The organism is Streptomyces sp. NPDC045899, from assembly GCF_056431485.1.
The window spans coordinates 228,049-284,486 of record NZ_JBWKKP010000008.1 but is presented as its reverse complement, the minus strand read 5'-3'; the positions used below and the strand labels follow the sequence as shown (position 1 = coordinate 284,486).

50 protein-coding genes, 8 tRNA genes and 1 riboswitch (2 of these 59 only partly in view) are annotated in these 56,438 nt (G+C 71.5%); of the genes, 29 read left to right on the top strand and 29 right to left on the bottom strand.

Annotated elements, in window-relative coordinates:
* Positions 1-463: the 3' portion of a DEAD/DEAH box helicase gene (locus tag AC07FT_RS15175; RefSeq protein ID WP_479176601.1), read on the top strand. The gene continues 638 nt to the left of window position 1, outside the view; only the last 463 of its 1,101 coding nucleotides appear in the window; its start codon lies off the left edge, out of view; the stop codon is at positions 461-463.
* 209 nt (positions 464-672) lie between these two features.
* A complete protein-coding gene (locus AC07FT_RS15170; RefSeq protein WP_479176600.1) occupies positions 673-975 on the top strand; it encodes a hypothetical protein in 303 nt (100 codons plus the stop codon).
* A 57-nt stretch (positions 976-1,032) separates the two neighbouring features.
* Here AC07FT_RS15170 and AC07FT_RS15165 read toward each other — a convergent pair whose 3' ends face one another.
* The 4 genes from AC07FT_RS15165 to AC07FT_RS15150 form a co-directional block, all read right to left on the bottom strand.
* Entirely contained in the window at positions 1,033-1,974 is a 942-nt protein-coding gene (locus tag AC07FT_RS15165; protein WP_479176599.1) for an aldo/keto reductase, read from the bottom strand.
* Positions 1,975-2,161: 187 nt separating this feature from the next.
* A complete protein-coding gene (locus tag AC07FT_RS15160) occupies positions 2,162-3,379 on the bottom strand; it encodes a M23 family metallopeptidase (protein WP_479176598.1) in 1,218 nt (405 codons plus the stop codon).
* Positions 3,380-3,390: 11 nt separating this feature from the next.
* A riboswitch (cyclic di-AMP (ydaO/yuaA leader) is annotated at positions 3,391-3,527 on the bottom strand.
* A gap of 261 nt (positions 3,528-3,788) precedes the next feature.
* A complete protein-coding gene (locus tag AC07FT_RS15155) occupies positions 3,789-5,054 on the bottom strand; it encodes a PP2C family protein-serine/threonine phosphatase (protein WP_479176597.1) in 1,266 nt (421 codons plus the stop codon).
* Between the two features lie 342 nt (positions 5,055-5,396).
* Positions 5,397-6,170, bottom strand: a complete 774-nt coding sequence (locus AC07FT_RS15150) for a DUF6227 family protein (protein ID WP_479176596.1) — start codon at positions 6,168-6,170, stop codon at positions 5,397-5,399.
* A 469-nt stretch (positions 6,171-6,639) separates the two neighbouring features.
* Between AC07FT_RS15150 and AC07FT_RS15145 the strand changes: the two genes are divergently transcribed.
* The 3 genes from AC07FT_RS15145 to AC07FT_RS15135 all read left to right on the top strand — a co-directional run bounded on the left by AC07FT_RS15145 (position 6,640) and on the right by AC07FT_RS15135 (position 8,460).
* Positions 6,640-6,984 (top strand): hypothetical protein, encoded by a 345-nt coding sequence (locus tag AC07FT_RS15145; RefSeq protein WP_479176595.1) that lies wholly within the window; start codon positions 6,640-6,642, stop codon positions 6,982-6,984.
* 182 nt (positions 6,985-7,166) lie between these two features.
* Entirely contained in the window at positions 7,167-7,688 is a 522-nt protein-coding gene (locus AC07FT_RS15140) for a hypothetical protein (protein ID WP_479176594.1), read from the top strand.
* A gap of 286 nt (positions 7,689-7,974) precedes the next feature.
* Entirely contained in the window at positions 7,975-8,460 is a 486-nt protein-coding gene (locus tag AC07FT_RS15135; RefSeq protein WP_479176593.1) for a hypothetical protein, read from the top strand.
* Between the two features lie 98 nt (positions 8,461-8,558).
* Here AC07FT_RS15135 and AC07FT_RS15130 read toward each other — a convergent pair whose 3' ends face one another.
* The 6 genes from AC07FT_RS15130 to AC07FT_RS15105 all read right to left on the bottom strand — a co-directional run bounded on the left by AC07FT_RS15130 (position 8,559) and on the right by AC07FT_RS15105 (position 14,396).
* Entirely contained in the window at positions 8,559-9,683 is a 1,125-nt protein-coding gene (locus tag AC07FT_RS15130; RefSeq protein WP_479176592.1) for a right-handed parallel beta-helix repeat-containing protein, read from the bottom strand.
* A gap of 379 nt (positions 9,684-10,062) precedes the next feature.
* Positions 10,063-10,317 carry a hypothetical protein gene (locus AC07FT_RS15125; RefSeq protein ID WP_479176591.1) on the bottom strand — a complete coding sequence of 85 codons (255 nt, stop codon included), beginning with the start codon at positions 10,315-10,317 and terminating at the stop codon, positions 10,063-10,065.
* An 88-nt stretch (positions 10,318-10,405) separates the two neighbouring features.
* A tRNA-Lys gene (locus AC07FT_RS15120) sits at positions 10,406-10,478 on the bottom strand.
* Positions 10,479-10,611: 133 nt separating this feature from the next.
* Positions 10,612-12,837, bottom strand: a complete 2,226-nt coding sequence (locus AC07FT_RS15115) for a DEAD/DEAH box helicase (protein ID WP_479176590.1) — start codon at positions 12,835-12,837, stop codon at positions 10,612-10,614.
* Between the two features lie 315 nt (positions 12,838-13,152).
* Complete coding sequence (locus AC07FT_RS15110; protein ID WP_479176589.1) at positions 13,153-13,764, bottom strand: hypothetical protein; 612 nt, start codon at positions 13,762-13,764, stop codon at positions 13,153-13,155.
* Between the two features lie 281 nt (positions 13,765-14,045).
* The gene (locus AC07FT_RS15105; protein ID WP_254744832.1) at positions 14,046-14,396 is read right to left on the bottom strand and encodes a metallopeptidase family protein; all 351 of its coding nucleotides are present in this window, start codon (positions 14,394-14,396) and stop codon (positions 14,046-14,048) included.
* Between the two features lie 172 nt (positions 14,397-14,568).
* Between AC07FT_RS15105 and AC07FT_RS15100 the strand changes: the two genes are divergently transcribed.
* From AC07FT_RS15100 to AC07FT_RS15080, 5 genes are all read left to right on the top strand, one after another.
* Positions 14,569-16,203 carry a metallophosphoesterase family protein gene (locus tag AC07FT_RS15100; RefSeq protein WP_479176588.1) on the top strand — a complete coding sequence of 545 codons (1,635 nt, stop codon included), beginning with the start codon at positions 14,569-14,571 and terminating at the stop codon, positions 16,201-16,203.
* Between the two features lie 81 nt (positions 16,204-16,284).
* A tRNA-Glu gene (locus AC07FT_RS15095) sits at positions 16,285-16,357 on the top strand.
* A gap of 296 nt (positions 16,358-16,653) precedes the next feature.
* Positions 16,654-16,728: transfer RNA gene (locus AC07FT_RS15090), tRNA-Asp, on the top strand.
* Positions 16,729-16,732: 4 nt separating this feature from the next.
* Positions 16,733-16,806: transfer RNA gene (locus tag AC07FT_RS15085), tRNA-Phe, on the top strand.
* A 131-nt stretch (positions 16,807-16,937) separates the two neighbouring features.
* Complete coding sequence (locus AC07FT_RS15080; protein WP_479176587.1) at positions 16,938-18,035, top strand: DUF1152 domain-containing protein; 1,098 nt, start codon at positions 16,938-16,940, stop codon at positions 18,033-18,035.
* A gap of 217 nt (positions 18,036-18,252) precedes the next feature.
* Here AC07FT_RS15080 and AC07FT_RS15075 read toward each other — a convergent pair whose 3' ends face one another.
* Positions 18,253-19,359: an ABC-2 transporter permease gene (locus AC07FT_RS15075; RefSeq protein WP_479176586.1), complete on the bottom strand. Its 1,107-nt coding sequence runs from the start codon at positions 19,357-19,359 to the stop codon at positions 18,253-18,255.
* 99 nt (positions 19,360-19,458) lie between these two features.
* Between AC07FT_RS15075 and hrpA the strand changes: the two genes are divergently transcribed.
* The 3 genes from hrpA to AC07FT_RS15060 all read left to right on the top strand — a co-directional run bounded on the left by hrpA (position 19,459) and on the right by AC07FT_RS15060 (position 24,063).
* A complete protein-coding gene (gene hrpA, locus AC07FT_RS15070; RefSeq protein ID WP_479176585.1) occupies positions 19,459-23,385 on the top strand; it encodes an ATP-dependent RNA helicase HrpA in 3,927 nt (1,308 codons plus the stop codon).
* Between the two features lie 240 nt (positions 23,386-23,625).
* Positions 23,626-23,700, top strand: a tRNA-Asp gene (locus tag AC07FT_RS15065).
* Between the two features lie 117 nt (positions 23,701-23,817).
* Positions 23,818-24,063 carry a DUF6274 family protein gene (locus AC07FT_RS15060; RefSeq protein ID WP_479176584.1) on the top strand — a complete coding sequence of 82 codons (246 nt, stop codon included), beginning with the start codon at positions 23,818-23,820 and terminating at the stop codon, positions 24,061-24,063.
* Positions 24,064-24,527: 464 nt separating this feature from the next.
* Here the strand turns inward: AC07FT_RS15060 and bldC are convergent, their stop codons facing one another.
* Positions 24,528-24,734, bottom strand: coding sequence for a developmental transcriptional regulator BldC (gene bldC / locus AC07FT_RS15055; RefSeq protein WP_003949541.1), 207 nt, complete (start codon positions 24,732-24,734; stop codon positions 24,528-24,530).
* 471 nt (positions 24,735-25,205) lie between these two features.
* On the bottom strand, positions 25,206-26,042 hold the full coding sequence (locus tag AC07FT_RS15050) for a DUF8083 family protein (protein WP_471192531.1): 837 nt from the start codon (positions 26,040-26,042) through the stop codon (positions 25,206-25,208).
* A gap of 176 nt (positions 26,043-26,218) precedes the next feature.
* Between AC07FT_RS15050 and AC07FT_RS15045 the strand changes: the two genes are divergently transcribed.
* Both AC07FT_RS15045 and AC07FT_RS15040 read left to right on the top strand, forming a co-directional pair.
* The gene (locus tag AC07FT_RS15045) at positions 26,219-27,376 is read left to right on the top strand and encodes a Leu/Phe/Val dehydrogenase (protein WP_432039372.1); all 1,158 of its coding nucleotides are present in this window, start codon (positions 26,219-26,221) and stop codon (positions 27,374-27,376) included.
* A gap of 365 nt (positions 27,377-27,741) precedes the next feature.
* Positions 27,742-27,996, top strand: a complete 255-nt coding sequence (locus AC07FT_RS15040) for a DUF3073 domain-containing protein (RefSeq protein ID WP_176181587.1) — start codon at positions 27,742-27,744, stop codon at positions 27,994-27,996.
* 102 nt (positions 27,997-28,098) lie between these two features.
* On the opposite strand, the gene purM is transcribed toward AC07FT_RS15040, so the two are convergent.
* The 3 genes from purM to AC07FT_RS15025 form a co-directional block, all read right to left on the bottom strand.
* Positions 28,099-29,175 carry a phosphoribosylformylglycinamidine cyclo-ligase gene (gene purM / locus AC07FT_RS15035; RefSeq protein WP_479176583.1) on the bottom strand — a complete coding sequence of 359 codons (1,077 nt, stop codon included), beginning with the start codon at positions 29,173-29,175 and terminating at the stop codon, positions 28,099-28,101.
* A gap of 43 nt (positions 29,176-29,218) precedes the next feature.
* The gene (gene purF / locus AC07FT_RS15030; protein ID WP_471192526.1) at positions 29,219-30,778 is read right to left on the bottom strand and encodes an amidophosphoribosyltransferase; all 1,560 of its coding nucleotides are present in this window, start codon (positions 30,776-30,778) and stop codon (positions 29,219-29,221) included.
* Positions 30,779-30,970: 192 nt separating this feature from the next.
* Positions 30,971-31,759 carry a maleylpyruvate isomerase family mycothiol-dependent enzyme gene (locus tag AC07FT_RS15025; protein ID WP_479176582.1) on the bottom strand — a complete coding sequence of 263 codons (789 nt, stop codon included), beginning with the start codon at positions 31,757-31,759 and terminating at the stop codon, positions 30,971-30,973.
* 121 nt (positions 31,760-31,880) lie between these two features.
* Here AC07FT_RS15025 and AC07FT_RS15020 point away from each other — a divergent pair, with 121 nt between their 5' ends.
* Entirely contained in the window at positions 31,881-32,282 is a 402-nt protein-coding gene (locus AC07FT_RS15020) for a nuclear transport factor 2 family protein (protein ID WP_254744809.1), read from the top strand.
* Positions 32,283-32,352: 70 nt separating this feature from the next.
* Here AC07FT_RS15020 and purL read toward each other — a convergent pair whose 3' ends face one another.
* The 3 genes from purL to purS are packed head-to-tail and all read right to left on the bottom strand — an operon-like array spanning position 32,353 to position 35,560.
* On the bottom strand, positions 32,353-34,602 hold the full coding sequence (gene purL, locus AC07FT_RS15015) for a phosphoribosylformylglycinamidine synthase subunit PurL (protein ID WP_479176581.1): 2,250 nt from the start codon (positions 34,600-34,602) through the stop codon (positions 32,353-32,355).
* Complete coding sequence (purQ, locus tag AC07FT_RS15010; protein WP_432587312.1) at positions 34,599-35,279, bottom strand: phosphoribosylformylglycinamidine synthase subunit PurQ; 681 nt, start codon at positions 35,277-35,279, stop codon at positions 34,599-34,601. The genes purL and purQ overlap by 4 nt, the downstream gene beginning before the upstream one ends.
* Positions 35,276-35,560, bottom strand: a complete 285-nt coding sequence (purS, locus tag AC07FT_RS15005; RefSeq protein ID WP_254744803.1) for a phosphoribosylformylglycinamidine synthase subunit PurS — start codon at positions 35,558-35,560, stop codon at positions 35,276-35,278. Before purS ends, purQ begins: the two co-directional genes overlap by 4 nt.
* 315 nt (positions 35,561-35,875) lie before the next feature.
* On the opposite strand from purS, the gene AC07FT_RS15000 reads away from it, so the two are divergent.
* From AC07FT_RS15000 to AC07FT_RS14960, 9 genes are all read left to right on the top strand, one after another.
* Entirely contained in the window at positions 35,876-36,193 is a 318-nt protein-coding gene (locus AC07FT_RS15000; RefSeq protein ID WP_471192520.1) for a histone-like nucleoid-structuring protein Lsr2, read from the top strand.
* 103 nt (positions 36,194-36,296) lie between these two features.
* A tRNA-Gly gene (locus AC07FT_RS14995) sits at positions 36,297-36,368 on the top strand.
* 79 nt (positions 36,369-36,447) lie between these two features.
* A tRNA-Gly gene (locus AC07FT_RS14990) sits at positions 36,448-36,523 on the top strand.
* Positions 36,524-36,665: 142 nt separating this feature from the next.
* Entirely contained in the window at positions 36,666-37,673 is a 1,008-nt protein-coding gene (locus tag AC07FT_RS14985) for an ABC transporter ATP-binding protein (protein WP_479176580.1), read from the top strand.
* On the top strand, positions 37,670-38,455 hold the full coding sequence (locus AC07FT_RS14980) for an ABC transporter permease (RefSeq protein WP_479176579.1): 786 nt from the start codon (positions 37,670-37,672) through the stop codon (positions 38,453-38,455). The genes AC07FT_RS14985 and AC07FT_RS14980 overlap by 4 nt, the downstream gene beginning before the upstream one ends.
* 36 nt (positions 38,456-38,491) lie before the next feature.
* Positions 38,492-39,736, top strand: coding sequence for a sensor histidine kinase (locus tag AC07FT_RS14975; protein ID WP_479176578.1), 1,245 nt, complete (start codon positions 38,492-38,494; stop codon positions 39,734-39,736).
* Positions 39,733-40,371, top strand: coding sequence for a response regulator transcription factor (locus AC07FT_RS14970; protein ID WP_479176577.1), 639 nt, complete (start codon positions 39,733-39,735; stop codon positions 40,369-40,371). Before AC07FT_RS14975 ends, AC07FT_RS14970 begins: the two co-directional genes overlap by 4 nt.
* Positions 40,368-40,490, top strand: a complete 123-nt coding sequence (locus AC07FT_RS14965; protein ID WP_471192510.1) for a hypothetical protein — start codon at positions 40,368-40,370, stop codon at positions 40,488-40,490. The genes AC07FT_RS14970 and AC07FT_RS14965 overlap by 4 nt, the downstream gene beginning before the upstream one ends.
* 78 nt (positions 40,491-40,568) lie before the next feature.
* A tRNA-Gly gene (locus AC07FT_RS14960) sits at positions 40,569-40,641 on the top strand.
* 100 nt (positions 40,642-40,741) lie between these two features.
* Here AC07FT_RS14960 and AC07FT_RS14955 read toward each other — a convergent pair.
* From AC07FT_RS14955 to purD, 4 genes are all read right to left on the bottom strand, one after another.
* Positions 40,742-41,662, bottom strand: a complete 921-nt coding sequence (locus AC07FT_RS14955; RefSeq protein WP_479176576.1) for a phosphoribosylaminoimidazolesuccinocarboxamide synthase — start codon at positions 41,660-41,662, stop codon at positions 40,742-40,744.
* 76 nt (positions 41,663-41,738) lie between these two features.
* The gene (locus AC07FT_RS14950) at positions 41,739-43,250 is read right to left on the bottom strand and encodes a N,N-dimethylformamidase beta subunit family domain-containing protein (RefSeq protein ID WP_479176575.1); all 1,512 of its coding nucleotides are present in this window, start codon (positions 43,248-43,250) and stop codon (positions 41,739-41,741) included.
* 273 nt (positions 43,251-43,523) lie between these two features.
* Positions 43,524-45,410: a hypothetical protein gene (locus AC07FT_RS14945; RefSeq protein WP_479176574.1), complete on the bottom strand. Its 1,887-nt coding sequence runs from the start codon at positions 45,408-45,410 to the stop codon at positions 43,524-43,526.
* 282 nt (positions 45,411-45,692) lie between these two features.
* Entirely contained in the window at positions 45,693-46,961 is a 1,269-nt protein-coding gene (gene purD, locus AC07FT_RS14940; RefSeq protein ID WP_471192502.1) for a phosphoribosylamine--glycine ligase, read from the bottom strand.
* A gap of 314 nt (positions 46,962-47,275) precedes the next feature.
* Between purD and AC07FT_RS14935 the strand changes: the two genes are divergently transcribed.
* Entirely contained in the window at positions 47,276-48,007 is a 732-nt protein-coding gene (locus tag AC07FT_RS14935) for an SLATT domain-containing protein (protein ID WP_479176573.1), read from the top strand.
* A gap of 26 nt (positions 48,008-48,033) precedes the next feature.
* On the opposite strand, the gene AC07FT_RS14930 is transcribed toward AC07FT_RS14935, so the two are convergent.
* The 6 genes from AC07FT_RS14930 to AC07FT_RS14905 all read right to left on the bottom strand — a co-directional run bounded on the left by AC07FT_RS14930 (position 48,034) and on the right by AC07FT_RS14905 (position 54,752).
* The gene (locus AC07FT_RS14930) at positions 48,034-48,684 is read right to left on the bottom strand and encodes a hypothetical protein (RefSeq protein ID WP_254744767.1); all 651 of its coding nucleotides are present in this window, start codon (positions 48,682-48,684) and stop codon (positions 48,034-48,036) included.
* A 114-nt stretch (positions 48,685-48,798) separates the two neighbouring features.
* On the bottom strand, positions 48,799-49,293 hold the full coding sequence (locus AC07FT_RS14925; protein WP_479176572.1) for a hypothetical protein: 495 nt from the start codon (positions 49,291-49,293) through the stop codon (positions 48,799-48,801).
* A gap of 5 nt (positions 49,294-49,298) precedes the next feature.
* A complete protein-coding gene (locus AC07FT_RS14920) occupies positions 49,299-49,895 on the bottom strand; it encodes a SigE family RNA polymerase sigma factor (protein WP_432012496.1) in 597 nt (198 codons plus the stop codon).
* A complete protein-coding gene (locus AC07FT_RS14915) occupies positions 49,892-52,435 on the bottom strand; it encodes a dolichyl-phosphate beta-glucosyltransferase (RefSeq protein ID WP_479176571.1) in 2,544 nt (847 codons plus the stop codon). The genes AC07FT_RS14920 and AC07FT_RS14915 overlap by 4 nt, the downstream gene beginning before the upstream one ends.
* An 80-nt stretch (positions 52,436-52,515) precedes the next feature.
* Positions 52,516-53,208, bottom strand: a complete 693-nt coding sequence (locus tag AC07FT_RS14910) for a GntR family transcriptional regulator (RefSeq protein WP_471192493.1) — start codon at positions 53,206-53,208, stop codon at positions 52,516-52,518.
* 182 nt (positions 53,209-53,390) lie between these two features.
* Positions 53,391-54,752, bottom strand: a complete 1,362-nt coding sequence (locus tag AC07FT_RS14905; RefSeq protein WP_471192492.1) for an aminotransferase class III-fold pyridoxal phosphate-dependent enzyme — start codon at positions 54,750-54,752, stop codon at positions 53,391-53,393.
* A 243-nt stretch (positions 54,753-54,995) separates the two neighbouring features.
* Between AC07FT_RS14905 and AC07FT_RS14900 the strand changes: the two genes are divergently transcribed.
* The 3 genes from AC07FT_RS14900 to AC07FT_RS14890 form a co-directional block, all read left to right on the top strand.
* Complete coding sequence (locus AC07FT_RS14900; RefSeq protein WP_479176570.1) at positions 54,996-55,631, top strand: DJ-1/PfpI family protein; 636 nt, start codon at positions 54,996-54,998, stop codon at positions 55,629-55,631.
* Positions 55,628-56,116: a MarR family winged helix-turn-helix transcriptional regulator gene (locus AC07FT_RS14895; RefSeq protein ID WP_479176569.1), complete on the top strand. Its 489-nt coding sequence runs from the start codon at positions 55,628-55,630 to the stop codon at positions 56,114-56,116. Before AC07FT_RS14900 ends, AC07FT_RS14895 begins: the two co-directional genes overlap by 4 nt.
* A gap of 137 nt (positions 56,117-56,253) precedes the next feature.
* On the top strand, positions 56,254-56,438 hold the 5' portion of the coding sequence (locus AC07FT_RS14890; RefSeq protein WP_479176568.1) for a serine/threonine-protein kinase. 2,347 nt of this gene lie beyond the right edge of the window; 185 of the gene's 2,532 nt are visible here — the first part of the coding sequence; its start codon is at positions 56,254-56,256; its stop codon lies off the right edge, out of view.

Sequence of the window (56,438 nt, the reverse complement as noted above, 5' to 3'; positions counted from 1 at the left end):
TCGCACCGGCAGTACCCCCACCGTCCTGAAGGTGCCTTCCTTGGAGTACCTCCTCACTGGAATCTCTCGGTACTTCAGCGCGCATCCGGAGCGGAGCATCGGAATCGTGTGCCGGTCGACTCGCTTGGTGCGGTATGTACAGAGCGGGCTGACTCGATTGGGGCTATCCCAATACACACAGGCCTATGTGTACGACGACCGTTACCGGAATGCCGTCGACTTCTCGACCCGCCCCATCCGGATCGTGAACACGGCGAGTATGAAGGGCTTGGAGTTCGACAGCGTCTTCGTCCCGGACATGGACGCGTACACGGAGGACCCGACTGGAGTGGACGCGCGTCTTCGTCTCTTCGTGCTGTGTACGCGCGCTCGCGAGGACCTCCACTTCGCCCACCGCGGGCCTCGCGAGCCCGCCATCCTGTCCAGCATCCCGGAGTCGTTGTTGGCCCGGCACGTCGGCTGATCTCGCAGCGCGCCGACGATACGGCCGTACGGCTGTACACCGTCGCCGCCCGTACATGACTCGAAGTATCCCGGCGCAGCCATGTCGGGCCCCCCGGCCTCGTACCCGAATGGAGCTGAGGTCCAGCTCACCTGGGAGTTCTGGTGTCCGCGCCCGGCGTCACGGGGTGCTGCGTAAGGTCAAGGCAACGACGAGCGGGAGGTATGGGGATGGCTGGTGTTCCGGCGGGTGTGGTGGCCGCGGGTGGGTTGGTCGGCGGGTACGGGGTGGCCCGGTGGACCAAGCGGCGGCCGCTGGGTGGCGTGGCATTGGCCGCCGCCGGGGCCGCGGCCGCGCGGGGGTGGCGGGAGAAGGCCGGGAACGGGACGGCGGCGGCGCTGAGCGGGATGTACGTCGCGGCGTTCGCCGGGTCGCATCCCCTGGCCAAGAGGATCGGGGCCTGGCCGTCGGTGTTCGCCGTCGCGGGTGGGGTCGCCCTCGCCTCCTGGGCCCTCGCCGATCGGCGTTCGTAGAGGTCTCATCGCCGGCCGCGGCGGGCGGAGTCGGTTTCCGCCCGCCGCGTTCGCGGCTCAGGCCGAGGCGCTGGTGAGGAGGTCCAGCTCCGGCTGGGTCAGCTGGAGGTCCGCCGCCGCGAGGAGGGGCGGGAGTTGGGCGAGGCTGCGGGCGCTGGCGATCGGGGCGACGACCGTGGGCCGGGTGGAGAGCCAGGCGAGGGCGACCGTGGCGGGTTCGGCTCCGTGGTGCGCGGCCACCTCGTCGAGGGCCGCGAGGACCTTCCGGCCGCGCTCGGTCTCCAGGTGTGCGGCCGCACGCGGGGAGCGCGCGCTGTCGACCGCGGTGCCGGGGCGGTACTTGCCGGTGAGGAAGCCCGCGGCGAGCGCGAAGTAGGGGACGGTCGCCAGACCGTGCCGGATCGCCACATCGGCCGGCGGGCCCTCGAAGGTGTCGCGTGAGACCAGGTTGTAGTGGGGCTGGAGGGCGGCGTAGCGCGCCAGGCCCTCCTGGGTGGTGAAGGTCAGGAAGGAGTCGAGCCGTTCGGCGCTGATGTTGGACGCGCCGAGCTCGCGCACCTTCCCCTCCTTGACCAGTGCGTCCAGGGTGGTGGCGATCTCCTCCACCGCCACCGACTCATCGTCGTAGTGGGTGTAGTAGAGATCGATGTAGTCGGTGCGCAGCCGCCGCAGGGAGTCCTCGATCCCGGCCCGTATGGTGGCCGGGGAGAGTCCTCGGCGCTCCGGGGAGCCGCCGACCTTGGTGGCGAGGACGATGTCGGAGCGGTTGCCGCGGGAGGCGAACCAGTTGCCGAGGACGGTCTCGGACTCGCCGCCCTGGTTGCCGGGCACCCACGCCGAGTAGACGTCGGCCGTGTCGATGAAGTTGCCGCCGGCGGCGGCGTAGGCGTCGAGCACCCGGAAGGACTCGGTCTCGTCCGCGGTCCAGCCGAAGACGTTCCCGCCGAGGGAGAGCGGGGAGACGGAGAGATCGCCGATCTTCTGCTTGTTGTCAGCCATGCGTTACTCCAACGCACCGGTGAGTGACCTTGTTCCGGGGCGGGCGGCCGCCCCCGCACGCACACTTCCGGACGCGAACCGACGGCCCTGGCGTCAAGGGGGGAGAGAGCGCCAGGGCCGCCGGAGTATGCGGATATCAGGAGTGCGTGGATATCAGGAGTGCGTGGGCATCAGGGGTGCGTGCGCATCAGGGGTTCTGTCCGTGCTCGCGCAGCCACGGCATCGGGTCGATCGGGGAGCCGCCCCCGGGTCGCACCTCGAGGTGGAGGTGGGGACCGGTCACATTGCCGGTGGCGCCGACGCGGCCGATCACATCGCCGGTGGTCACCTTGCCCGAGGTGACGACCATGGACGACAGGTGGCAGTACCAGACCTCGGTGCCGTCATCCAGCTTGAGCACGATGCGGTAGCCGTACGAACCGGCCCAGCCGGCCTGGGTGATGGTGCCGCCGTGGACCGCCTTGACGGGCGTACCGGTCGGGGCGGCGAAGTCCTGTCCGGTGTGGTCGGCGGACCACATGTCGCCGGCCTGGCCGAAGCCCGCGGTCAGGGTGTACGAGGCGACGGGGAGGGTGTACGCGGCGGCCAGCTTGGCGCGGCGCTCGGCCTCGGCCTTGCGCTCGGCGGCCTCCTTGGCCTTCCGCTCGGCTTCCTTCTTCTTGGCCGCGGCCTCCGCCTTGCGCTCGGCCACCTCGTCGGCGACCTCGTCCGCGGCCTTCTGGGCTGCGGCCTCGGCGGCGGCGGTGCGCTTCTCCTCGTCGGCGGAGTTCTGCTGGTTCTCGGCCTGCTGGAGGATGCGGGCGCGCAGCGCCTCACCGGCGTCGGTGGTGCCGCTCGCCTCGTCCTGGGTGGTCAGCCCGGCCTGGGAGAGGGGGGCCGCGTCGGTGGTCGCGGAGCCGTCGTCGTCGGAGATCAGCGAGCCGATACCGGGGATGTTCCCGGCGTCGGGGAGCCGGTCCTTGACCTCGTCGGCGACGTGGGCGAGGTCGGGCATGGAAATCGGGGCCGCCGGACGGTCCTTGGCGCTGGCCATCCCGCCCGCGCCGACCGCGGCGATGACACCGACGCCGAGCACGGCGCCGCTGCGCGCCATCGTGCCGCCCCGCTGCTTCACCACGCGGTGCCGACCGCGTACGGAGATGGACTCCTCCGTGGGGTTCCACTCTTCCCAGGTCTCGCTGTCGGGCCCCGGGCCCGCCGGGCCCTCTGCGCCGTTCACCGCGTACTCCCCCTGGTCGGCGGCGAAGCCCGCCTCCTCGGCGAAGCCCCCTTCAGTGGCGAATCCGCCACCGGACCTCACGCTTCCACTCGCGTCGAAACCGGGGCCATAGGCGGTGGCGGTGCCGGAACCGACGCCCGATGCGCGGTATGGAGCCTCGTCCAGGACAGACCTGTTGGACGCCACTGGGGCGCACTCCTTTCCTTCCCTCTCGCCTACCGGGTTAGCTGACGGGTTCGGAGCAGGAAGGTCTCCTACGGGTCAGGTTCGACCCGATTCACCCCAAGGTGGTGGTTCCCCGGTTCCCTTGGTGCTGTTGTGGTGCAGTGCTACTGCTGCCGCTGTGCGTTACGGGATTCGGCGACGGCGCACGGTGCCGCCCTTGCGACGGTTGTGACGACCGCGCTGCGTTATCGAACGTTAATAGAGAGCGCTATGTGATTCCAAGCTGTTCTGAGGAATCAGCACAGCTTTGGTCTGAACTTAGCCACCAATTCTGGACATACAGGGGCGAGTTACCCTCCAGGGAAAGGGTGTGCAAAACCCTGGAACCGCTGATCGTGCATCAATTGTTATGCGTAGGGAGCATGGTCAACTACGGTCCGTGGCCGGGGTCCTTCACGAGTCCCTCACCATTGCCGTGACCACCGCTACCGCGGCCGTCGGCGCCACCGCCGTTGCCGTTGCCGTTGCCGCGGTGGCGCAGTGCGAGCAGCGCCATGTCGTCCGACGTCCCGCCGCCGGTGTGCAGCTCGACATCGGCCACCAGCGCGTCCAGCAGCTCGCCCGGGCCGTCGAAGCGGCGACCGCGCAGCCGGTCCTCGGGGTCGTAGAACACGCCCTCCCGGTCGCGCGCCTCCGTCACCCCGTCCGTGAAGAGCAGCAGGGTCGCGCCCTCGGTGAAGCGCAGCTCCGTCACCCGGTCCGGCCAGCCGCCCAGTTCCCCCATCCCCAGCGGCAGCGCCGACGCCTCCGGGTCGACCCGGCGCACCGTGCAGCCGCCCCGGTCCGTCCGGCCGCCGTCGGCCCCCTCCAGCAGCAGCGGTGGCGGATGGCCGCGGTTGATCACCCGGAGGGTCGAGTCCCCGCGCGGGATCTCGGCCAGGACGGCCGTGGTGAACCCCTCGAACCCCTCGAGGTCCGCCCGCCGCGCGCCCTCGCGCTGCAACGCCCGCTCCAGCCGCCCCGCCAGCCCCTCCAGCGTCGTCTCCTGCTCCGCGGCCTCCCGGAAGGAACCGATGAGGATCGCGACCGTCTCGACGGCCTGGAGCCCCTTGCCGCGGACGTCGCCGACGACCAGCCGGACGCCGTGCGGGGTGTCCTGCACCGCGTACAGGTCACCGCCGATCGCGGCGTACCGCTCGGCCGCCACATAGCGCGCCGCGACGTCCAGCCCGGCCAGCCGGGCGGGCGGTACGGGCAGGACGGCCCGCTGGGCCGCCTCGGCCACGCCGCGCGCCGAGGCCAGCCGGCGGTCGCTGCGCCGCACCAGGCGGTTGATCAGGAGCGCCAGCAGGGTGACGGTGGCGACGGTGATGATCTCGGACAGGGCCTGGCTTGGGTCCTTCACACCGTGGAACTCGGCCAGTGTGACCGCCGCGGCGAGCGCGAGGACCGCCGTGAGGACGGTCTCCCACAGCCCGAAGAGCGGAGCGGCGACCAGCGGGGCGGCGGAGAGGAAGGGACCCGCGGTGTAGTTGGCCGGGGAACCGAGGTCGAAGATGATCCCGCCGACGATCAGCAGCCCGGGAACCCAGCGCACCAGCCGCCGGCCCAGGACCACCCTGGACGGCTCATCGGCCGACGCGCCGCCCGCGGTGGCCCCGGTGGGCCCGTTGGCGGCGCTGGTGTCGACGAGCATGTGGAGGCGGCTCCGGGGGCGCGAACGGGACCGGGACAGGCGCCCCGAGGTCGCCCCCTGCTCCGTACGGGCGCTCGTACGAGCCCCGTTCCCTCGCACCCGCACCGGTCTCTCTCGCTTTCGCTGGTCCGCAGCCGGAGCGTCCGGTCCTCGCGGCCGCCGTCCGTCACTCCAGGCTTCCGGCTGACGGGCCACTGGGCGAGTCGGTGTCGTCCATGTGGGTGGGCGAGCGGCGGACCGGTCCACGGGCGGTCCGGACGGTCCGGGCGGCCTTCTGCGGAGCCGGACGGAGCGGGGAGACCGGAGGGCGGACGCGAGGGCGTCCGGCGGCCGGGGCGTGGGTCAGAGATCGACGCCGAGCGCGCGGGCGTGACGGTCCGCGGCCAGCTCGGCGGACACCTCGTCGAGGTAGACCTCGCACACCAGACGGCCGTCGTGGGTCAGATTGTGCTCCAGCTCCCACAGCACGATCTCGTCCCCGCCGGCCAGCAGGAAGGCATGCTCGTAGAAGCGGCACCAGGTGGTGTCGGGGCCGCCGGAGCGGCGGCGCGGCTTGGGTGCCAGCGCGATGTCATGGGCGAACGCGGTCTCCAGCAGCCGCTCGGTCTCCCCGCCCGGCCGGTCGGGGTTCTCGGCGCGGCGCAGCACCCGGCGGGCGTGGTCGGCGGAGTTGTCGGCCACATAGGTACGGGGCGACTCCACCGGCTCGGTGGCCTGGTGCAGCAATTGCTCGGGCAGCCAGAGGGGTAAGCCGTCGAGCTCGTCCCAGCGGGAGCCGCCGATGCGCTCGTGGACCCGGCGCTCGGCCAGCGCGAGGGCGTCCTCGTCGGCGTAGAGCTCGTGGTGGGGTCCGTCGCCCGGACCGGTGCTGTGCTCCAGCTCCCACAGCAGCAGGCTGCTGCCGTCCGGGAGCAGGAAGACATGGCGGTAGGTGCTGTAGCCCAGCGGGCCGGAGGGATCGTTGCACTGGCGACAGGAACGCAGCTCGGACTGGTGCATCAGGGCGCATCGCGCCCGGGCCAGCACCGCTTCGCCGATCTCGAACCCGTTCTGCGCGCGGGCGAGCAGCCCGTCCATCAGCTCGGCGGGGGTCCCGCCCGTTCGTGAGTGCCCCATGTCCGTCCTCCCGCCTCCCGGCCTTGATGCGCCGCGCCCCCCGGGGCGACTGCTTCGCGCACTTAGCGTAGCGGCGTGAACACGGGCCGCGCTGCGGTTCGGCGAAGCTGTCGATGTGACTGTGCCTCACCTACGTCAGCGTCACCGCACCCGGATGTATCACTCGTCCGGCCAGGCCGCCGGGACGGCAGTCCGCGCCCGGTGATCGATGGCCCCGCGGCGCGGGCCACGGTGACGGCGCCGGCCGGGCGGCTCGCGGCCCATTCTTTATCAGGAGGCACCGGCGCTGCGCGCTGCTCCAAATGCCACTCCTTCCGGTATCGATTGCGGGAATCACCGGGAACACGCACCGCAGAAGTCGCGCTATGCCGGACGGGTGAAGCTGAGTGGTGAACCGAAGCCTTAACTGATGAGCTTCGTTGAGTCAGACGTCCGTGAATTCGCGGAGCAACCCAGACGGAGGAATTAAGTGAACATCGGCAAGAAGGCAATTCTCCTGACCGCCGCCGCCGGCGCCCTGGTCATCGGTGGCGCCGGCGGTGCCCTGGCCCACGACGGTGGCGACGGGTTCGTTGCGCAGCTGAACCACTGCGACGTGGCCACCGGCACCATCGCCACGGTCGGTGGGGCCGCCCCGACCGGCGACACCAACATCGGCGCCGACTGCATCAACTTCACCAACAGCTCTGGCAACGTCTTCCAGAGCAACGAGTGCGACACCGCGACCGGCGTCATCGCCCCGGTCGGTGGCCTTGCCCCGGTGGGTGACGTGAACGTCGGCGCCAACTGCACCAACATCGCCGTCGACGACTGAGTCGCTGACCCGATCGCGGTGTTCCCGCACCCAGCCGGAGCTCCGTGACACATCCCCCCGTTGGGACCAGCGGCCCTGGAAGCTCCCCTTCCAGGGCCGCTGCCACGTAAAAGGCTTTCAGCGACCGCCGTCGTTCGTCAGATGCTCGCTGAGATCGCCAAGCATCCACTTGGAGGCTCTTTATGCACATGCGCAAGAGGACGGCGCTTCTCGTAGCGGCCATGGGAGTGCTGCTCGTCGGCGGCGCGGGGGGAGCCGATGCCGCCGACAAATCGGCGCGCCAGGCCCTCCCCGGTGACGGAGGCAGCCAGAAGAACCGCTGTGACACGAGTTCCGTCATCGGCGGGATCAACCTGGTGACCTCATCGGACGTCACGACCGAGACCAACTGCGTCAACTACGCCGAATCCGGTGTCTCCGAGCAGAGCAACCGCTGCCGGACCCACTCGGTGATCGGCCCCGTCACCGTCAATCTGAGCGGTGGGAAGGTCACGCAGCGGACCAACTGCATCAACGTCAGCAAGTCGGGTGCCGTGTCCAAGCAGTCCAACGACTGCAAGACGACCTCGGTCATCGGCCCCATCTCGCTCGGACCCGGCGAGGTCACCCAGGAGACGAACTGCACCAACCTCGCGGGGGCCGACCCCGCGAACGGGAACGCGAAGCAGAAGGCGGGCGCCGCGGCCGGCGCACAGAGCCGCTGACAGCAGAGCCGCAGCTCCCTCGGACAGGGCTCTTCGGATCCGTCTTCTCACCTTTCTCGTCATGAACGCGACCCCCAGGACTGCATTGCCGGGGGTCGCGTTCCTGCTTTTCCAGAACCCGGTCGCCGGAAATCCGAATTTCAACCTCACACGCCGACTGAAGATACCTTTACTGTGGCATTCGGGTGATGAGCCCGAACACACCGGATCCTGCTGATCACAAATCTCGTTGATGGGGATGTCTGCGGATCACTCGCGGAGAACCTGATATGGAGGCACCAGCACAATGCAGATCAGCAAGAAGGTAGCTCTCATGGCCGCGGCGGCCGCGGGCACGATGGTCGTCGGTGGCGCAGGTAGCGCGAGTGCGTATGGCCTCTTCCCGCACAACGACGGCGTCCGCCAGTCCAACAGCTGCGATCTGAACCTCGGCACCGAGGCCGAGCTGCCCCTGCTCTCGGGCACCGGTGACTTCGACCCGAACCCGGACTGCGTGAACTTCACCAACGGGGACCACGTGGCGCAGAGCAACGACTGCGACACCAACACCAGCCTCGGCGCGGACGTCGGTGTCCTGGCCCCGTCCGGCGATGTCGACCTGGGCCCGAACTGCACCAACATCGCGGTCGAGCCGCCGGTGGTGCACAAGGACAAGGTGGTGCACAAGGACAAGAAGGTGAAGGCGAAGAAGGAGACCAAGGCCCCGGCCAAGAAGCACGCGAAGGCCAAGGCGAAGGTCGTCAAGGCCAAGGCGAAGCACAAGGACTGCTGAGCCCCGCCTCTCCACCTGCGCGCCGCGCCCCTGGAAGCGATGCTTCCAGGGGCGCCTGGCGTTCCACGGTCAGCCCTCGCGAAGACCAGGCCGTCGGATCAGGTCGTGCAGGTGCCGATGGCCGGCTGGCAGTTCGCCGGGTTGTTGGCGAGCACCATGGTGGAGTTGAGCGTCACCGTACCGCCGTCCATGAAGATGCCGCCGCCGGTGTTCCCGGGGCCGCCGTTCGCCGTGTTCCTCGTGATGAAGTCCCCGGTCAGCTGGGTGGCGCCCGCGTGGTTGAACAGCCCGCCGCCGTTCAGGGCGGCCGTGTTGTCCCGCACCGCGGTGCCGGAGACGTTCAGCGTGCTGCCGAGGTTGGCGATGCCGCCGCCGAAGCTCCCGGCGGTGTTGTTCGCGATGGTGCTCCCGCTGATGGTGAGGGGCCCGGTGGACGTGACCACGCCACCTCCCTCGAAGTTGGTCGTCCTGTTCCTCTCCACCGCGACACTGCTCAGCGTCGTCATGCCGTAGTTGGCGACCCCGCCACCGGTGTTCACGGCGGTGTTGTCGGAGATGTTCCCGCCGCTGACGAGGGCATTGGCCAGGGTGTTGATGTGGATGCCGCCGCCGTCGCCCGCCGTATTCAGCGTCACATGCGTGGCCGAGAGTTTCATGGTGGCGCCCGAGGCGACCTCGATTCCGCCGCCGAGGTTGCTCGCGGTGTTGCCGGTGACGGTCGCCCGGCTCATGGTCAGCTTGCCGAGCGTGAGGACGCCGCCACCGTCCGTCGCTCCCGCGTCCGTGGCGCTGCCGTTGGCCAGCGTGACGTTGTTGACGGTGAGCCTGCCCCCGGCGGCCACCTCGGCGATACGGAAGGCCGGAGCGGCCGCGCTGCGCTGGATGGTCGCGCCGAGGCCGGTGAGGGTCACGTTGCCGGTGATGATGGGCAGCCCGTCGGGGCCGTTGGCACCGGTCGCCTCCACGGACGTCAGCGTGTACACGCATCCGGTGGCCAGGACCACCGTGCCACCTGCCGGTGCGCTGTTGGCGGCGTCGATGGCGTCGATCAGCGCCTCCGTGTCGCCACAGGGGACGGGGGGCTGGCTCGGTCCGTTGCCGCCGCCTCCGCCTCCGCCCCCGCCCCCCATGTCCTGGGCGGAGGCGGGGACGGAAAGCGCCCACGCCGATACCGCCAGTGCGATGACGGGGATGAAACCGCGGGTCGTTGTCACGCGTCGCACGAGGTGTCTCCTTAAGCGTTCTGAGCGAGCCGAGCAAGCAGAGATCAGCAGCATCAGACTGTGCGGAGGGATCGCCTTCGGCATCCGCGCGGACCCCGGTCGGCCGATCACGACGTGCGGCGATGGCAGCCGTCCGCACCGGGACGGCCGTCCATGACCGTGGTCGCGCGACCGTCTGGGACATGGCAAAACCCCAGGTCAACGAGTAAACCTACGGGCATATCGGACGGGTCGTCAGGTATGTGAAGCACACATCGGAAAATTCGCACCTCCGCGATACGCCGATCGGGGCGGACCGTTCCGGAAGGGGCGTCAGTTCTCGTTCATGGCTGGGGGATGGCCACCCCGGTCGGTCAAGGCGGCTTACGCCGGACCGTCTTCAGCGGGACCCGCCGTCGTCCCCCGGCGCGGCGGCACGGGCCGTGATCCGCTCCCACGCCTCGCCGGCCGTCAGATCGGTCAGGCCCTCGGTGAGCGGCAGGTGCGCGGCGCAGAACCACTCGGCGTTCTCCGGATGCCCGGTCCAGCCGTCCTCGTACCGCTCGGTCGGGCGGAAGTAGACCACGGTGAATCGGTCGTAGCCCTCGTCGGCCGACGGTCTCGCACGGCACACCAGGCAGATCGGTGGCATCACGGTCCGGCTCCCCCCTGTCCGCTGCTGTCGCCCGCTTCCGGTGACGTCCGAGGCCCGTGCCGGGTGATCCCGGCACGGGCCTCTTCGGTGGGTCATCAGGGGCTCGAACCCTGAACCAATGGATTAAAAGTCCACTGCTCTGCCAATTGAGCTAATGACCCGCACCCCCGCAGCATAGCCCGGACGGGGGCCAAGACCCGAGCCAATACCCTCCAGGAGCGAAAGGCCGTGCAACAGCGCGGTGTTGCACGGCCCCGAGCCGCTCCGGGCGGACGCCCGGGTCAGCCGTTCCGATCAGCCGTTGCGCTTCCAGCGCGGCTTGTCGGTGCGGCGGTCGTGCGAGCGGTCGAAGGACCGGCCGCCGGTGCCGCCACGGTGGTCGTCACGGCGGGCCGGACGCTCGTCGCGGCGGTCCCGGTTGAACGGACGGTCCCCGCCGCGGTGGGCGTGGTCACGGCGCTCGAACGGACGGCCCGGACGGTCCTCACGACGGTCGTCGCGGCGGTTGAAGCCGCCACGGTCGTCACGGCGCTCGAAGGAACGGCCACCGCGGTCGTCACGACGCTCGAAGGAACGGCCGCCACGGTCGTCACGACGCTCGAAGGAACGGCCGCCACGGTCGTCACGACGCTCGAAAGAACGGCCGCCACGGTCGTCACGACGCTCGAAAGAACGGCCGCCACGGTCGTCACGACGGTCCCGGCCGAAACCGCGGTCGCCGCGCTCGCCCCGGTCGTCGCGGCGGTTGAAGCCACCGCGGTCGTCGCGGCGGTTGAACCCGCCACGGTCACCGCGGTCACCGCGGTCGTCACGGCGGTCGCGGCCGAAGCCACGGTCGTCGCGGCGGTCACGGCGGTCGAAGTTGCCCCGCTCGTCACGGCGGTCGTACGACGGACGGCGCGGCGCGTCGTCGGCACCGGCCGACTCGGCGGCGGGAGCCGCCACGGGCTCGTCCGTGCGCTGCGCGGGAACGGTCGCGACGGCCTCGGCCGCCTCTCCGGACGCCTGGGCCGTGCCCGCCGCGTCGGCCGCCGCGGCCGTCTCGGCGGTGGGTACGGTCTCGCCGCGCTCACGCGCCACGCGGGCCGTCAGGCGGTCGGCCTCCTCGCGCAGCTCGGTGGCGCGCCGCTGGACCCGCTCCAGCTGCCGGGTGAGGTCCTGGACCTCACGCTCGGCCTGCTTGGCGGAGTTGGCGGCCGCCTCGGCCTGGACCTCGGTGAGCGAGCGGGCACCGGTGATCTGGGCCACGTCCTCGTCGAAGGCGCCCGCCCCGCCCACGATGTGGCGGGAGGCGTCCACGCCCGCGTCCTCCATCAGCCGGAAGATCTGGCGGCGCTGGTGCGGCAGGGCGAGCGAGACGACGGTGCCGCTCTGGCCCGCGCGGGCGGTACGGCCCGAGCGGTGCAGGTAGTCCTTGTGGTCACCGGCCGGGTCCACGTTGAGCACCAGGTCGATGCCGTCCACGTGGATGCCGCGCGCGGCGACGTCCGTCGCGACGAGCACGTTGACGTACCCGTCCTTGAAGTCGGCCAGGGTGCGGGTGCGGGCGCCCTGGGTCATACCGCCGTGCAGCGCGTCGGCCCGTACGCCCGCGTCGCACAGCTGCTCGGCGACGCGGTCGGCGCCCAGCTGGGTCCGGACGAAGATGATGGTGCGGCCCTTGCGGGCGGCGATGGCGGCGGTGACCGGGGCCTTGTCCTTCGGCTTCACCACCAGCACGTGGTGGGTCATGGTCGAGACGGCGCCCGCGGACGGGTCGACCTCATGAGTGACCGGGTTCACCAGGTAGCGCTTGACCAGCGTGTCGATCTCGTTCTCCAGCGTCGCGGAGAACAGCAGCCGCTGGCCGCCCTGGGGCACCAGGTCGAGGATCTCGGTGACCTCGGGCAGGAAGCCCATGTCGGCCATCTGGTCGGCCTCGTCGAGGACCGCGATCTGGACCTTGTCCAGGGAGGCGGCGCCACGGTCGATGATGTCGCGCAGCCGGCCCGGAGTGGCGACGAGGATGTCGACACCCCGCTCCAGGGCGCTGATCTGATTGCCCATCGAGGTGCCGCCGCAGACGACCTTGAGCCGGAGGCCCAGGACGTCGCCGTACGGCTGGAGCGCGTCGCTCACCTGCATCGCGAGCTCACGCGTCGGGGTGAGGATCAGACCGCGCGGGCGCTTCTTCTCGGTCTGGCCGCCGGACAGCGTGGTCAGCAGCGGGAGGCCGAAGGAGAGGGTCTTGCCGGAGCCGGTGCGGCCGCGGCCGAGGATGTCCTTCCCGGACAGGGCGTCGGGGATGGTAGCGGCCTGGATCGGGAAGGGCGTGGTCACGCCGTTCTGCGCCAGCTTGCGGACGATCTGCTCGGAGAGCCCGAGGTCCGCGAAGGTGATCTCGGGGGTCTTCTCGCCTTGCGGCTGGTCCTGCTGCTCCGGCTGAGCCTGCACAGGCTGCTCGGGCTGCTCGGGCTGCTCGGGCTGCACGGGCTGCTCGTCGTGAGCGGGCATGACGGCGTGATCAGTGGAAACGGACATGCGAAATGCGAAACCTTCCGGAGTCTCGGCACGCGCCCAAACTCCGTGTGAGTCGCAAACAACCGCCTCAATGCGGTCAGCCACAGGATGGGAAGGAACGCGCCTCGCGACGCACTTCAATGAGGCGCCGGGCAAATGGGATCAAACGATCTACCACCATACGCACTCCCACCCCTCAAGAGCAAATTCGCTCCAGTTGTGATCCACTCGCCCGCCACCTCGCCCGATGCGTGCTCCGCGCCGCGTGCTCCGCGCGCGCCCACCACGCGCTCCAGCGGGCCTCCGGCGCCGCTCCAGCGCCGCTGGAGGGTTCCGTCAGCCCGCGGGGGCGTCGGTGGAGGCCGGCGGGGACGTGGGCTCGGGCGGGGTGGGCTTGGGCTCGGAGGCGGTCGGCGGCGCGGTGGTGGGGTGCGGCTCCGGGGCCGGGTCGGTGGGCGCGTCACCGCCCGGCTGCGGCGGCGGGGACGGCTCGGGGTGGTCCTGGGGCGAGCCGTGCTTCTTCTTCCCGGACGACGGCGTGGACGACTCCTCCGGGTCCGGCGCGTCGGCCGACGACTTCCCGCGCTTCTCGCCCTTCTTCCGCTTCTCGCCCTTCTTCCCGTCCTTCCCGCCCTTTCCGTCCCGCTCGTGATCGGGGTACGGATGGCCCTTGCCGCCCGAGCGCACCACCGAGCCGCCGGACTCGTCCGTCCCGCCCTTCTGCTGTGAGCTGCGGTGCTTGTCCGGCCGCTCGGGGTCGTCCGAGATGCTCATACAGCCGCCCAGGGACATCGCCGCCACCGCGAGGCTCACGACCGCGGCGGCGCGCGCCGTCATGCGCGGCGTGCGCCCGGCGTGGGACGCGCCCCGTCCGGCGGGCGCCGGACGGCCGGTCCGGGAGGACCGGTGCGAGGGATCGTCGGTGTGGGGAGCGGGGGATCCGGGCATGCGCGGGACACCTTCCAGGCCGCAGGGCTGTGACGCACTGCCCAACTGGCCCCGCCCCGCCCAGGACACGCGTCCCGGCACGGCTGGTACGCGAGTGATACAAGCGCGCCGCGGCCACCGGGCGGTGCGCGGTGCGGCGGAGTCCGGGCCCTACGGGGCGGAGTCACGGCGCACCGGGGCCGGGACGACGCCCAGGAGCCCGGCCGCGGGGCCGGGCCCGGCCCTTCCCCGGGGCAGCCCCGACGGCCGGACCGGGGGGCGCCGCGTGCCCGCGCCGTCGCTCACCCGTAGCCGAGGGCGTGCAGCCGTTCGTCGTCGATCCCGAAGTGATGGGCGATCTCGTGGACGACGGTCACCTCCGTCTCCTGGACCACCTCCTCCCGCGTCTCGCTCATCCGCAGCGTCGGCCCGCGGTAGATGGTGATCCGGTCCGGCAGCACGCCCGCGTACCACTCGCCCCGGTCCGTGAGCGGCGTCCCCTCGTACAACCCGAGCAGCTCGGGGTCGTCGGCCGGTGGCTCGTCCTCCACGAACACGGCGACGTTGTCCATCAGCCGGGTCAGCTCCGGCGGAATCCGGTCCAGCGCCTCGGCGACCAGTTCCTCGAACTCCTCGCGCGTCATCTCCAACACGTGGCCATTGTCGGGCAGCGGGGCCCGGAAAGGCGCGGTGCGCGGCCCACTTCCTCGTACCGCGGACGATCCCGGAAGATCCCGTCCGGCGCCCGGGACCGCCTCACCGTCCGAACACGGTGCCGGGCACCGGCCCGGGAATGCGGTCCGGGCGGCTGGGCATACGGGCCCCATGGCCCGCGATCCGCTCCGGCTGCTCCGTGCCACCGCTCAGCGCGCACGGGCCGCGGTTCCCTCCCCGTTCCGCCGCCACCGCAGCCACCCGTCCCCCTCCCCTTGCGCCCCCGCTTCCGCGTCGGCCGCCTCGTCCGCCTCTCCGCGCCTCACTCGCCGCAGGCGTCCCGGCCGTCCCCTCGACCTGGAGGCGTCCGCCCGCCCCCGGCCGCTGGTACGGGCCACCGGGCTGGCCGTCGTGACCGTCATCGGGGCATGGATGGGACTGCTGGTCGTCGGCAGTGTCCACACCTCCATCGGCCCCATGGACACACGGATGGCGCTGCGGCCCTCCTTCGTGGGCGGAACCAAGATCAATGTGTCCCCGCTGGGTGCGCTGGAGCTCGACAGCCATCACGCGCCGTTGCGGCTGGACGTCGATGTGGACCGGCTGGACCCGGTCCGCTCCGAGGCGCTCGTCGATCACCCCGAGCGGCTCTCCGGCCTCCAGGAGGAGGTCGCGAGCGATGTCGCCCACGGCACCCTGGACCTCGCGGTGCGCTCCTGCGTCGCCGTCGTCTTCGGCGCCACCGCGCTGGGCCTCGCGGTCTACCGGCGCCCGCGCCGGGCGCTGGCCGCCGGGGGCCTCGCGCTCTCACTGCTCGCCGCGTCCGGCGCCGCCGCGTACGCGACCTGGAACCCGAAATCGGTGCTGGAGCCGCGCTACTCCGGACTGCTCTCCAGCGCACCGTCGGTGGTCGGCAACGCGCGCAGCATCGTCACGGAATTCGATGTCTACCAGCGGGAGTTGGCCAGGCTGGTGACCAACGTCACGCAGCTGTACGAGGTCACCTCGACGCTTCCCGCGTACCAGCCCGATCCGACGACCATGCGGGTGCTGCACATCTCGGACGTCCATCTGAACCCGGCCGCCTGGCACATCGTCGAATCGCTGGTCCGGCAGTACAAGATCAACGTGATCGTGGACACCGGCGACACGATGGATCACGGCACCGCGGCCGAGAACGGCTTCCTCGATCCGGTCTCGACGCTCGGCGCGCCGTACGTCTGGGTGCGGGGCAACCACGACTCGGCGACGACCCAGCGCCACCTCGCCCGGCGCAAGAACGTCCATGTCGTCGACGACGGCAGGGTGGTCACCGTCGGCGGACTGCGGATCGCGGGCATCGGCGACCCCCAGTTCACCCCCGACCGCTCGGTCGCCGCCTCCGGCGAGCGGGCCGAGCACCGCGCGGGCGAGCGGCTGGCCCGCGCCATCCGGGCCCGCGAGGCGGCGGGCGACCCGCCCGTGGACCTCGCCCTCGCCCACAACCCGGACGCGGCCCGGGAGACCGACGGCACCGTTCCGCTCGCCCTCACCGGCCACGTCCACCACCGGCGCACGGAGGTCCTGCCGGGCGGCACCCGGCTGATGACGGAGGGCTCCACGGGCGGCAGCGGACTGCGTGCGGTGGACGACGGCGACCCCGACAAGGTCCAGGCGTCGGTCCTCTACCTGGACCGGGACACCCACCGGCTCCAGGCGTGGGACGAGATCGACCTCGGTGGGCTGGGTCTGTCGAAGGCCGAGGTCAGCCGTCATCTCCCGGCCGAGAACGCACCGGGGGCGACGTCGACACCCGCCACCGGGTAAACCGTTTTGGCGAACTTCCCCGGCATCCCATATGCTTCTCGCGTCCCCGAAAGCGCCACCAGGCGCCCAGGTGAGCCATCGGCCCTCATCGTCTAGTGGCCCAGGACGCCGCCCTTTCAAGGCGGTAGCACGGGTTCGAATCCCGTTGGGGGCACAGATTCTCTATATCGCCGCAGGTCAGACCCCACAGCGGGGCGACCTGCGGCTTTTTTTGCATCCCTGCCCCGACTGCCCGGAGCCCGTTCTCCGCGCCCTTCCGCCCCCTCCCCCGCCCGGCCCCGTGAGCGGTCAGAACACCCCCCGAGGTCTGATACGCTGATCCAGCGATAACGACGCGGCGGAGCCCGGAAGAGCCCCTCCCGCAAAGGTCGCGGGGAATGCGAATCCACCGAGAGAAATCCCGTTGGGAACGTATGCCACCCTGTGCGAGACTCGTGCTCGTACACGCAAGGTCCTGTGGAGCAGTTTGGAGTGCTCGCCACCCTGTCAAGGTGGAGGCCGCGGGTTCAAATCCCGTCAGGACCGCTGCGGCTGGGTAGCTCAGTTGGTACGAGCGTCCGCCTGAAAAGCGGAAGGTCGCCGGTTCGACCCCGGCCCCAGCCACCGCAGCCCTCATGAGGGCAAAGCCCCCTCCGGGTTCTCCCGGAGGGGGCTTCTTCGTTGTCCGTGACCGGAGTTGCCGGCGGACCGTGCGCCGCCGCGCCGGTACCGGGGCCGCGCCGTACGCTGGCGGCGTGACGCGGCTGATCGTGGCGGGCGGAGGTGGCGGGGACGCGGTCGCCGCTGCCGTACTCGACAGCGTGCTGTACGGGGTGGACGGCCCCGGAGGCGAACCGGCCGTGATCCTCACCTACTCCTGGGACCGGCTGATCGTCGATCCCTTCCCCGGACCGCGCGGCGCCGCCGGCTTCACCGGGCTGCGACGGCTGACGCCCCATGTGTACGCCGTGCCCGCCGACGCGGTGCCCGTACCGCCGGGCGGGGCCACACTGCCCCGGCTCGCCCGGGAGCTTCCGCACTCCTTCGCGCTGATCGATCCGCACCACGGGGTCGAGGGCATGATCCGGCAGCTCGAGGAGCTGGTGGAGCGGCTGGCCCCGGACTCCGTCGACCTGCTGGACGTGGGCGGCGACATCCTGGCGCGGGGCGATGAGCCGACGCTGCTGAGTCCGCTCGGCGACGCGCTGTCGCTCGCCGCCTGCGCCCAGGCCACCGCGGAGATCCGGCTGCTGGTCGCCGGGCCCGGGCTCGACGGGGAGCTTCCGCCGGAGATGCTGCGGGAGCGTCTCGGACCGGTGGTCCACACCCTGCGGGCGGCGGAGGTCGCCCCCGTCGACGGCGTCATGGAGTGGCACCCGTCGGAGGCCACCGCCATGCTCATGGCCGCCGCGCGGGGCGAACGGGGGCTGTGCGAGATCCGGGACGCCGGGCTGGCGGTGCCGCTCACCGATGGCTCCCCGGCCGTCCACGAGGCCGACCTCGACGCCGCCTTCGCACGCAATCTGCTCGCCCGGGCCATCGTCACGACCACCGGTCTGGACGAGGCCGAGCGGTACAGCCGGGAGCTCTTCGGACACTCCGAGATCGACGGCGAACGGGAGAAGGCCGCCCGGCTGGGGCATCGCCCCGGCACCGCGCCGCCCGACCCCGACGAGGCGCTGCGGCGGCTGGCGGCGTTCGAGGACGACGCCCGGGCCCGCGGGATCACCCACACCACCTTCCGCCGTCTCACCGAGGCCCTCGGGGTGCCCGGCGAGCACCGCACCGCCCTGCGCTCCCTGTTGATCGCCGCGCACCCCGAGCGGTACGCCGCACCCCTGTGGCGGCTCTGAGCACCCGCACGGTTTTCTTCCGATGATCGGAGTGGGGTACAGTTGATCTCGCAACGCCGCCCCAGCGGGCGGGGTTTGATGCGTCGGTCGTCTAAGGAAAGATGCTCGTCTCCAAACGAGAGATGTAGGTGCAAGGCCTGCTCGGCGCTCCAGTGAAGATCCCCCTCTGACAGCAGAGGGGGATCTTCTGTTTCCCGGCACCGCCTCCGCGGCGCCGTCACCCCGTGTGCGACGGATGCTCCGGGGTCGCCCTCGGCGGCCGTCCGCCCGGGTGCCGGTGGCGCCAGCCCCAGAAGACCGCCGCCGAGAGCACGCACCAGCCGGCGAGCACCAGGAAGGGGAACGCGTGCTGGTGCTCGCCGAAGTAGACCGCGGTGTGCTGGGCGTTCACCGAGGCGCCCGGCGGCAGCCAGCGGCCGATCCGGCCCAGGAGGGACGGCAGCAGGGGCCAGGAGACCGCGCCGCCCGAGGAGGGGTTGCCCAGCAGCACCATCAGCCCCCAGGTCGGGATCAGCGCCCAGCGTCCGAAGAGCACGTTGAACATCGAGAAGACCAGCCCCGACGTGAACATCGTCAGGGCCAGGATCGACCAGGACTCCAGGAACGGGAGGTCCAGCGTGCCCAGCCCCCAGTCCACGACCGCCGCGATGGCGAAGCCGCCGAGCAGCGCGTACGCGATCATGAAGCCGACGCGTTCGGCCGGTCCGAGCCCGGCGGCGTTCACGCTCAGCTGGATCGCGCCCAGGAAGCCGATGATCACTGCGGCGAGCGTGACGTAGAAGATCGCGAGGCCGCGCGGATCGCCCTCCTGGAGCGGTTTGAGGTCCCTGACCCGGACCGGTACGTCCACCGCCCGGCCCACCCCGTCCGCGGCCGAGGTGAGCACCTCGGCGACGGAGGCGCCCGCCGCGGCGGAGACGTCCAGCTCGACGACGTGGTCGTGCACCCGCAGCACGGCGAAGACCTTCTGTTCCTCGACGGCCCAGCGGGCCGCGCCGAACGAGGGGTACTCATGCAGCCGGAGCGAGGCGTTGAGCGCCCGCTCCATCCCGCCGATGAACTCCATCCGCGAGACGTCGCCCCGGTCGCTGGGGATCACCGCGGTGGGGATCTGGCGCGGGGTGGGGTTGGCGAACGCGTAGGTGTACGAGCCCGCGAAGAGACCCGCGCCCGCCGAGATGATCAGCACGATGACGGCGGCCGGGAGGTACGCCGAATGCTTGAAGCGCTCCCAGACCGATGGCGCGGCCCCCGTCCCGGCCCCGGAGCCCGGCCGCCGCCCGGGGTCCCGACCTCCCGGCCTGTCCGCTGTGTCATCCGCCATGCGCTCACGCTAGAGCGGCATCCCGGGCATAGCTCGCAACACGGCCTGAAGAGAAATGGTTCGCCAGCCGATTTCCGGAGGTGAGATCCTGGGGTCTGTATGTCCACCACGCCTGCCCCCGCCCTGCCCGCCCTGCTGGAGCGGCTCCCCGAGCTCATGCTGCGTGACCAGCAGCGGCTGGGTCGCCGGCTCGACGGCGCGCGCCGGATCCGCAAGACCGAGGCCCGTACGGCCGTCCTCGGCGAGATCGCCCAGGAGGTCGAGCGCGCCGAGCTGCGGGTCGCGGACCGCCGGGCGGCCGTACCGGACGTCACCTATCCGGAAGAGCTGCCGGTCAGCCAGAAGAAGGACGACATCCTGGCCGCCGTGCGCGATCACCAGGTGGTGATCGTCGCGGGTGAGACCGGCTCCGGCAAGACCACCCAGATCCCCAAGATCTGTCTGGAGCTGGGACGCGGGGTGAAGGGGCTCATCGGCCACACCCAGCCCCGGCGTATCGCCGCCCGTACGGTGGCCGAGCGCATCGCCGAGGAGATCGGGACGCCACTGGGCGAATCGGTCGGCTGGAAGGTCCGCTTCACCGACCAGGTGAGCCAGGACACCCACATCAAGCTGATGACCGACGGCATCCTGCTCGCGGAGATCCAGACCGACCGCGAGCTGCGCCAGTACGACACGATCATCATCGACGAGGCGCATGAGCGCAGCCTCAACATCGACTTCCTGCTCGGCTACCTCGCCCAGCTGCTCCCCCGCCGCCCCGACCTCAAGGTCGTGATCACCTCCGCGACCATCGACCCCGAGCGCTTCTCCCGCCACTTCGGCGACGCGCCGATCGTCGAGGTCAGCGGGCGTACGTATCCGGTCGAGGTGCGCTACCGGCCGCTGCTGGAGGAGGGCGGCGAGGACAGCGACCGCGACCAGATCACCGCGATCTGCGACGCGGTCGACGAGCTCCAGGCCGAGGGCCCGGGCGACATCCTGGTCTTCCTCTCCGGTGAGCGGGAGATCAGGGACACCGCCGACGCGCTGAACAAGAAGCAGCTGCGGTCCACCGAGGTACTGCCGCTGTACGCGCGGCTGTCCCACGCCGAGCAGCACCGGGTCTTCCAGCGGCACACCGGCAGACGGATCGTGCTGGCCACCAACGTGGCGGAGACCTCGCTGACCGTCCCCGGCATCCGCTATGTGATCGACCCGGGCACCGCCCGGATCTCCCGCTACAGCCACCGCACCAAGGTCCAGCGGCTGCCGATCGAACCGGTCTCGCAGGCCAGCGCCAACCAGCGCAAGGGACGTTGCGGCCGTACCAGCGACGGCATCTGCGTCCGGCTGTACTCCGAGGACGACTTCCTCACCCGCCCGGAGTTCACCGACGCCGAGATCCTGCGGACCAACCTCGCCTCCGTGATCCTCCAGATGACCGCCGCCGGACTGGGCGACATCGAGAAGTTCCCGTTCATCGATCCGCCGGACCGGCGCAACATCAAGGACGGCGTCCAGCTCCTGGAGGAGCTGCACGCGCTGGACGGCGCGCAGAAGGATCCGCGGAAGCGGCTGACCACGGTCGGCCGCAAGCTGGCCCAGCTGCCGGTGGACCCGCGGCTGGCCCGGATGGTGCTGGAGGCGGACCGCAACGGCTGTGTGCGCGAGGTCATGGTGATCGCGGCGGCGCTGTCGATCCAGGACCCGCGCGAACGCCCCTCCGACAAACAGCAGCAGGCCGACCAGCAGCACGCCCGCTTCAAGGACGAGTCGAGCGACTTCCTGGCCTTCCTCAACCTGTGGAAGTACATCCGGGAGCGGCAGCGGGAGCTGTCCTCGTCCGCGTTCCGCCGGATGTGCCGTCAGGAGTTCCTCAACTACCTGCGGATACGCGAATGGCAGGACATCTACAGCCAGCTGCGCACGGTCGCGAAGACCATGGACATCCAGCTGTCCGAGCAGGACGCGGCGCCGGACCGGGTGCACATCTCGCTGCTGTCCGGGCTGCTGTCGCACATCGGGCTCAAGGACGCCGAGAAGAACGAGTACGTGGGCGCGCGCAGCGCCAGGTTCGCGGTCTTCCCCGGATCGGCGCTGTTCAAGAAGCCGCCGCGCTGGGTGATGTCGGCCGAGCTGGTGGAGACCTCCCGGCTCTGGGCGCGGGTCAACGCGAAGGTCGAGCCCGAGTGGATCGAACCGCTCGCCGAGCACCTGATCAAGCGCACGTACAGCGAACCGCACTGGGAGCAGAAGCAGGCCGCGGTGATGGCGTACGAGCGGGTCACGCTCTACGGCGTGCCGATCGTGGCCCAGCGGAAGGTCAACTACGGCCGGATCGACCCGGAGACCTGCCGTGACCTGTTCATCCGCAATGCCCTGGTCGAGGGCGACTGGCGCACCCACCACCAGTTCTTCCACGACAACCGGAAGCTGCTGGGCGAGGTGGAGGAGCTGGAGCACCGGGCCCGCCGCCGCGACATCCTGGTGGACGACGAGACCCTCTTCGACTTCTACGAGCAGCGCATCCCCGAACATGTGGTGTCCGGTGCGCACTTCGACTCCTGGTGGAAGCACAAGCGGCGCGAGGAGCCGGAGCTTCTCAACTTCGAGAAGTCGATGCTCATCAACGAGCGGGCACAGGACGTCACCAAGGACGCCTATCCGGACTCCTGGCGGCAGGGAAACCTCAAGTTCCGGGTGACGTACCAGTTCGAGCCGGGCGCGGACGCGGACGGGGTGACCGTCCACATCCCGCTCCAGGTACTCAACCAGGTCACCGCGGACGGGTTCGACTGGCAGATCCCGGGGCTGCGCGAGGACCTGGCGACCGAGCTGATCCGGTCGCTGCCCAAGCCGGTGCGGCGCAACTACGTCCCGGCGCCCAACTACGCCCAGCGCTTCCTGGAAAGCGCTGTCCCCCTCCAGGAGCCGCTGACCACCGCCCTCGGGCGGGAGCTCCAGCGGATGGTGGGGGTACGGATCGAGCCGGAGGACTGGGACCGGTCGAAGGTCCCGGACCATCTGAAGATCACCTTCCGGGTGATCGACGAGCGGCGCCGCAAGCTGGCCGAGGACAAGGACCTGGAGGCGCTCAAGCAGCGGCTGAAGCCGAAGACCCGGGCCGCGATCTCCAAGGCGTTCGAGTCCTCGAAGGAGGCCGTCGGCATCGAGCAGCGCGGCGGGCTGACCTCATGGACGGTCGGCTCCCTGCCGCGCACCTTCGAGACCCGCCGCGGGGGCCAGCCGGTCAAGGCGTATCCGGCGCTGGTGGACGAGGGCGCGTCGGTGGCGCTGCGGCTCTTCGACACCGAGCCCGAGCAGCGGCAGGCGATGTGGCGGGGCACCCGCCGGCTGATCCTGCTCCAGCTGCCGTCCAGCCCGGCCAAGTTCGTCCAGGGGAAGCTGACCAACCAGGCCAAGCTGGCACTCTCCAGCAGCCCGCACGGCAGCATCGCGGCGCTCTTCGAGGACTGCGTCTCCGCGGCCGCCGACCGGCTCATCGCGGCGCGCGGCGGGCCGGCATGGGACGAGGAGTCGTTCCGCAAACTCTTCGACGCGGTCCGGGCCGACATCGCGGACGCCACGCTGGACACCGTCCGGAAGGTGCAGGAGGTGCTGGCGGCCTGGCAGTCGTGCGAGCGGCGGCTGAAGGCCACCACGAGCCCGGTGCTTCTGTCGTCCGTCCAGGACATCCGCGAGCAGCTCTCACGGCTGGTCTCACCGGGTTTCGTGACCGCCCACGGGGTGCGCCGCCTCCCGGACCTGATGCGCTACCTGGTGGCCGTGGACCGGCGGCTCCAGCAGCTCCCGGGCAACGCCGAGCGGGACCGCACCCGGATGGCCAAGGTGCACGAGATGCAGGACGAGTACGCCTGGCTGCTGGAGCAGTTCCCGGCGGGGCGTCCGGTGCCCCAGGAGGCGCTGGAGATCCGCTGGATGATCGAGGAGCTGCGGGTGAGCTACTTCGCCCACGCCCTGGGCACCGCCTATCCGGTCTCCGACAAGCGCATCGTGAAGGCGGTCGACGCGGCGGCCCCGTAGAGCCGGCCGGCACCGGCGGCGCGGGCCCGCCACGGGGCTCCCAGGGCCCTTCAGGGGCCGCCGGAGCGGCCGCCCGGGTGGCCGCGGGACGGGCTTTCCGCGGCGGCTTCCCGGGGCGGCGAGGGCCCGTCGGCCCCCCGCCGGGAACGAGTTCGACCGCACCCCCTGACCTGCTGTAGAGTCTGGGACGCAAGCGCACACCAGCGCGGCGCACACGGCCAGTCCGTAGGCGTCACTGTTGGTCCTGTGGAGCAGTTTGGAGTGCTCGCCACCCTGTCAAGGTGGAGGCCGCGGGTTCAAATCCCGTCAGGACCGCATCGCAGAAGGCCCGGATCCCCAGTGGATCCGGGCCTTTTGGCATCTTGACTGCCCCCCGCGGCCGGAGGTACCCAGGTCAGGAAGGTGTGTGGGGGCGCGCGGGAGGTGCGGCGTATGACGGCGTCCGCAAAACATGAGACGAGGGCGCTGCTGCGCGCCCATCTGGCGGCCTCGACGGGCTACCGCCATCTGACCCGGCACTGTCCGATCTGCCATCGGCTGCTGCGGCTGGCGATGGAGCCGACGGCGGCCGGTGAGGGACGGGATGCGGTCCGGGAGGAGCCGCCGGCTCCGGCGGACCCGACGGCGCGGGAGTCCGGCCGAGAAACGGAGTCTTCAGCTCCGCCGTCAACTCGGTAAGCCCTTACCGCAGTTGCCCATTACCGCAGCGGTAAGGACAGAAACAAGTACCCAATAGTGTGACGGGAGTCACCGCATGGGTTTCCGTTGGGGCGGAACTTATGCCCCGCTCACAACGGGTCAATTTAATATGTGCAATTGCACCCTCTGTCCGAGGCGCCGCCGGAGCCCCTCCGGGACCGCCCGACCGGCCTGGACCGACACCCCCCGGGAGGGTGCGACGACGCTCGGCGACACCTCCGGGAGACCCATCATCCCCCGGTCCGCAACCCCGCCTCGGGGGCTCCGAGGCGCTGGGAAGTGGACACAAAAAAGATCGCGCTGGACCCGGCGGAGTCCAGCGCGATCGACGACGCACCCATGTCGAGCGGTGATTGGCCTGTTGGGGCAGGCGCCCGTCGTGTGGAGCCATTACAGGCGAAAGCCGGGCTGGGGGGCCCGGAAATGCCCGGTTATGCGGTTGTTCAGGCCTCGCTGCGCTGCTGCGGGATGCCCGCCAGAAGTGCACGGACCTCCGCTTCGCGGTAGCGCCGATGACCTCCGAGCGTGCGGATGGACGTGAGCTTGCCTGCCTTCGCCCAGCGCGTGACCGTCTTCGGGTCCACGCGGAACATCGTGGCAACCTCAGCCGGGGTCAGCAGCGGCTCGGCATCAGGGGTGCGAGCGGTCATGAGCGGCCTCCTCGGGAGAACCGAACCATCACGGTTCTTTCCTCTAAATTCTGCACCTTGACCCACGTTGCCCGAAATGGCAGACGCGGGCCGAGTCGGTTATAGGACGAACGGCTTGTCCTCGGCACTACAACTACACCATCTGTCCAGCCCCGTCGGCCAAACCGATGGAATTGCCCTCTCAGGTGTTCAACCTCGACGGAAGCCGATGGACCATGCCATAACGGACAGTCACGCGTCCGTGACGATCAGTCACAACAGGATCAGGGGGCACCAGATCCATCAAGGAGTGCAATACCGAAGAATCCGCCCATACTTAGGCGGAAGGAGCCCTTCCCGGACTCCTTGTCCTATTTTGACACGAGGGTGGGGGATTGCCGCAAGGCCCGAAGTCAGTGCTTTAGGTCACGATTGAGGCAATGGCCCGGATCGGGACCATCGTCCCCATGTACGCCCCGGCCCGGCCCGCGTTCAACTCGCGTGCTGCCGTCCGCGTACATCGGTCCACCGGTCGGTCAGCCGCTCATAGACGCTTCCCGCCCGCTCCCCGTCGCCGTCGCGCAGCGCCGCGAGCCCTTCGGCCACGTCCGCGGCCGAGCGGTCGTCCTCCAGATGTCCGGCGGGCAGCGCGTGCACCAGACCGCCGTAGTCCAGCTCGACCAGGGACCGGGGGTGGAATTCCTCGAGCCACCGGCCGACATCCATCAGGCCGTCGATCAGCGGTCCCTCACCGAGGGATTCCTTCAGTACTTTAAGGCCACGCGCGACCCGCCTCCTGGCCTGGACCATTGGGGTCCGGTAGCGCATCAGCGGACCGTCGTCACCTTTGGTGTACTCACGCTCACCGTCCGCGAAGAGTACGAACCAGCGCACCGGGACGTGCCAGGTCGCGGTGCGGATCCAGGGCCGGGCGTCCGGGTTGCGCTCCAGCCACTGCTCGTAGTCGGAGGCCGCCTGGCGCCGCACCACCGGGGGCAGCACCGCGTCCAGCAGCGGACCGGGAAGCCGCTCGGACAGCTCCTCCAGGGCCAGCCAGCCGCGCAGCCGCGTCCGCCAGGGGCAGACACAGGTGACGCCGTCCACGACCGCCACGAAGGCGTCCGCGCTCTCGTGCACGGGCACCGCGACCGGGGGCACCGGCAGCAGATCGGCCAGTGAGCGACGCAGCTCGTCCTGCGCGCCCGGGATGTCGTCCCGTTTGGCATAGCGCGCCCAGTGCGACCGCTCCGGCTCGGGAAAAGCGGCCAGTGGTTCATAGACCCGGAGATACGCCGCGTACGGGACAATCACCGAAGACGCCAAGGTCACTCGCGCTCCCTCAAGGCTGAGACCACCGCCAGGAGTTGTCTGCACCCGGCTGACCGCATCGTCCCATGACCGCCATGCGGACTCGTCGTGGACATGAGCGATCCGCCGGCCGCCCAGGGCTTACCCTCTTGCCCATCGGCCCTCCCCACCAGCAAGGAGGGCACCTACCCCGACCTATGGGAGTCACCACCGTGACCGACGTACGTCACACCGTCAGCGCCGACGGTCCGACGGTAAGTCGCGTGCCGAACCCTCTGACCCCGCTCTCGATACTGTTCCGGTCCGACCTGGGCGGACATGAGCAGGTCCTGCTCTGCCAGGACCGGGAGAGCGGCCTGAAGGCCGTCATCGCCATCCACTCCACCGCTCTGGGCCCGGCCCTGGGCGGCACCCGATTCCATGCCTACGGCTCCGAGGAGAACCCCGAGGAAGCGGCGGTCCTCGACGCGCTCAACCTCGCCCGCGGCATGTCCTACAAGAACGCGCTGGCCGGTCTCGACCACGGTGGCGGCAAGGCAGTGATCCTCGGCGATCCCGATGAGATCAAGACCGAGGCCCTGCTGCTGGCCTACGGACGCTTCGTGGCCTCCCTCGGCGGCCGTTACGTGACCGCCTGCGATGTCGGCACCTATGTCTCCGACATGGACGTGGTCTCCCGCGAGTGCCCCTGGACCACCGGCCGCTCGCCCGAGAACGGCGGCGCCGGCGACTCCTCCGTGCTCACCGCCTTCGGCGTCTTCCAGGGCATGCGGGCCAGCGCCCAGGCGTCCTGGGGCGCGCCCACCCTGAGCGGCCGCCGGGTCGGTATCGCGGGCGTCGGCAAGGTCGGCCACCACCTGGTGGAGCACCTCCTCGTGGACGGCGCCGAGGTCGTGGTGACCGATGTGCGCAGCGAGTCGATCGACCAGGTGCTGGCCCGTCACCCGCGGGTCCAGGCCGTCCCCGACACCGACGCGCTGATCCGCGCGGACCTCGATGTGTACGCGCCCTGCGCGCTCGGCGGCGCGCTCGACGACGACACGGTGCCGGTGCTGACCGCGAAGGTGGTGTGCGGAGCGGCCAACAACCAGCTCGCGCACCCGGGTGTGGAGAAGGACCTCGCCGACCGCGGGATCCTCTACGCACCGGACTACGTGGTGAACGCGGGTGGCGTGATCCAGGTGGCCGACGAGTTGCACGGTTTCGACTTCGACCGGGCGAAGGCCAAGGCCGCCAAGATCTTCGATACGACTTTGGCCATATTCGATCGGGCCAAGACCGACGGCATTCCGCCCGCCGCGGCCGCCGACCGTCTGGCGGAGCACCGGATGGCCGAGGGCCGCGCGAGCGCCTGAGGGTCCGGGAAAGCGCTGGGAAGCCGCTGAGGACCGCCCGGACGGGTCGTGCGGGGTCCTTCGGGACGGATGCGCGCGGGGCCGCGAGAGCCCCCGCGGAGCCGTCGACGAGAGATCCCTCACGGCCCGTCGGCGGGTCGGCGCACAAGACGCGTTAAAATCGCAGCTGACCAGCGGGGAAAGGGCTCCCCGACGGTCATGCCTCGTGGCACGTCATGCGGGCGACGTACCGTATGGCCACAGAAGCAGGTACCGTTGAAGCCCTACGGACCGGTCTCTCCCAGGGGAGTCCGCTCCAAGTGATGAACGTGAACGCGTGTCAAGACTCTGGGGCCGTCGAGCCCCGTCGTTGAGGGGGTCGAGCCATGGGGCGCGGCCGGGCCAAGGCCAAGCAGACGAAGGTCGCCCGCCAGCTGAAGTACAACAGCGGTGGGACTGACCTCTCACGCCTGGCCGAGGAGCTGGGCGCATCGACATCGAGCCAGCCGCCGAATGGCGAGCCGTTCGAGGACGATGAGCTGGACGACGACCCGTACGCACAGTACGCGGATCTGTACAACGACGATGAGGACGAGGACGACGAACAGTCGGATCCGTCCCCGCAGCGTCGCCGCGCCTGAACCACTCGTTCCAGGCGTCCGGCTTTTCGCCGCACCTCCGCCGGTCCGGGGCCCCCGCCTCGGACCGGCTTCTGTGCTGCCCGCGCAGTGCGCGGGGCTCGCTCAGCTCGCGTAGTCACCGGTCAGCGTCACCGCTTCGGTCTCGCCGGGCGCGCGGTCGAGGATCTCGCCACTGACCCAGGCGTCCATCCCGCGGTCAGCGCATGTGGCCAGTGCCACATCCACCGACTCGGCGGGGACGACGGCCATCATGCCGACGCCCATGTTGAGGGTCTTCTCCAGCTCCAGCCGCTCGACCGAACCGGCCTCGCCCACCAGCCCGAACACCGGGCCGGGGGTCCAGGTCGAACGGTCGACCACCGCGCGCAGGCCCTCCGGGATCACCCGGGCCAGGTTGCTGGCGAGCCCGCCGCCGGTGATGTGCGAGAAGGCGTGCACCTCGGTGGTGCGGGTCAGCGCCAGACAGTCCAGCGCGTAGATCCGGGTGGGCTCGAGCAGTTCCTCGCCGAGGGCGCGGCCCAACTCCGGCACCTCGCGGTCGAGCGTCCAGCCGGCCTTGTCGAAGAGCACATGACGGACCAGTGAGTACCCGTTCGAGTGAAGTCCGGAGGACTTCATGGCGATGACGACATCACCCGTTCGGATACGATCCGCGCCCAGCACCCGGTCGGCCTCGACCACGCCCGTACCGGCACCGGCGACATCGAAGTCATCGGCGGCCAGCAGCCCGGGGTGCTCGGCGGTCTCGCCGCCCACCAGGGCGCAGCCCGCGAGCGCGCAGCCCTCGGCGATGCCCTTGACGATGGCCGCGACCCGCTCGGGGTAGACCTTGCCGACGCAGATGTAGTCGGTCATGAACAGCGGCTCGGCGCCGCACACCACGAGGTCGTCGACGACCATGCCGACCAGGTCATGGCCGATGGTGTCGTAGACGCCCATACGGCGCGCGATGTCCACCTTGGTGCCCACACCGTCGGTGGCGGACGCCAGCAGCGGACGCTCGTAGCGGGCCAGCGCGGAGGCGTCGAAGAGTCCGGCGAACCCGCCGAGACCGCCCACGACCTCGGGTCGGGACGCCTTCTTCACCCACTCCTTCATGAGCTCGACGGCGCGGTCGCCCGCCTCGATGTCGACGCCCGCGGCGGCGTAGGTGGACCCGAACTCGGACCGGGGTGTCATGGCGTTGAGATCTTTCCTATCGGAGAGGGCAGGCGGGACGGGCCTACGGGCGGCGGAGCGCGTCGGCGCCGCCGACCCCGGCGGTCAGCGTCCGCACACCATCGGCGTCGGCACTGGCGGCGGTCTGGGTCTCGGACTCCAGCAGGTGCTTGCCCAGCAGCTCGGGGTCCGGCAGGTCCATCGGGTACTCGCCGTCGAAGCAGGCGCGGCAGAGATTCGGCTTGGCGATGGTGGTCGCCTCGATCATGCCGTCGATGGAGATGTAGGACAGCGAGTCGGCGCCCAGCGACTTGCCGATCTCCTCGACCGAGAGGCCGTTGGCGATCAGCTCGGCGCGGGTGGCGAAGTCGATGCCGAAGAAGCACGGCCACTTGATGGGCGGGGACGAGATGCGGATGTGCACCTCGGCGGCCCCGGCCTCGCGCAGCATCCGCACCAGGGCGCGCTGGGTGTTGCCGCGGACGATCGAATCGTCGACGACCACCAGGCGCTTGCCGCGGATGACCTCCTTGAGGGGGTTCAGCTTGAGGCGGATGCCCAGCTGCCGGATGGTCTGCGAGGGCTGGATGAAGGTCCGGCCCACATAGCTGTTCTTGACCAGTCCGGAGCCGTACGGAATTCCGCTGGCCTCGGCGTAGCCGACGGCGGCGGGGGTGCCGGACTCGGGCGTCGCTATGACCAGGTCGGCGTCGGCCGGGGCCTCGGCCGCCAGCTTGCGGCCCATCTCGACCCGGGAGAGGTAGACGTTCCGCCCGGCGATGTCGGTGTCGGGGCGGGCCAGGTAGACGTACTCGAAGACACAGCCCTTGGGGCGGGCCTCGGCGAAGGTGGTGGACCGCAGCCCGTTCTCGTCGATGGCGACCATCTCGCCAGGCTCGATCTCCCGGATGAAGGACGCTCCCACGATGTCCAGCGCGGCGGACTCCGACGCCACCACCCAGCCGCGCTCGAGGCGGCCGAGGACCAGCGGGCGGATGCCCTGCGGGTCACGGGCGGCATAGAGCGTCTGCTCATCCATGAAGACGAGGCTGAAAGCGCCCTTGACGCGGGGCAGGACGATCGGGGCGGCCTGCTCGACGGTCAGCGGCTTGCCGTCCTCGTCGGCCTGGCCCGCGAGGAGGGCCGTGACGAGGTCGGTGTCGTTGGTCGCCGCGACCTGGGTGGCCCGGCCGCCGTCCCGGGGCAGGGCCGCGACCATCTCGGCGAGCTCGGCCGTGTTGACCAGGTTGCCGTTGTGGCCGAGCGCGATGGAGCCGTGGGCGGTCGCCCGGAAAGTCGGCTGCGCGTTCTCCCACACCGAGGCTCCGGTGGTGGAGTAGCGGGCATGGCCCACCGCGATATGGCCCAGCAGGGAGCCGAGGGATGTCTCGTCGAAGACCTGTGAGACCAGGCCCATGTCCTTGAAGACGAGGATCTGGGAGCCGTTGCTCACCGCGATGCCCGCGGACTCCTGTCCACGGTGCTGCAGCGCATACAGCCCGAAATAGGTGAGTTTGGCGACCTCTTCACCCGGTGCCCAGACTCCGAAGACGCCGCAAGCGTCCTGGGGGCCCTTCTCACCGGGGAGCAGGTCGTGGCTGAGTCGTCCGTCACCACGTGGCACGGCATCGAGTCTAGGACAGTTCCCGGGCACGTCCGAACGAGGGACCGGCCCCCGGGGTGTATGTCGCATTCGCCCGAGCCTTCCGCGGGGTCCCGTACCCCGGCCCCACCAGGGAACGAGGGGGTGCGACCGGGGTGAGTGGGGCATCGGTCACATCTGCCGCGAACAGGCCGGACGACCCCCGGGCGGGGTCTACGCCAGGACCGGGAGGAGGTCCGCGAGGTCGGCCCGCTCCCCGCCGGCCGACACCTCGGCGGCGTCCAGCGCCCGGGCCCAGCCGGTGCGGCCGGTGGCCAGCCGCACCCAGGTCAGCGGATCGGTCTCCACCACGTTGGGCGGGGTGCCGCGGGTGTGCCGGGGCCCCTCGACGCACTGGACCACCGCGTACGGCGGGATCCGGACCTCGACCGAACCGCCGGGTGCCTTCGCCGCGAGGGCGTCGGCCAGCATCCGGACGGCCGCGGCCATCGCCTGGCGGTCGTACGGCACCGGGGTGCCGAGGGCGTCGGCCAGGTCATCGGAGTGCACGACCAGCTCCACACAGCGGGTCACCAGGAAGTCGTCCAGCCGCATGGCCCCCAGCGGCACCGCCAGCAGCCGGTCCCCCGGCGCCACGGCGGCCAGCTCGGCGAACCGGTGCTCGGCCCGCTCCAGCAGCGCTGACGGGTCCGCGTCCCGCGCCGCCCTGCGGGTGCCCTCGTCGACGGCCCCGGCGAACGACGCGACGGCCGCCGCGTAGTCGTTCACCCCGGCCTCCTGGGCGGGCGGCGCGGGCGCCTCCAGCAGCCGGGCGACGGCGTCCACGGTGGCCGCCACATGGGTCAGCAGCTCGCGCACGGTCCAGTCGCCGAGCCGGGTCGGGGCCCGGAGCGCCTCCTCGTCCAGTCCGTCCGCCGCCTGGCGCACCTGGCGCAGCTGCGCGGTCACGGCGGCGCGGATCCTGGCGGAGTCATAGGTGCGGGCGCGGGCACGGGTCGGCATGGCACCGAGCCTATCGAGCGCCGTGGACAGCGGGGCGGGATCGGCCGACGATGGAGAAGAACGGGGGATACGGGGGAAATGCGAGAAAGGTTATCTATCAGTGTGAAAGGTGTGAATCTCCATGGCTGAGCACCCGGATTGTGCCCTGGTGCGGCGCGCCTTCGAGGCGTTCATCCGGGGTGACATGGACACCCTGTCGACGTTCATGACCTCCGACGTCGTCCACCACGTACCCGGTGACAACACGATGTCCGGGCACCACAAGGGCCTGGAGGCGTGTATCCGGCTGTACCGGCAGTGGGGCAGCCCGGACGGCAGCAGCAAGGCGATCGAACCCGAGATGCTGACCGCCGACGGCCGCGGCCATGTGATCTTCGGCTACCGGTACCGCGCGCGCAGCGCGGACGGCAGCCGTTCCTTCGACATGAAGGCCGCCCAGTTCATCACCGTCATCGGCGGGAAGATCTCCGACATCGACGAGTGCGTGGAGGACATCGACGCGCTCAACGCCTACTGGAGGTGACCGGACGGACCGCGCGGCCCCGCCCCCGGCAGAGGGGCGGGGCCGCGCGAGGCACGTCCGGAGAACGCGATCAGGCCAGCAGACCCGGGATCGTCGCCTCGTACGCCTCCCGCAGCTCGGCCAGCGGCAGCGAGAACTGGCCCTGGACGTCGATCGCGTCGCCGTCCACCACACCGATCCGCACCGCCGGCAGCCCGCGGGCGCCGCACATGTCGTTGAAGCGGACCTCCTCGCTGCGCGGCACCGAGACGACCGCCCGGCCCGCGGACTCCGAGAAGAGCAGCACGAACGGGTCGAGCCCGTCCGGGACCACGATCCGGGCGCCCTTGCCGCCGCGCAGACAGGACTCGGCCAGCGCCTGGACCAGACCGCCGTCGGACAGGTCGTGCGCCGCGTCCACCATGCCGTCGCGCGAGGCCGAGATCAGGATCTCGGCGAGCAGCCGCTCACGCTCCAGGTCCACCGCGGGCGGCATACCGCCGAGGTGGTCGTGGATCACCTGGGACCAGGCCGAACCGCCCAGTTCCTCCGCGGTGTCCCCGAGGAGGTAGAGCAGCTGGCCCTCCTCCGCGAAGGCGATCGGGGTGCGGCGGTTCACGTCGTCGATCACACCGAGGACGGCCACCACCGGCGTCGGGTGGATGGCCACCTCACCGGTCTGGTTGTACAGCGAGACATTGCCGCCGGTCACCGGGGTGCCCAGGATCTGGCAGCCGTCCGCGAGACCGCGGGTGGCCTCCGCGAACTGCCACATGACCGCGGGGTCCTCCGGCGAGCCGAAGTTGAGGCAGTCGGAGATCGCCAGCGGCTTGGCACCGGATGCCGCCACATTGCGGTAGGACTCGGCGAGTGCGAGCTGGGCGCCGGTGTACGGGTCCAGCTTGGCGTAGCGGCCGTTGCCGTCGGTGGCGACGGCGACACCCAGACCGGTCTCCTCGTCCACCCGGACCATGCCGGAGTCCTCGGGCTGGGCCAGCACCGTGTTGCCCTGCACGAAGCGGTCGTACTGGTCGGTGACCCAGGACTTGGACGCCTGGTTGGGCGAGGAGATCACCCGGAGCACCTGCGCGCGCAGTTCCTCACCGGTCGCCGGGCGCGGCAGCTTGGCCGCGTCATCGGCCTGGAGCGCGTCCTGCCACGCGGGGCGGGCGAAGGGGCGCTCGTAGACCGGGCCCTCGTGGGCGACGGTGCGCGGCGGCACGTCGACGATCTGCTCGCCGTGCCAGAAGATCTCCAGCCGCTCGCCGTCGGTGACCTCACCGATCACCGTGGCGATGACGTCCCACTTCTCGCAGATCTCCAGGAAGCGGTCGACCTTGCCGGGCTCGACGATGGCGCACATGCGCTCCTGCGACTCGCTCATGAGGATCTCCTCGGGCGAGAGCGTCGCGTCACGCAGCGGCACGGTGTCCAGCTCGACCCGCATACCGCCGGAGCCGGCCGAGGCCAGCTCGCTGGTGGCGCAGGAGAGCCCGGCGCCGCCGAGGTCCTGGATGCCGTCGACCAGGTCCTCGCGGAAGATCTCCAGGGTGCACTCGATGAGCAGCTTCTCCTGGAAGGGGTCGCCGACCTGGACGGCGGGGCGCTTGGCGGGCTTGCTGTCGTCGAAGGTCTCCGAGGCCAGCACGGAGACGCCGCCGATACCGTCACCGCCGGTGCGAGCGCCGTAGAGGATGACCTTGTTGCCCGTGCCGGACGCCTTGGCCAGGTGGATGTCCTCGTGCTTCATCACACCCACGCACAGGGCGTTGACCAGCGGGTTTCCCTGGTAGCAGGGGTCGAAGACGACCTCGCCGCCGATATTGGGCAGCCCCAGGCAGTTGCCGTAGCCGCCGATGCCCGCGACCACACCGGGCAGCACCCGCTTGGTGTCGGGGTGGTCCGCGGCGCCGAAGCGCAGCGGGTCCATCACGGCGACCGGGCGGGCGCCCATGGCGAGGATGTCGCGGACGATGCCGCCCACGCCGGTGGCCGCACCCTGGTAGGGCTCGATGTAGGAGGGGTGGTTGTGCGACTCGACCTTGAAGGTGACCGCGTAGCCCTGGCCGATGTCGACCACGCCCGCGTTCTCACCGATGCCGACGAGCAGCGCGTCGTTCTCCGGGGCCTTCTCGCCGAACTGCCGCAGATGGACCTTGCTCGACTTGTACGAGCAGTGCTCGGACCACATGACGGAGTACATGGCGAGCTCGGCACCGGTGGGACGGCGGCCGAGGATCTCGCGGATGCGCTCGTACTCGTCCTGCTTGAGCCCGAGCTCGGCCCAGGGCTGCTCGGCCTCCGGGGTCTGCGCCGCGTGCTTCGTGGTGTCCAGGGTCATGCGCTGACCAGCCTCTTGAGGATCGAGGTGAAGAATCCGAGACCGTCGGTGCGACCGGTGCCGATCAGCGGTTCGACGGCGTGCTCGGGATGGGGCATCAGACCGACGACATTGCCCGCCGCATTGGAGATGCCGGCGATGTCGCGCAGGGAACCGTTGGGGTTCATCTCCTGATAGCGGAAGACGACCCGGCCCTCGGCCTCGAGTTCATCCAGGACCCGCTCATCGGCGACATAACGGCCGTCGATGTTCTTCAGCGGGATGTTGATCTCCTGGCCCTGCTCGTAGGAGCGGGTCCAGGCGGTCTCAGCGTTTTCCACTCGCAACTTCTGGTCGCGGCAGATGAAGTGCAGATGGTTGTTCCGCAGCATCGCACCGGGCAGCAGATGGGTCTCGGTGAGTACCTGGAAGCCATTGCAGATGCCAAGGACGGGCATACCGGCCTTCGCCTGCTCGATGACCGACTCCATTACCGGCGAGAAGCGGGAGATCGCTCCGGCGCGGAGATAGTCGCCATAGGAGAAGCCGCCCGGCAGGATCACCGCGTCGACCTGCTTCAGATCCCTGTCGCGGTGCCAGAGCGGCACCGCTTCGAGACCCGCGGTGCGGACCGCGCGCTGGGTGTCGCGGTCGTCGAGCGTGCCGGGGAAGGTGATGACTCCGACGCGTGCGGTCACGACTCCGCCTTCACGGCGGTGCTGTCGGCACCGTCGCCGACCTCGACCTTCACGGAGAAGTCCTCGATCACGGTGTTCGCGAGGAACGTCCCGGCGATCTCATGGATACGGGCGAGGGCGGCGTCGTCGACCGGGCCCTCCACCTCGAGTTCAAAGCGCTTGCCCTGACGGACGTCGGCGATCCCCTCGAATCCGAGGCGGGGCAGTGCTCGCTGCACCGCCTGGCCCTGGGGGTCGAGGATCTCCGGCTTGAGCATGACGTCGACTACGACGCGTGCCACTGGCACTCCCGGTGGTGTGGTGCTGGTGCGTAAGGCGGTGGCCCAAGCCTACCCCGAGGAAAAATCTACGCGAGTAGATATACCATGGCGGGGAACCCTTCGGTCACGTTTAAGCATCGTCAAGGGCAACCGCTGGGGAAAGAACCGGGTAAACCGTATGGTCCCGATTGCGGTGTGACACGCGGGCGGAATTACCGGGGCTTCACAATGCATTGTCGTCCGCTGTACAAATGAAAAAGCATTGTTCGCTTACAACTGGACAGCTGTCATCTTTGCACGTCAACGCAACGATGCAGCCCGAAAGGACCGATTTTCGTGGCGCAGCGCGTAGTAGTCACGCTCTCCGATGACCTCGACGGCGGGGCTGCCGAGGAGACGGTCACGTTCGGGCTGGACGGCAGGTCGTACGAGATCGACCTCACCGCGGTCAACGCGGAGAAACTGCGTGACGCCCTGGCCCCCTACGTCGAGGCCGGCCGCAAGCGCTCCCGCTCCGGGAAGGCCTACCGCCGCACCTCCGTCGCCCCGGATCCGGCCGCGGTGCGCGCCTGGGCCCGGTCGCACGGCATGGAGGTGCCGCCGCGCGGCCGTATCCCCAAGAAGGTCTACGAGGCGTTCAACGCGTCCAGCTGACCGACCCGTTCGGCCGAGTTGCACAGCACCCCGGGTGATCCGCTAGAGTCTGGAGCACGCCGAGGGGCGAAGCCGGAAGGCAAAACCCCGAGGAAGACACCATGCGGGTGTAGCTCAGTAGTAGAGCGCCCCCTTTCCAAGGGGGAGGCGCAGTGTGCGATCCCTGTCACCCGCTCTCATCACCTGACCGTTCCATGGAAGTGGATCAGGTAGAGTGATGCACGCGCCGATCGGTGAGAGCCGTTCGGAGGCATGCGGACGTGGCTCAGTTGGTAGAGCATCACCTTGCCAAGGTGAGGGTCGCGAGTTCGAATCTCGTCGTCCGCTCCATTCAGGTCAGGCCCCGGTCGAAATCGACCGGGGCCTGACCTGTTTTCAGCGTTCCCCCGCCGTACGCCCGATGACATTTGTCATCGCAGCCGGTGACAGCTCGCACTGCCGGAGCCGCCGGAGCGGCGGAAACCTGGAAGCCATGCATGTCGGTGACAACGCGATCAAGGTGAACGAGCTGCGGCGGAGGTACGGTCCCGCCGGGGCACAGGGCTACGACGCGGTACGGGGCGTCTCCTTCGAAGTGGCGCGGGGCGAGTTGTTCGCCCTGCTCGGCACGAACGGCGCGGGCAAGACCTCGACCGTCGAACTGCTGGAGGGGCTGGCCGCCCCGACCGGTGGCACGGTGCGGGTGCTCGGCCACGATCCGTACCGGGAACGGGCCCTGGTGCGGCCGCGGATCGGCGTGATGCTCCAGGAGGGCGGCTTCCCCAGTGAGCTGACGGCCGCGGAGACGGTGCGGATGTGGGCGGGGTGCACCAGCGGCGCCCGGCCGGTGGACGCGGCCCTGGAGCTGGTCGGGCTCGCCGGGCGGCGGGCCGTACGGGTCAAGATGCTCTCCGGCGGGGAGCGCCGGCGGCTGGACCTGGCGCTGGCCCTGCTGGGCCACCCCGAGGTGCTCTTCCTCGACGAGCCGACCACCGGTCTGGACGCCGAGGGGCGGCGGGACACCTGGGAGCTGGTGCGGACGCTGCGGGACCAGGGCACCACGGTGCTGCTGACCACGCACTATCTGGAGGAGGCCGAGGCGCTGGCCGACCGGCTCGCGATCATGCACCGGGGGCGGATCGCCACCTCGGGCCGGGTCGCGGAGATCGTGGCCGAGCGCCCCTCCCGGCTGACCCTCACCCTCCCGACGGACGTCCACCCCGGGGACCTGCCGCCCGTGGAGCTGCTGGCGGCCGACGCCATGGAGCTGCCGGGCATACCGGACGCGGCGGGCCGGACGACGGTCCGGCTGAGCACCCGGGACCTCCAGCGCACCGCCACCGAGGTACTGCTCTGGGCGCGGGACCGGCGGATCGGGCTGACCGGTCTGGACGCCCGGTCGGCCTCGCTGGAGGAGGCGTTCCTGCATATCGCGCGGGGGCTGGGCGGCGAGGACGGCGACATGCCGGAGGAGAAGACGATGGAGGGGGCGGCACGATGAGCACCGCGATGACGGGAACCACCACGACCACCGGGCGGGCGCTGGCACTCGGCCGCGCCGAGCTGACCCTGCTGCTGCGGAACAGGGCGGCGCTCTCGTCCGCCGTGGTGCTGCCCGGGATGCTGACCCTCAGCATGTCCACCTTCAGCCGGGACATCGATCTGAAGGGCACCGGACTGTCACCGGGCACCCTGGTGCTGCCCGGTTCGATCGGACTGGCACTGGTCCTCGCGGTCTATATGAACCTGGTGGGCGTGTATGTGATCCGGCGTGAGGAGCTGGTCCTCAAACGGCTGCGCGCCGGGGAGGCCACCGACACCGAGATCCTCACCGGGGCGGCGGTGCCCGCGCTGCTGATCGGGCTGGTCCAGTGTGTGGTGCTGGTCGTCTCGGTGAGTCTGGCGATGGACGTACCGGCGCCGGAGGCCCCGTATCTGACCGTGCTCGGGGTGGCGCTGGGGCTGCCGCAGATGGCGGTGCTGGCCGCGGCGACGGCCGCGTACACCAGGACCGCGGAGTCCGCACAGCTGACCCCGATGCCGATGATGCTGCTGTCGATGCTAGCCAGCGGTCTCTTCGTACCGCTGGAGGTGCTGCCGGACCAGGTGGCCGAGTTCTGCGAACGGCTCCCGCTGACACCCGTGATCGGCCTGGTGCGGGCGGGCTGGACCGGGGACATGGGCGCGGGTGAGGCACTGGCCGCGGTGGTCACGGCGGCGGCCTGGACGGCCCTGGCATGGTGGACCGTGCGCCGCCGGTTCCCCTGGGAGCCGCGGCGCTGAGTGACGGCACGCGAGGCGGAGAAGACGGGGGCAGTCGTGATACGGCGATGGCGGGGGCGCAGCCGCCTCAGCAAGGTGGAGTCGTTCACCCGGTGGACCTTGTACGCGGTGCCCTGGATCTACCAGTTGGCGGTGGTGGGCGCCAAACCACCGCTCGGGCAGGACGCCCCGCCCGCGCTGCTCGGCGCGCTCATGGGGGTGGCCTCCGTGCAGAACCTGCTGGCCGCCCCGATGCTGCGGCGGGGTCTTGACCACCGGCTGCGCGGCGGCCCCACAGCACCGCGGCTCACGGGGGTGGCGGCGGCGCTGATGGTGGCGGGGCTGGGGGTCTGTGTGTCCCTGGAGGCCGCCGGGGCGCTGCGCGCGCCGGGTGCGTCGGTGCTGGCCATCGCGCTGTGCGTGGGGCCGTTCAGCACCGGTTACGCGCTGCTGGCCTCGACGCGCCGGTTCACGGCCGTGCACGCGGTCATCGCGGTGACGCTCGCGGTGGCGATGGGGGCGGCCCGGCCGGATCCGGTCGCCCCGGTGTCGGCCCTGGCGGCCGTCCCCCTGGTCGGGGCGCTGTTCCTGGCCACGGTGCGCAGTTCGAACTGGGTGCTGGTGGTGATGTGGGAGGTGGACGCCAGCCGGGAGACCCAGGCGCGGCTGGCGGTCGCCGAGGAGCGGCTGCGGTTCGCCCGGGACCTGCACGATGTGATGGGACGGGATCTGGCGGTGATCGCGCTCAAGAGCGAACTGGCGGTCCAGCTCGCCCGGCGGCAACGGCCGGAGGCGGTGGGGCAGATGGAAGAGGTCCAGCGGATCGCCCGGCAGTCGCAGCGGGAGGTGCGGGAGGTGGTGCGCGGCTACCGGGACGCGGATCTCCAGGCGGAGCTGGCCGGTGCGCGGTCGGTGCTGACGGCGGCCCGGGTGGACTGCCGGATCGAGGACGGCGGCGCGGCGGAGCTGCCCGAGGCGGTGCGTTCCGCGCTGGGCTGGGTGGTCCGGGAGGGCACCACGAACGTGCTGCGGCACGCGGAGGCCGTGCGCTGCACGGTACGGGTGCGGGTGGACGGAGCGGAGGCGCCGACGGCGGTGCTGGAGATGGAGAACGACGGGGTGGGCGCGGACGGGACGGGGGCGCTTCCGGCGCCCGCCGGGGAGGGCGGGGCCGTCGGCGGCAGCGGACTCCCGGGGCTGCGGGAACGGCTCGCGGCGCTGGGCGGGAGGCTGGAGTCGGGGCCCGGGGAGCGGGGCACCTACCGGCTGCGCGCCGAACTGCCGCTGGAGGCCACGTCATGACGCGATCCACGGATCCGGCGGAGCCGACGGTGATCCGGGTGCTGCTGGCCGACGACGAGCATCTGATCCGGGGCGCGCTGGCCGCCCTGCTGGCCCTGGAGGAGGACCTGGTCGTGGTCGCCGAGGCCGCGTCCGGGCCCGAGGCGCTGGCGATGGCGCGGGCGCACCGGCCCGATGTGGCGGTGCTGGACCTCCAGATGCCGGGGACGGACGGGGTGGGGGTCGCCGCGGCGCTCCGCACGGAACTGCCCGATTGCCGCTCGATGATCGTGACCAGCCACGGCCGCCCCGGCCACCTGAAGCGGGCGCTGGAGGCGGGGGCCCGGGGCTTCGTGCCCAAGACGGCCTCCGCCCAGCGGCTCGCGGAGATCATCCGCACCGTGCACCGCGGAAGCCGCTATGTGGATCCGGATCTGGCGGCGGACGCGATCAGCGCGGGCGACTCCCCGCTGACCGCACGCGAGGCGGAGCTGCTGGACCTGGCCGCGGACGGGGCGTCGATCGCGGATATCGCCGGACGGGCCGGGCTCTCACAGGGCACGGTACGCAACTATCTGTCGTCGGCCGCCATGAAGCTGTCCGCGGAGAACCGTCACGCGGCGGCGCGGATGGCGCGGGAGCGCGGCTGGCTGTGACCCTGGGAGGGACGCCGGGAGGAGGAGAGACCATGTCGGCACCCACAGTGATCATCTGGGTCATCGCCATCGTGATCGTGGCGGCCATCGCGCTCAACGTGTCCAAGAAGGGGAAATGAGCACCGAGGAGGCGAGGTAGTTCCCCCGCCGAGGGTTTGGTTATAGTAGAGGCGCGCCGTACGGAATGTGCGGCGTATGCGGACGTAGCTCAGTTGGTAGAGCGCAACCTTGCCAAGGTTGAGGTCGCGAGTTCGAGCCTCGTCGTCCGCTCAAGGTGAAGGGCCCCGGTGATGTCGACCGGGGCCCTTTCACATGCCATGCGCGCCGCCCGGGGGTGTGGGGTGTGCCACACCCCCGGTGCGTGGGGCGGTCACGACCAGCGGTTGCCGGTCAGCCGCTCGAACGCCTCGATGTACTTCGCCCGGGTGCGCTCCACGACCTCGTCCGGCAGCGGGGGCGGCGGCTGCTCGCCGTGCCGGTCCCAGCCGGAGGCCGGGGAGGTCAGCCAGTCGCGGACGAACTGCTTGTCGAAGGAGGGCTGCGCCCGGCCGGGCTCCCAGGAGTCGACGGGCCAGAAGCGGGAGGAGTCCGGGGTGAGCACCTCGTCGGCGAGGACCGGCTCGGCACCCTCGGCGCCCACCGTGGCCGGTGCGTAGCCGAACTCGAACTTGGTGTCGGCCAGGATGATGCCGCGCTCCCGGGCGATGTCACGGGCGCGGGCGTAGATCGCGAGGGTGGCCTGGCGCAGCTGGGCGGCGGGTTCGGCGCCGATCCGGTGGGCGACCTCCTCGTAGGCCACGTTCTCGTCGTGCTCACCGACGTCGGCCTTGGTGGCCGGGGTGAAGATCGGGATGGGCAGTTCGGAGCCGTCGGTCAGTCCCTCGGGGAGGGCGAGGCCGCAGACGGTACGGGTCTCGCGGTACTCGGCCAGACCCGAACCGGTCAGATAGCCGCGCGCGACACATTCGACCGGGGCCATCTCCAGGGACCGGCAGATGAGGGTGCGGCCCTCCCAGTCGGCGGGCGCCCCGGCGGGCAGCTCGGTGGAGAGCACGTGGTTGGGGGCCAGATCGGCCAGCAGGTCGAACCACCAGAGGGAGAGCTGGGTGAGGACCCGGCCCTTGTCGGGGATCTCGGTGGGGAGCACCCAGTCGTAGGCGGAGATCCGGTCGCTGGCGACCATCACCAGCTCGCCCCGCTCGTTCCGGTAGAGGTCGCGCACCTTGCCGGTGTGCAGATGCTCAAGGCCCGGGACCTCCACCGGCTCGGGCTTTTCCACGAATCCGGACACGCTGCCTCCTGGTGGTTCTGTCCAAGCCACCCCGATTCTGCCGCACGTCACGGCCGTCTCCGGACCCGGCCCGCCCTCACACCCGCTTGCAGATGCGGTCCAGCAGATTGGCGGTGGCGCGCTGCACCCGCTCGTCCCGGTGGCCGGGGCGGTCCAGCGCCGGTGACCAGGCGAAGGTGCCGGAGGCGAAGACCAGGGCACCGCTGGGGGCCCGGTAGAGGGAGGTCTCCTGGTGCCGGGTGGCGCCTTCGGCGTCCTGGTACGGGGAGTGGGCCAGCAGGATCCGGCCGTCGTGCTCGGGCAGTGAGGTGCGCGGGAAGTAGCGGTCGGCCTCGCCCGCGACCAGCCCGGGCAGTTCGTCGCCCTCCTCGGCGCCGGTGGACTCCCACAGCCAGTGGCTCGCGTTGCGCACGATCATCGGACGCGGTTCGGGCACCCGGCCCGCGTACTGGATGCCGATCAGCTGCTGTTCGGGCGTCGTCTCCCGCCACAGCGCGGAGCGGCCGGGGCCGCGGCGCTTGCGGCAGGTCAGCAGCCGGTCCGGTCCGGAGGGCGAGGGGGCCAGCTCGACCTGCCAGTACATGGTGTTGGCGGAGAGGAAGACCAGCGAGGTGCCGCGGTCACGGGCGCTTTCGACGGTGCGGCGCAGCGGCGCCGACCAGTACTCGTCATGGCCGGGGAAGACCAGGCCGCGGTAGCGGGTGGGGTCGATGGAGCCGGCGTGCAGATCGCGGGTCTCGGCGTAGGCGAGGTCATAGCCGTAGCGCTCGGCCCAGCGGATGAAGTCGTAGGCGTGGCCCACGTGGAGGGGCAGCCCCGCGCCCGCGTACGGCCGGTCGAAGGAGACCGTGACCGCGGCCTCGGACTCGCCCAGCAGCCGCCCCCGCTCGTCCCAGGCGTGGTAGAGGCTGGCGCCGGTGCGGCCGTCCTCCGGGTAGAGGTTGTACGCCTGCCAGGTGAAGTCCGGGAGGACCAGCAGCAGATCGGCGGGGTGGCTGTCGCGGACGGTGAAGGGGATGTGGCTGCGGTAGCCGTCGGCGGTGGTGAGCACCGCGACGTAGGCGCCCAGCTTCCAGTAGTGGGGGATCTGGAGCCGCCAGGACAGCCACCAGTGGTGGCAGGAGACGGTGCGGTCGGCGGTCAGCGGGGTGGGCTGGACGATGCCGGACAGCCGCGGACTGGTGGTGATCTTCGAGGCGCCGTCGCCCCCGTAGTGGCCGATCCGGTAGATGTCCACGCTGAACTGCTGGGGCGGGTCGACCGTGATGCGAAAGTCGATGGCCTCACCGGGGGCCGCGGCCGAGGCGGAGGTGAAGCCCTTGATCTGCCGGTGGACGTCATCCGCGGTACGGGGGCCGGGGACCCGGGCGGCGCGGCGGTCGCGGGTCCGCAGCGCGGTCCGGTCGATCGCCCGGTCGATGGCACCGGGGGTGTGGACATGGTCCACGTACCACGGGACCACCTGCCCGGTGTCGTCGAAGTAGTTCTCGCTGCCGCGCAGCCAGGGCAGCGGACCCTGGCCGAAAGGATCCGTCACCGCGTGGGCGAGCGCGCCCGACTCCCAGCGCCGGATCTGGTCCGTCCCCATCCCCTGCTCCCCTCCCTGCGTACCCCGGCGGCAGCTCGCCTCGCTGTCCTCTCGCACCGGGCCCCCGTGGTCCGGCCTTGTGGGCCGGGCCGCGTGACCGGTCGGTGGACCGGGCCTGTGGGCCGGTCCGCTGGGCCGGGTGACAGCGACCGGTCCCAGCACATCACATTACGCACCCACTCCGTCACCCATAGTCGCTAATTTGCTGGAACGAGAACCGAACGAGCGACAGTCGAGGAAACGTGTGTCTGATTCCGGAGGGGCCGGAACCGGTCACACCAGACGGACCGGCTTCTCCGGGCGCACTCCCACCTCGCCCAGCCAGGCGCGCAGCGGCCCGTCGTCCCCGTCCTCAACCAGGCTCAGCACCGGATTCGCCAGATCCGCCCGGCGCCGTCCGTCCACCAGCAGGGCGGGCCCGTCCAGCCAGTCCAGACCGGGACTGGCACCGGCGGTGTCCACCGCGGCGCAGCAGACCATCGCGGTGACATGGTCGGCGAGCAGCTCCCGGCCGGTGCGGGGCGGCTGGAGCGGGAACAGCGGGGCGAAGCCGTCGAGCCAGGGGTCACCACCGCCCGCCGCTCCGTCCTCGGCCGCAGCACGGGCCAGATGCGCCCGGCTGGCCTCCTGCTGGACGGCCTCCTCCCGGGCCAGCTCCACGCTGAGCCGGGCCGCGAGCTCGGGGCCGCGCTCCTCCGCCTCCGGTCCGGCGTCCCGGCCGTCACCGCCTGTCGTGGTGAGGCGCTCGATGACCCGGGCGAGGGTGGGCGGGGCGGGCGGACCCGCGGGCCCCGGCGGGGTGTCCGACGGTCCGGACCGCCCGTCCAGGACGCGGTGCAGCCGGGCCGCCTCCAACCGCCATTTGCGGTCGACGACTTCCTCCGGGTACTGCCCCCAGTCCACCGGGGACCAGTCGGGGCCGGGCTCCGGCGGGCCGCCGTGGAAGAGCCGGGCCGCGAGCAGCGAGGTGGCCTCGTCGATCAGACCGGGCTCCTCCAGCAGATCGCAGGCGGGCCGCTCGCTCAGCCGGGAGGCGAAGCCCTCGGCCAGCCGGTCCCGGCGGGAGAGCTCGGTGAGCGCGGAGACCACGCCCGCGTCCAGCCTGGAGGGCCAGCGGCCCATCCGCCAGGCGGGCAGGGCGACCCGGGTGAGCAGCCGGTCCCAGCCCGCGTAGGCCAGCCCCACCTGCTCCTGGGCGACGATCCGCAGCCCGTAGTCGACCGCCTGGGCCCGCTCGGAGGCGGCCGCGGCGACCGCGCGCTCCATCTGGACGGCGTGGTCCCGGCAGCCGCGCAGCAGCAGCCGGGCGACCCAGCCGACGAAGGCGAAGGCGGGACGGCGCACCGCCCGGCCGAGCGCCGCCACGGCGGCGGGCGCGGCTCCCGGCCGCGGACCGGGTCCGTACGGGGAGGCGGACCCGGGGTCGCCGCCACGGGTGGCGACGGCCACGGCGGCGTCCAGCCCCCGGACGAAGCGCCGGGCGGCGGCTATGTCGGGGTGCACGGACGGACCGGTGCCCGCCACCACGGGCGCGAGCAGCGCCCGCAGCTCGGCGACGCGCATCCACCACAGGAACGGTGAGCCGATGACCAGCACCGGGGCCTGTGGGGCACGCCGCTCCCTGCGGTCCGTGAGCCGGTCGTCGCCCGCGGGTCCCGGCGCCCCGGGCAGACCCGTGCCGGGGACGGCCCGGGTGCCGTCGGCCGAGAGCGAGCCGCGGTCACCGCGCCCCCGGCGGGAGGCGTACGCGGGATGGGTGCGGTCCTCCAGCCAGCTGTCGCAGTCCGGGGTGAGCGCTATCGCCGAGGGCGCGGGCACCTCCATGCGCTCGGCCAGATCGCGGACCAGCCGGTAGAGGTCCGGGGCGGTCTCCTCGGCGATGGGCACGGTGGGGGTGACCGCGGGTCTGGCCCGGACGATCACGGCGGCCACCGCCGCCGCCAGCAGCAGGACCAGCAGGGCCCCGCCGACCACCGTCCAGCGCAGCGTGGTCCATCCCTCGTCGTGCGAACCGCCGATGCGGCCCGTGGCGCTGCCGGCCAGCAGCACGACGGCAGCGGCCGCCGGAAGGAGCGCGACCGCGAGCGCGGTGCTCCGGATCCGCAGTACCGCGAGGGCACGGGCGCGTGCCGCCAGTGCACCTGCTTCGGGACCTGCCACGGTTCTCTTCACCCCCTACGGTCCAGCCCGTGTGTGGACGGTGGACGACGGCGGCGTTGTCTTGCCCCCACTCTCGCACCGGCCGCCGGCATCGCAATGCCGGTGGGCCAGTTGCCGCACCTCGCCTGAGCGGCACATTAGTTGGGGGCCGGGCGTGCGTCAGCAGGATGGGGAAGCGCTCACCCAATGGAATGGCCTTGGGTAAAACCGGGAACCCCGCGATGTGCGACGTCAGTCCTGCTGCGGAGGACGTGTACGAGAACCGGGCCGGAGCCCGCGCGGTCAGCCGGAGGGCGTCTCCGAGGCCGCCCGCGCGGCGATGTCGGTGCGGTGGTGGGAGCCCTCCAGACCGATCCGGTCCACTGCCCGGTACGCCCGCTCGCGTGCGGTGGCCAGGTCGGAACCGGTCGCGGTGACGGAGAGCACCCGGCCGCCCGCGCTCACCACGGCGCCGGACCCGGCGTCCTTCTTGGTGCCCGCGTGCAGCACATACGCCTCGGGGGCGTCCTGCTCGGCGATGTCCGCCAGTCCGGTGATCGGGTCACCCGTACGCGGTGTGCCCGGGTAGTTGTGCGAGGCCACGACGACCGTCACGGCCGCGCCGTCGCTCCAGCGCAGCGGGGGCAGGGCGGCCAGGCCGCCGGTGGCGGCCGCCAGCAGCACCCCGGCCAGCGGGGTCTTCAGCCGGGCGAGGACCACCTGCGTCTCGGGGTCGCCGAAGCGCGCGTTGAACTCGATCACCCGCACACCGCGCGAGGTGATCGCCAGACCCGCGTAGAGCAGCCCCGAGAAGGGCGTGCCACGGCGGCGCAGCTCGTCCACGGTGGGCTGGAGCACGGTGGCCATGACCTCGTCCACCAGCTTGGGGTCGGCCCAGGGCAGCGGGGAGTACGCACCCATACCGCCGGTGTTCGGGCCCTCGTCGCCGTCGTGGGCGCGCTTGAAGTCCTGGGCGGGCTGGAGCGGGACGACGGTCTCACCGTCGGTGATCGCGAAGAGGGAGACCTCGGGGCCGTCCAGGAACTCCTCGATCACCACACGGCCGCAGGCCAGCGCGTGCTCACGGGCTGCCTGGACATCACCGGTCACCACGACGCCCTTGCCCGCGGCCAGTCCGTCGTCCTTGACGACATAGGGGGCACCGAAGGCGTCGAGGGCCTCGTCGACCTCGGCGGGGGTGGTGCACACGTAGGAGCGGGCGGTGGGGACGCCCGCGGACGCCATCACGTCCTTGGCGAACGCCTTGGAGCCCTCCAGCCGCGCCGCCTCGGCGGACGGCCCGAAGACCGGGACACCGCGACCGCGCACGGCGTCGGCCACGCCGGCGACCAGCGGGGCCTCGGGACCGACGATCACCAGGTCGGCCGAAAGGCCGGTGGCGAGGTCGGCGACGGCGCCGCCGTCGAGGGCGTCGACGGCGTGCAGCTCGGCGACCCCGGCGATGCCGGCGTTGCCGGGGGCGCAGTGCAGTGCGGTGACGTCGGGGTCGAGAGAGAGTGCGCGGCACAGGGCGTGTTCGCGGGCGCCGCCGCCGATGACGAGGACCTTCACGGTATGCACCCTATTGCCTCCGCCACCGGGAGCCCCCTCGGGGGTTTCGGCGGACCCCGGGAGGGGCGCGCCCGTCGGGGGTTGCGGGGGGTGCCGTGTCCCTGGGCGGCGCCCGGCGGGGGTCGGGCCGGGGACGGGGCCACTCTTTCGGGTGAGGGGGTGGGGGTGCCTATATCCGATGTGCCACCACTAATGGGCGGAAATCCCTTCATCGGGTCCGCGTGGCCAGCCGTTCGGCGGTAGGAATGGGGGCCGCGCGGCAGCCGCGCGCCACGGATACGCCAGAGATACGCCGCCGCAGAGGGAGCGCACGGGTGAGTCAGCCGGAGATGCAGCCCGAGGGGCTCCCTCGGCCGGAGGGTGCGAGGAAGCAGGGGGACCTGCTCGGTCGCCCCTTCCCGCACGGCGACTGGGGCGAGCCCGCGGAGCGCCTCGACGAGGTGTACCAGTGGGTCGAGGAGGGCGCGCTGCGGGTGGCGGAGTGGTATCTCGCCGACCGGCTGTGGAAGCGGCGGACCGCGCAGGGCCTGCGGGTGGGGGCGGCCGCCGGGGCGGTGGTGGGGGCGGCGCTGCCGCTGCTGGATCTGGCCGGGCTGCTCGGACGGGGCGCCGGCTGGGGCGCCTTCGCGCTGCTGCTGGCCGTGGCCTGCGCGGGGGCCGACCGGTACTTCGGGCTGACCTCGGGCTGGATGCGGGACATGGCCACGGCGCAGGCGGTGCAGCGGCGGCTGGAGACGCTGCAGTTCGACTGGGCGTCGGAGAGCGTGCGGGAGGTGCTGGGCCCGACCGAGGGCACCGCGAGCGAGGCCGTGGAGCGGTGCCTGACGGTGCTGCGGCGGTTCTGCGAGGACGTGTCCGAGCTGGTGCGGACCGAGACCTCGGGGTGGATGGTGGACTTCGGCTCCGGTCCGGCGCCGCTGTTCAGCCAGGCGCTGGTGGTCCAGGGCCCCCGCCCGGACAGCGGGAGCCCCGCGAGCCGCTTTCCGCTGCCGCCGAGCACCCGGCCCAATATGCCGCGGCAGCGGCCTCCGGAGCCGCCCCGCTGAGCGGTGGCACACGTCCGGCGGAGCGCTCAGCTGAACACGATCATCGAGCCCTGGCCCAGACTGCGGGTCGCCGCCGCGTGCAGCCCCAGCCACACATGGCGTTCCCGCGCGAACGGGCTGTCCTCGTACGGCGCCGGGACGGCCGGTTCCTCCAGGCTGGTGGGCCGGGACGGGGGCGCGGGAGCGGGCGGGGGGTTGGCGGCGTCGATGCCCAGCGCCGGGGCGACCGCTTCCAGTTCGCGCAGCAGCCCGTGGCTGGAGCCCAGCGGGCCACCGCCCTCGAGGAGTTCGTCGTTGGACAGCGGGCTGGGGAAGTCGACCGGGACGTAGGCGCCGGCGTGGTCGTAGTGCCACACCAGGTGCGACTGCTGAGCGGTGGACTCGAACATCTCCAGCAACTGCTCGTAGTCGCCGCCGAGTTCGTCCACCGGCGTGACCGCGAGTCCGCACAGTTGCAGCATGTAGGCGCGGCGCAGGAAGTGCAGCGCGTCGTAGTCGAAGCCCGCGACGGGGGCGACGTCCCCCGACAGTCCGGGCATATAGCCGAAGACGGGCACGGGCGGCAGACCGGCTTCACCGAGTGCCTTGTCGTACGCGGCGATCTCCTCGGCGAAGGGATTGTCGGGGCTGTGGCACAACACGTCGACGAGGGGGACCAGCCAGAGGTCACATGCCACGCGATCTCTCTCTCGTATCCGTACGGTCGGTGGTCGGCCCAGCGTAGTGCCCCGCGTACGCCGCGCGAAGAGTGCTGACCACCGGTCGGCCACCGGTACGCCGCCGCGTCCGCCTCAGCCCGTACTACTGGGGAAGCTGGTGGAGGAGGGGTCGAAGAAGGCGGTGTTGGGAGGGTTGGAGCCATCCGGGTCGCGCGTACTCGGGGTGTCCGTCGGCGTCGGCTCGGTGGACGATCCGGACGGCGACGACGACGGCGACTCCCCCGGCGACCCGCTCGGACTCCCACTCGGCGAGCCGCTCGGCGACCCGCTCGGCGACCCGCTCGACCGCGGCTCCGATGTGGCCGGGCCGGGGCCCGGCACCTGGTTGGCGGGTGGAGCGCCGCCGTCGCCGGGCAGGACCCGCACGGCCAGCGCGAACACCATGGCCACCAGCACCACCGCGAGCGCCGCCGCCACCGGCACCGCCACCTTGCGCCGGCGCACCCGGCGCTGCCCGCGCCGTACGGCACGGGCCACGTCCACCCCGGGGGCGCCGGCGCCCGGTTCCAGACCGCGCAGCGGGGCGAGCAGGCGGTCGGCCTCCCGCTCCAACTCTTCGTCACGCATGGCCGCTACTCCTTCCTCTGCCCCACGGTGGTCACGGACGAGGGCGGTTCCACACCGAGCTGGGCCCGCAGCCGGACCAGACCGCGCGCGGACTGGCTCTTCACGGTGCCCTCCGAACAGCCGAGGATCCCGGCCACCTCGGCCACCGGCAGATCGCACAGGAACCGCAGCACCAGCACCGCCCGCTGGCGCGCCGGGATCCGGGAGAGCGCGGTGTGCACGACCGTGCGGGTCTCGACGTCCGGTCCCCCGGCGGCGGGCGGCAGCCCCGGGGTCTCGTGCGGCGCCCCGGACAGCCGTACCCGCGCCCAGCCGAGCCGCTGTTCGTTGAGGAAGCAGCGCATCAGCATGGTGTGCACATAGCGGTCCATGTCGGTGGCGGCACGGGCCCGCCGCCAGTGCACATACAGCTTGGTCAGCGTGGCCTGTACGACGTCGTCGGCGCGGTGCGGGTCCTTGCACAGCAGATGGGCGATCCGGCGGAGCGCGGGCAGCCTCGCGGAGACGTACGCGGTGTACGTCTGCTCCACTTCCGCCTCGGCACCCGCCCGCGGCCCGGACCGCCCGGGTGCCGCCGCGGGCCCGGTCTCGCTCCCGCTCACGTGCCCCCGCTCACCCCCTCTCCGGCCACCTGCCAGACCCAGACGCCACCGATCCACTGCCCCGGCCGCCCCAGCAGCCGTTCCAGGAAGACACGCAGCGCGCCGTCGGCCGGTTGCGGGGCGAGCACAACCGCTCCCGCGCGCCAGAAGCGCAGGTCCTCCGCGGCGGCGCGGCGCTCGGCGGGACCGACGCCCAGCGGTCTGCCGGTACGGACCACCTCGCTCAGGAGGCTGGCGGTGTCACGCGGCACCGGGCCGTAGATCCCGGTCCGGTCCGGTCCGTAGGGGCCGTTGAAGTAGCCGCCGGGCAGCGCGAAGCCGAATCCGGCGGTGACCTGCCAGTGCAGCGGTTCGGCGTACGCGGGCTCCGGCACCGGGACGGGCACGAGGGTGCGGCCCTCGGGGACGTATGCCCGCCACGTGCCGTCGGCGACGAACGGGGGCACCGGAACCCGGTCGACGGTGGCCAGCGGGGTGGGCACGAGCGGCAGCAGGGCGGCCAGGACGACCGCCCATCCGGCGATCCGCCGCGGCCGGTCCCGGCCCTCGTGCACCAGCCGGTCGACGGCCAGGGCCAGCAGGATGGCGAGCGCGGGCACCGCGGCCAGCGCCACCCTCGACTCGATGACCGACTCCAGCAGCGGCAGCCGGGCGAGGGGCCGCCACGGCCCGGGCAGCGTCCGGTCGGTCCCCGGCAGCGGGATCGAACGCCCCAGGGACAGCGCCATCATGGCGAACGCCGTCCACGCCAGCGCCCGGACCCGCGGCTCCCGCCACCGCCACACCACGACCACGGCGGTGAGCGCGAGCAGCGGCCAGCCGAAGAAGGCGTTCTGCTCGGTGCGGTTGTGGGCCAGCCCGTCCGCGGTGGCCGGGTCGCCGCCGAGCGAACGGCCCGCGAACTCCACCAGCGCGCCCGGCGGATGGCCCGCCGGGCCGTGCAGCACGCTGACGTACGACTGGGCGCCGAAGAACTGCCGGTACAGCGGATAGGCCAGCAGCGTCACCGCGACACCCCCGGCGACGGCCAGTCCGCGCAGCAGCGGACCACGGGCGGCACGGGCCGCGGCGGGGTGGGCGACCGCGTGGCCCAGCGCGAAGAACAGCAGCCCCAGGGCGGCCAGCAGCAGCGCCTCCTCGCCCAGGAACACCTGGTAGGTGAGGAACAGACCGAGGACGACCCCGTCCCGTACGGCACGGGCGTCGGGTTCGCACAGCCGCAGCAGCCGGTCCACGATCAGCGGCAGCATGAACAGCACCACGAAGTTGGGGTGTGCGTTGGCGTGGGAGACCATCCCCGGGGCGAACGCGCACAGCGCCCCGCCGAGGGCGGCGGCCGGACGGGAGGTCACCAGACGCCGCAGCAGCAGCCAGTACCAGGCGGCGGCGGTCGCGGCGAGTCCGGCGGTCAGCACCAGCGCCCAGGTCAGGGCCGGACCGCACAGGACGGTCACGGGCGCCAGCGGTACGGACAGGCCCAGCATGGTGGTGTTGGCCATGAGGTTCACCCCGGACGGGACGTTCTGCAGCGTGCTGAAGAACGGGTCGCGGAGGGCGAAGACATTGTCGGCGGTGACCGCGAAGAACCACTCCCACTGGTTCTGGTCCTCCCCGCCGTCGACGAGATAGCGGTGCTGAGGGTCGCGCCACAGACCGTGGAACAGCACCACGGACAGCAGCAGATAGCCCAGGCACACCATCCGGTCGGCGGTCCGGACCCGCCGCCACGCGCCCGCCACCCGCAGTCGCACCAGCTCCAGCAGCACCCGGGCGTAGTCCGTCGCGCGGACCTTGGAGCCGGGCTGGTGGGCCCAGCGGACCGGCACCTCGGCGACCGGCCAGCGCGCGCCGTGGAACATCCGCAGGATCTCCACATCGATGCACCAGCCGTCGAGCCGGGAACGCCCGAAGACCGCCCGTGCCCGGTCGCCCTCGAAGAGCTTGAAGCCGCACTGGGTGTCGCGGACACCGGGCACCGCCACCGCCCGGATGATCCGGTTGCCCGCCTCGCCGAGCAGATGCCGCAGCGGATGGCGGCGCACCGCTCCGGCGGCCTCCGGGGGGTGGGCGCGGGAGCCGATGGCGGCGGCGTAGCCCTCGTCGAGCCGGTCGTGCAGGGCCGCCAGTTCCTCGATGGGGGTGGCCAGATCGGCGTCGGTGACCAGCACCCGGCGGCCGCGCGAGGCGAGCACGCCGAGCCGTACCGCGTGGCCCTTGCCGTGGTTGCCGGTGACGGGGGTGGCGCGGAGGGTGTCCGGGGGCGGGCCCAGCAGCCGGATCCGGGGTTCGGTGGCCGCGGCCGCGCGGACGGCGTCGGCGGTGCCGTCCGTGGAGCCGTCGTCGACGACGATGACCTCCCACCCCGCGTGCCGGCCGGGCGAGGAGCGCAGATAGCGGCAGATCGCGTCGAGGGTCCGGGGCAGCCGGTGCTCCTCGTCGTACGCCGGGACGACGACCGTCAGATCGACGGTGTCCGGGGCGCGCGCAGGCGTCGGCGTCGGTCGGCGGCCCGCGGTGGGGGTGGGCGGAGAAGGTGGCACGCGTGGGGGACCACCTCGAACCCCCGTGGCGTTGCGTGTTCTGCATCACACTCCGCCGCGGCGGTGTCCGGAGCGCCGGATCAGCGCGCCCCCGACTCCTCCGCCAGCCGCTCGATCAGGGTGCGGAAGTGGGTGTTGTACGCCTCTATCAACCGCTCGGAAGTGGCCGGATCGCCCCGGGTCACCGCGGCGGTGAGCTCGCAGTGGCCCGCCCACAGCAGCCCGCGCAGATCGGGCACCCGGCGCAGGTACGGCACGGTGAACACCCAGGTCTGCACCCGCAGCCGCTGGAGGAAGTCCAGGATGTACGGGTTGCCGACCAGCCCGCAGATCTCGCGCCAGAAGCGCAGGTCGTAGCCGATCAGGATGTCCAGGTCACCGGAGCGGGCGGCCCGTTCGGCCTCCTCGGCCCGGCGCCGCACCGAGGCCAGCGCCGCCTGGGTCATGGTGCGCAGCGTCCGGTCGCCGTAGTGGCGGAACACACCCTCGACGACCATGGTGCGGGCGTCGACCATGTGCCGGAAGTCCTCGATGGTGTACTCGTGGACCTTGAAGCCGCGGTGCTCCTCCACCTCCAGCAGCCCCTGCGAACACAGGTCGAGCAGGGCCTCGCGGACGGGGGTCGCGGAGACTCCGTACTGGTCGGCGATCTCCTTGACGGTGAACTGCCGGCCGGCCGGGAGGCGGCCCGCGAGCACCTCGTCACACAGCGCCTCGGCGATCTGCTGCCGCAGGGTGTTCCGCTTGACCGGGCTGGTGCCGGGCACGGGCATCGAGGACCGTCTCCTTCCGCGGCCGTCATGATCACTGAAAAGCGGACGGCCCTCGCATCACGATATGCGAGGGCCGTTGCGCACAGTGGCCCGGAGTGCGGCAGTGGTCTACACCGGATGCCCACACGAGGCCGTCCGGGGCCGCGGGGCGTCTGCCTTGGTCAGACCGGGTGTGGGGGCGGTCAGACGGTGTGAGCGTCGGCCGCGGACAGGGCCTCGTCCAGAACGGCCAGGCCCTCCTTGGCCTCGGTCTCGGTGACGGTGCACGGCGGCACCACATGGGTGCGGTTCATGTTCACGAAGGGCCACAGACCGCCGCGCTTGCAGGCGGCCGCGAAGTCGGCCATGGGCTGGTTGGCCGGGCCACCGGCGTTGTACGGCACCAGCGGCTCGCGGGTCTCCTTGTTCTTCACCAGGTCCAGCGCCCAGAAGACGCCCGTCCCGCGCACCTCGCCCACCGAGGGGTGGCGCTCGGCGATCTCGCGCAGCCCGGGGCCGATCACGTTCTCGCCGATGGCGGCGGCGTTCTCCACGATGCCCTCCTCGGCCATCGTGTTGATGGTCGCGACCGCGGAGGCGCAGGCCAGCGGGTGGCCGGAGTAGGTGAGGCCGCCGGGGTAGGGCCGCTGGTCGAAGGTGGCGGCGATCTCGGCGGAGATCGCCACACCGCCCAGCGGCACATAGCCGGAGTTGACGCCCTTGGCGAAGGTCAGCAGGTCGGGAACGACGTCGAAGTGCTCGGCGGCGAACCAGCGGCCGGTGCGGCCGAAGCCCGCCATGACCTCGTCGAGGACGAAGACGATGCCGTGGCGGTCGCAGATCTCGCGGACACCGGGCAGATAGCCGGGCGGCGGGACCATGATCCCGGCGGTGCCGGGGATGGTCTCCAGGACGATCGCGGCGATGGTCTGCGGACCCTCGAAGGCGATGGTGTCCTCGAGGTGGCGCAGGGCGCGCTCGCACTCCTGGGCCTCGTTCTCCGCGTGGAAGGGCGAGCGGTAGAGGAACGGCGCCCAGAAGTGCACCACTCCGGCCGAGGCGGAGTCCGACGGCCAGCGGCGCGGGTCACCGGTCAGGTTGATCGCGGTGGAGGTGGCGCCGTGGTACGAGCGGTAGGCGGAGAGCACCTTGGGGCGGCCGGTGTGCAGCCGGGCCATCCGGACCGCGTTCTCCACGGCCTCGGCACCGCCGTTGGTGAAGAAGATCTTGTCGAGGTCACCGGGGGTGCGCTCGGCGACCAGCCGGGCGGCCTCGGAGCGCACGTCCACCGCGAAACCCGGGGCGATGGTGCACAGCTTGGCGGCCTGCTCCTGGATCGCGGCCACGACCTTGGGGTGCTGGTGGCCGATGTTGGTGTTCACCAGCTGACAGGAGAAGTCGAGGTAGCGGTTGCCGTCGTAGTCCCAGAAGTACGCGCCCTCGGCGCCGGCGACGGCGAGCGGGTCGATCAGACCCTGCGCGGACCACGAGTGGAAGACATGCGCACGGTCCGCGGCCTTGACGGCGGCACCGGCGACGGGGTCGGGAGTGGGCTGCACGGACACGTTCGCTACCTCTGATCGCTCACGGGGCGGGGGTGCGACCAGCGTACGGACCGGGGTCCGGGCCCGTCACCGACATGCTGTCCGGCATTTCCCGTGGCTCTCGACACACTGCCGGGCATGGTCGGCCGTCTCCCCGCATCCGACCATCCGATCCCTATTGACAGCACCCTGTCGATACGACAGTCTACTGTCATCGACGCGGGGCCGAACGGGGAGCCTCGCGCACCGGACCGAGGAGAGACCATGGGACGCCGGACCGTGCACGTGGCCGTCTACGACACGCTCGCCGACTGGGAGATCGGGCACATCACCGCCCACCTCCGCGAGACCGCCTTCCACCGCCCGCCCCGTGAGGGCTTCACCGTCGCGTACGTCGCGGCCCGGCCGGGTCCGGTGACCACGATGGGCGGGATGCGCGTCGAGCCCGATCTGACCCTGGCGGAGCTGCGGCCCGAGGACAGCGCGATGCTGATCCTCCCCGGTGCGAGCGCCTGGGAGGGCGATCCGGAGATGTCGCGCTTCACCCGCGCAGCCCGTGAGTTCCTGGAGGCGGGAGTGCCGGTCGCGGCGATCTGCGGCGCCACGGCGGGGCTGGCGCTGGAGGGGCTGCTGGACGAACGGGAACACACCAGTGCCGCCGCCGGGTTCCTGGCCGCCACCGGCTACAAGGGCGGTGACCACTACCGCGAGGCGGACGCGGTCACCGACGCGGAGAGCGGTCTGATCACGGCCGGGCCGACCGAGCCCGTCGCGTTCGCCCGGGAGATCCTGGCCCGGCTCGAGGTGTTCGAACCCGAGGTGCTGGACGCCTGGTTCCGGCTGTTCTCGGCGTCCGACGCGGCCGCGTACGGCGTCCTCGAAGCGGCTGCCGCGCGATGACGGACGGCACCGGCGGGACCGAGGAGGTGCCCGCGTTGCTCAGCGGGACGGCGCTGTCGGTGTTCCGGCTGAACGGGCAGTTCCTCGCCGTCTCCGAACGGCTCTCCCGTCCGGCCGGACTGACCGCCGCCCGCTGGCAGGTGCTCGGCGCGGTCCTGGAGGAGCCGCTGCCGGTGGCCGGGATCGCCCGTGCCATGGGCATCACCCGGCAGAGCGTGCAGCGTGTCGCGGACCTGCTCGTCGACGCGGGGCTCGCGGTCTACCTCCCCAACCCCGCCCACCGCCGCGCCAAACTCCTCGCCCCCACCGAGGCGGGCCTCACCGCGGTGCGGGCGATCGTCCCCGGCCACCGGGAGTTCGCCGGGCAACTGGCCGAACGACTCGGCGGAGCGGCCGGATTGGCGGAGGTCAGGGAGGCCCTGCGCCGGTTGACGGAGGCCCTCGACGCCCTGGAGCCCGGCGCCGGGGACACCCCAGGGTCCTGACCGGCCACCGTCGCACGACAGGTACCGGTCAGATACGGAACCGATAACGGATCCCATGCGTCGTCCACTTCGCTCCCAGCCCCCCTTTATTCTCTCGGGGGGCTGATCAGGGGGATCAGGGGAAGGGACAACGACGCATGGAAGACCTGGGGGCCGAGGACCCTCGCTGGATCGGCGACTACCGGCTGCTGCGGCGGCTGGGCGCGGGCGGTATGGGCCGGGTGTTCCTGGCCCACTCCTCCCGCGGCCGCACGGTGGCGGTGAAGCTGGTCCAGACGGAGCTCGCTCAGCAGGCCGAATTCAGACGGCGGTTCAAGCAGGA

Excerpts from the sequence above, each read along its gene's own strand:
- AC07FT_RS15170 (WP_479176600.1), top strand. The coding sequence starts at position 673 with ATGGCTGGTGTTCCGGCGGGTGTGGTGGCCGCGGGTGGGTTGGTCGGC.
- AC07FT_RS15165 (WP_479176599.1), bottom strand. The coding sequence starts at position 1,974 with ATGGCTGACAACAAGCAGAAGATCGGCGATCTCTCCGTCTCCCCGCTC.
- AC07FT_RS15155 (WP_479176597.1), bottom strand. The coding sequence starts at position 5,054 with ATGCTCGTCGACACCAGCGCCGCCAACGGGCCCACCGGGGCCACCGCG.
- AC07FT_RS15150 (WP_479176596.1), bottom strand. The coding sequence starts at position 6,170 with ATGGGGCACTCACGAACGGGCGGGACCCCCGCCGAGCTGATGGACGGG.
- AC07FT_RS15140 (WP_479176594.1), top strand. The coding sequence starts at position 7,167 with ATGCACATGCGCAAGAGGACGGCGCTTCTCGTAGCGGCCATGGGAGTG.
- AC07FT_RS15135 (WP_479176593.1), top strand. The coding sequence starts at position 7,975 with ATGCAGATCAGCAAGAAGGTAGCTCTCATGGCCGCGGCGGCCGCGGGC.
- AC07FT_RS15115 (WP_479176590.1), bottom strand. The coding sequence starts at position 12,837 with ATGTCCGTTTCCACTGATCACGCCGTCATGCCCGCTCACGACGAGCAG.
- AC07FT_RS15110 (WP_479176589.1), bottom strand. The coding sequence starts at position 13,764 with ATGCCCGGATCCCCCGCTCCCCACACCGACGATCCCTCGCACCGGTCC.
- AC07FT_RS15100 (WP_479176588.1), top strand. The coding sequence starts at position 14,569 with ATGGCCCGCGATCCGCTCCGGCTGCTCCGTGCCACCGCTCAGCGCGCA.
- AC07FT_RS15075 (WP_479176586.1), bottom strand. The coding sequence starts at position 19,359 with ATGGCGGATGACACAGCGGACAGGCCGGGAGGTCGGGACCCCGGGCGG.
- hrpA (WP_479176585.1), top strand. The coding sequence starts at position 19,459 with ATGTCCACCACGCCTGCCCCCGCCCTGCCCGCCCTGCTGGAGCGGCTC.
- AC07FT_RS15060 (WP_479176584.1), top strand. The coding sequence starts at position 23,818 with ATGACGGCGTCCGCAAAACATGAGACGAGGGCGCTGCTGCGCGCCCAT.
- bldC (WP_003949541.1), bottom strand. The coding sequence starts at position 24,734 with ATGACCGCTCGCACCCCTGATGCCGAGCCGCTGCTGACCCCGGCTGAG.
- AC07FT_RS15045 (WP_432039372.1), top strand. The coding sequence starts at position 26,219 with ATGGGAGTCACCACCGTGACCGACGTACGTCACACCGTCAGCGCCGAC.
- AC07FT_RS15040 (WP_176181587.1), top strand. The coding sequence starts at position 27,742 with ATGGGGCGCGGCCGGGCCAAGGCCAAGCAGACGAAGGTCGCCCGCCAG.
- purM (WP_479176583.1), bottom strand. The coding sequence starts at position 29,175 with ATGACACCCCGGTCCGAGTTCGGGTCCACCTACGCCGCCGCGGGCGTC.
- AC07FT_RS15025 (WP_479176582.1), bottom strand. The coding sequence starts at position 31,759 with ATGCCGACCCGTGCCCGCGCCCGCACCTATGACTCCGCCAGGATCCGC.
- AC07FT_RS15020 (WP_254744809.1), top strand. The coding sequence starts at position 31,881 with ATGGCTGAGCACCCGGATTGTGCCCTGGTGCGGCGCGCCTTCGAGGCG.
- purL (WP_479176581.1), bottom strand. The coding sequence starts at position 34,602 with ATGACCCTGGACACCACGAAGCACGCGGCGCAGACCCCGGAGGCCGAG.
- AC07FT_RS14985 (WP_479176580.1), top strand. The coding sequence starts at position 36,666 with ATGCATGTCGGTGACAACGCGATCAAGGTGAACGAGCTGCGGCGGAGG.
- AC07FT_RS14980 (WP_479176579.1), top strand. The coding sequence starts at position 37,670 with ATGAGCACCGCGATGACGGGAACCACCACGACCACCGGGCGGGCGCTG.
- AC07FT_RS14970 (WP_479176577.1), top strand. The coding sequence starts at position 39,733 with ATGACGCGATCCACGGATCCGGCGGAGCCGACGGTGATCCGGGTGCTG.
- AC07FT_RS14950 (WP_479176575.1), bottom strand. The coding sequence starts at position 43,250 with ATGGGGACGGACCAGATCCGGCGCTGGGAGTCGGGCGCGCTCGCCCAC.
- AC07FT_RS14925 (WP_479176572.1), bottom strand. The coding sequence starts at position 49,293 with ATGCGTGACGAAGAGTTGGAGCGGGAGGCCGACCGCCTGCTCGCCCCG.
- AC07FT_RS14910 (WP_471192493.1), bottom strand. The coding sequence starts at position 53,208 with ATGCCCGTGCCCGGCACCAGCCCGGTCAAGCGGAACACCCTGCGGCAG.
- AC07FT_RS14900 (WP_479176570.1), top strand. The coding sequence starts at position 54,996 with ATGGGACGCCGGACCGTGCACGTGGCCGTCTACGACACGCTCGCCGAC.
- AC07FT_RS14895 (WP_479176569.1), top strand. The coding sequence starts at position 55,628 with ATGACGGACGGCACCGGCGGGACCGAGGAGGTGCCCGCGTTGCTCAGC.